The 57,671-nt window shown below is 42.4% G+C and carries 41 protein-coding genes (2 of these 41 cut by a window edge); 35 read left to right on the forward strand and 6 right to left on the reverse strand.

The features are described from left to right. The 7 genes in view from nuoH to WG905_RS01530 are tightly spaced (at most 28 nt apart) and all read left to right on the forward strand, a layout consistent with a single transcriptional unit that may run on beyond the window. Positions 1-375: the end of an NADH-quinone oxidoreductase subunit NuoH gene (nuoH, locus tag WG905_RS01500; RefSeq protein ID WP_339589919.1), read on the forward strand. Its footprint begins 585 nt before the window's first position; the window shows 375 of its 960 coding nt (coding positions 586-960); its start codon lies off the left edge, out of view; it ends in the stop codon at positions 373-375. A gap of 28 nt (positions 376-403) precedes the next feature. Further along, complete coding sequence (gene nuoI, locus WG905_RS01505) at positions 404-919, forward strand: NADH-quinone oxidoreductase subunit NuoI (protein WP_339589920.1); 516 nt, start codon at positions 404-406, stop codon at positions 917-919. A 23-nt stretch (positions 920-942) separates the two neighbouring features. After that, positions 943-1,476: an NADH-quinone oxidoreductase subunit J gene (gene nuoJ, locus WG905_RS01510; protein WP_339589921.1), complete on the forward strand. Its 534-nt coding sequence runs from the start codon at positions 943-945 to the stop codon at positions 1,474-1,476. After that, complete coding sequence (nuoK, locus tag WG905_RS01515) at positions 1,473-1,784, forward strand: NADH-quinone oxidoreductase subunit NuoK (protein ID WP_339589922.1); 312 nt, start codon at positions 1,473-1,475, stop codon at positions 1,782-1,784. Before nuoJ ends, nuoK begins: the two co-directional genes overlap by 4 nt. Before the next feature lie 3 nt (positions 1,785-1,787). After that, complete coding sequence (gene nuoL, locus WG905_RS01520; RefSeq protein ID WP_339589923.1) at positions 1,788-3,677, forward strand: NADH-quinone oxidoreductase subunit L; 1,890 nt, start codon at positions 1,788-1,790, stop codon at positions 3,675-3,677. Next, positions 3,674-5,185: an NADH-quinone oxidoreductase subunit M gene (nuoM, locus tag WG905_RS01525; protein WP_339589924.1), complete on the forward strand. Its 1,512-nt coding sequence runs from the start codon at positions 3,674-3,676 to the stop codon at positions 5,183-5,185. The genes nuoL and nuoM overlap by 4 nt, the downstream gene beginning before the upstream one ends. A 7-nt stretch (positions 5,186-5,192) precedes the next feature. Beyond that, positions 5,193-6,635: an NADH-quinone oxidoreductase subunit N gene (locus WG905_RS01530; RefSeq protein ID WP_339589925.1), complete on the forward strand. Its 1,443-nt coding sequence runs from the start codon at positions 5,193-5,195 to the stop codon at positions 6,633-6,635. Here the strand turns inward: WG905_RS01530 and WG905_RS01535 are convergent. The 5 genes from WG905_RS01535 to WG905_RS01555 form a co-directional block, all read right to left on the reverse strand. Beyond that, positions 6,618-7,871, reverse strand: coding sequence for a cystathionine gamma-synthase family protein (locus tag WG905_RS01535; protein ID WP_339589926.1), 1,254 nt, complete (start codon positions 7,869-7,871; stop codon positions 6,618-6,620). The genes WG905_RS01530 and WG905_RS01535 overlap by 18 nt on opposite strands. A gap of 113 nt (positions 7,872-7,984) precedes the next feature. Then, on the reverse strand, positions 7,985-9,538 hold the full coding sequence (locus tag WG905_RS01540; RefSeq protein ID WP_339589927.1) for an MFS transporter: 1,554 nt from the start codon (positions 9,536-9,538) through the stop codon (positions 7,985-7,987). A 17-nt stretch (positions 9,539-9,555) separates the two neighbouring features. Further along, positions 9,556-10,014, reverse strand: a complete 459-nt coding sequence (locus tag WG905_RS01545) for a DUF1569 domain-containing protein (protein WP_339589928.1) — start codon at positions 10,012-10,014, stop codon at positions 9,556-9,558. A 12-nt stretch (positions 10,015-10,026) separates the two neighbouring features. After that, complete coding sequence (locus WG905_RS01550) at positions 10,027-10,329, reverse strand: ArsR/SmtB family transcription factor (protein WP_339589929.1); 303 nt, start codon at positions 10,327-10,329, stop codon at positions 10,027-10,029. A gap of 100 nt (positions 10,330-10,429) precedes the next feature. After that, positions 10,430-11,275, reverse strand: a complete 846-nt coding sequence (locus WG905_RS01555; protein ID WP_339589930.1) for a 3-keto-disaccharide hydrolase — start codon at positions 11,273-11,275, stop codon at positions 10,430-10,432. A 136-nt stretch (positions 11,276-11,411) separates the two neighbouring features. On the opposite strand from WG905_RS01555, the gene glgX reads away from it, so the two are divergent. From glgX to WG905_RS01635, 16 genes are all read left to right on the forward strand, one after another. Then, positions 11,412-13,532 (forward strand): glycogen debranching protein GlgX, encoded by a 2,121-nt coding sequence (gene glgX / locus WG905_RS01560; RefSeq protein ID WP_339589931.1) that lies wholly within the window; start codon positions 11,412-11,414, stop codon positions 13,530-13,532. A gap of 3 nt (positions 13,533-13,535) precedes the next feature. Beyond that, a complete protein-coding gene (treZ, locus tag WG905_RS01565; RefSeq protein WP_339589932.1) occupies positions 13,536-15,365 on the forward strand; it encodes a malto-oligosyltrehalose trehalohydrolase in 1,830 nt (609 codons plus the stop codon). Between the two features lie 4 nt (positions 15,366-15,369). Beyond that, positions 15,370-19,365 (forward strand): malto-oligosyltrehalose synthase, encoded by a 3,996-nt coding sequence (treY, locus tag WG905_RS01570; RefSeq protein WP_339589933.1) that lies wholly within the window; start codon positions 15,370-15,372, stop codon positions 19,363-19,365. Positions 19,366-19,442: 77 nt separating this feature from the next. Then, positions 19,443-20,423 carry a glycoside hydrolase family 43 protein gene (locus WG905_RS01575; protein ID WP_339589934.1) on the forward strand — a complete coding sequence of 327 codons (981 nt, stop codon included), beginning with the start codon at positions 19,443-19,445 and terminating at the stop codon, positions 20,421-20,423. 90 nt (positions 20,424-20,513) lie between these two features. Continuing rightward, positions 20,514-20,678, forward strand: a complete 165-nt coding sequence (locus WG905_RS01580; RefSeq protein WP_339589935.1) for a hypothetical protein — start codon at positions 20,514-20,516, stop codon at positions 20,676-20,678. A gap of 108 nt (positions 20,679-20,786) precedes the next feature. Continuing rightward, positions 20,787-22,271, forward strand: coding sequence for a gluconokinase (locus WG905_RS01585; RefSeq protein ID WP_339589936.1), 1,485 nt, complete (start codon positions 20,787-20,789; stop codon positions 22,269-22,271). A 3-nt stretch (positions 22,272-22,274) separates the two neighbouring features. Continuing rightward, positions 22,275-23,564 (forward strand): gluconate:H+ symporter, encoded by a 1,290-nt coding sequence (locus WG905_RS01590; RefSeq protein ID WP_339589937.1) that lies wholly within the window; start codon positions 22,275-22,277, stop codon positions 23,562-23,564. 93 nt (positions 23,565-23,657) lie between these two features. Continuing rightward, positions 23,658-24,776, forward strand: coding sequence for a Gfo/Idh/MocA family protein (locus WG905_RS01595; RefSeq protein ID WP_339589938.1), 1,119 nt, complete (start codon positions 23,658-23,660; stop codon positions 24,774-24,776). Between the two features lie 222 nt (positions 24,777-24,998). Then, a complete protein-coding gene (locus tag WG905_RS01600; RefSeq protein WP_339589939.1) occupies positions 24,999-25,475 on the forward strand; it encodes a VOC family protein in 477 nt (158 codons plus the stop codon). Between the two features lie 73 nt (positions 25,476-25,548). Continuing rightward, positions 25,549-26,013: a VOC family protein gene (locus tag WG905_RS01605; protein ID WP_339589940.1), complete on the forward strand. Its 465-nt coding sequence runs from the start codon at positions 25,549-25,551 to the stop codon at positions 26,011-26,013. Positions 26,014-26,193: 180 nt separating this feature from the next. After that, positions 26,194-28,650: a TonB-dependent receptor domain-containing protein gene (locus WG905_RS01610; RefSeq protein WP_339589941.1), complete on the forward strand. Its 2,457-nt coding sequence runs from the start codon at positions 26,194-26,196 to the stop codon at positions 28,648-28,650. Positions 28,651-28,732: 82 nt separating this feature from the next. Further along, positions 28,733-29,116: a VOC family protein gene (locus WG905_RS01615; RefSeq protein WP_339589942.1), complete on the forward strand. Its 384-nt coding sequence runs from the start codon at positions 28,733-28,735 to the stop codon at positions 29,114-29,116. A gap of 29 nt (positions 29,117-29,145) precedes the next feature. Further along, positions 29,146-29,916, forward strand: coding sequence for an alpha/beta hydrolase (locus WG905_RS01620; protein WP_339589943.1), 771 nt, complete (start codon positions 29,146-29,148; stop codon positions 29,914-29,916). Between the two features lie 129 nt (positions 29,917-30,045). Further along, positions 30,046-31,359, forward strand: a complete 1,314-nt coding sequence (locus WG905_RS01625) for a DUF3472 domain-containing protein (RefSeq protein WP_339589944.1) — start codon at positions 30,046-30,048, stop codon at positions 31,357-31,359. Between the two features lie 9 nt (positions 31,360-31,368). Next, on the forward strand, positions 31,369-32,517 hold the full coding sequence (locus WG905_RS01630) for a formylglycine-generating enzyme family protein (RefSeq protein WP_339589945.1): 1,149 nt from the start codon (positions 31,369-31,371) through the stop codon (positions 32,515-32,517). Positions 32,518-32,625: 108 nt separating this feature from the next. Beyond that, the gene (locus tag WG905_RS01635) at positions 32,626-34,167 is read left to right on the forward strand and encodes a sulfatase family protein (RefSeq protein ID WP_339589946.1); all 1,542 of its coding nucleotides are present in this window, start codon (positions 32,626-32,628) and stop codon (positions 34,165-34,167) included. 92 nt (positions 34,168-34,259) lie between these two features. Here the strand turns inward: WG905_RS01635 and WG905_RS01640 are convergent, their stop codons facing one another. Beyond that, on the reverse strand, positions 34,260-34,613 hold the full coding sequence (locus tag WG905_RS01640) for a hypothetical protein (RefSeq protein WP_339589947.1): 354 nt from the start codon (positions 34,611-34,613) through the stop codon (positions 34,260-34,262). 603 nt (positions 34,614-35,216) lie between these two features. Between WG905_RS01640 and WG905_RS01645 the strand changes: the two genes are divergently transcribed. The 12 genes from WG905_RS01645 to WG905_RS01700 all read left to right on the forward strand — a co-directional run. Continuing rightward, positions 35,217-38,471, forward strand: a complete 3,255-nt coding sequence (locus WG905_RS01645) for a SusC/RagA family TonB-linked outer membrane protein (protein WP_339589948.1) — start codon at positions 35,217-35,219, stop codon at positions 38,469-38,471. Positions 38,472-38,484: 13 nt separating this feature from the next. Next, entirely contained in the window at positions 38,485-40,491 is a 2,007-nt protein-coding gene (locus WG905_RS01650; RefSeq protein WP_339589949.1) for a RagB/SusD family nutrient uptake outer membrane protein, read from the forward strand. Between the two features lie 142 nt (positions 40,492-40,633). Continuing rightward, complete coding sequence (locus WG905_RS01655) at positions 40,634-41,443, forward strand: glycoside hydrolase family 16 protein (protein WP_339589950.1); 810 nt, start codon at positions 40,634-40,636, stop codon at positions 41,441-41,443. A gap of 235 nt (positions 41,444-41,678) precedes the next feature. Continuing rightward, positions 41,679-42,230, forward strand: a complete 552-nt coding sequence (locus WG905_RS01660) for a sigma-70 family RNA polymerase sigma factor (RefSeq protein WP_339589951.1) — start codon at positions 41,679-41,681, stop codon at positions 42,228-42,230. A gap of 57 nt (positions 42,231-42,287) precedes the next feature. After that, positions 42,288-43,424, forward strand: coding sequence for a FecR family protein (locus tag WG905_RS01665; protein WP_339589952.1), 1,137 nt, complete (start codon positions 42,288-42,290; stop codon positions 43,422-43,424). Between the two features lie 163 nt (positions 43,425-43,587). Further along, on the forward strand, positions 43,588-47,004 hold the full coding sequence (locus WG905_RS01670; protein ID WP_339589953.1) for a TonB-dependent receptor: 3,417 nt from the start codon (positions 43,588-43,590) through the stop codon (positions 47,002-47,004). A gap of 10 nt (positions 47,005-47,014) precedes the next feature. Next, positions 47,015-48,868, forward strand: a complete 1,854-nt coding sequence (locus WG905_RS01675; RefSeq protein ID WP_339589954.1) for a RagB/SusD family nutrient uptake outer membrane protein — start codon at positions 47,015-47,017, stop codon at positions 48,866-48,868. 37 nt (positions 48,869-48,905) lie between these two features. After that, the gene (locus WG905_RS01680; protein ID WP_339589955.1) at positions 48,906-49,787 is read left to right on the forward strand and encodes a discoidin domain-containing protein; all 882 of its coding nucleotides are present in this window, start codon (positions 48,906-48,908) and stop codon (positions 49,785-49,787) included. A 217-nt stretch (positions 49,788-50,004) separates the two neighbouring features. Beyond that, the gene (locus tag WG905_RS01685; protein ID WP_339589956.1) at positions 50,005-53,178 is read left to right on the forward strand and encodes a glycoside hydrolase family 2 TIM barrel-domain containing protein; all 3,174 of its coding nucleotides are present in this window, start codon (positions 50,005-50,007) and stop codon (positions 53,176-53,178) included. 79 nt (positions 53,179-53,257) lie between these two features. Next, positions 53,258-55,702, forward strand: coding sequence for a glycosyl hydrolase family 95 catalytic domain-containing protein (locus WG905_RS01690; protein ID WP_339589957.1), 2,445 nt, complete (start codon positions 53,258-53,260; stop codon positions 55,700-55,702). Between the two features lie 13 nt (positions 55,703-55,715). Further along, positions 55,716-57,254, forward strand: a complete 1,539-nt coding sequence (locus WG905_RS01695) for a sulfatase family protein (RefSeq protein WP_339589958.1) — start codon at positions 55,716-55,718, stop codon at positions 57,252-57,254. Continuing rightward, positions 57,251-57,671, forward strand: partial view of a beta-N-acetylglucosaminidase domain-containing protein gene (locus tag WG905_RS01700; RefSeq protein WP_339589959.1) — the start only. 2,126 nt of this gene lie beyond the right edge of the window; 421 of the gene's 2,547 nt are visible here — the first part of the coding sequence; it begins with the start codon at positions 57,251-57,253; its stop codon lies off the right edge, out of view. The genes WG905_RS01695 and WG905_RS01700 overlap by 4 nt, the downstream gene beginning before the upstream one ends.

Here is a 57,671-nt window from a genome sequence, read left to right on the forward strand (position 1 = left end):
GGAATAGCGGAAACGCATCGTTTGCCTTTTGATATTCCGGAGGCCGAAAGTGAACTTGTTGCTGGTTTTCATTCCGAATATTCGGGGATGAAGTTTGGAATGTTTTTTATCGGTGAATACCTGGGGATTACACTCATCTCTGCGATGGTGGTGACCTTATTTTTCGGCGGATGGTTAGGACCGGGGTTCCTGCCACCCCTGGTGTGGTTTATCCTGAAGACATTCGTTTTTATCCTGTTCTTCGTATTGCTGCGTGCTTCTCTTCCCCGCCCGAGGTATGACCAGCTGATGGAATATGGCTGGAAAATATTATTACCTGTAGCCTTATTGAACTTATTAGTTACAGGCGGAATTGTATTGATGATGACTAAATAAAATTTGACGACTATTAAATAGGGAAACCATGATCAGTTTGTTAAGAACCATAGGACTCACCTTTTTGCACATGTTCAGAAAGCGGGAAACCATCCAGTATCCGGAGGAGAAAATAGTTTTACACCCGCGGTGGCGGGGACGGATCGTTTTGACCCGCGATCCGGATATGGCGGAGCGCTGCGTGGGCTGTTATTTATGTGCTGCCGCCTGTCCGGTGGATTGTATTTCCTTACAGGCCACAGAAGATGAAAATGGGAGGAGGTACCCTGAGTTTTTCCGGATCAATTTCTCCAGGTGCATCTTTTGTGGTTATTGCGAAGAGGCTTGTCCGACCTACGCTATCCAGCTCATTCCAGACTTTGAGATGGCTGAATTTAATCGCCAGGACCTGGTATATGAAAAGGAGGACCTGCTGATCGACAGTCAGGGTAAATATCCCGGTTACAATTATTATAAAGTTGCCGGACTTGATGTTGGTGTAAAGGGTAAGGGGGAAGGTGATAATGAGGATCCACCGGTTGATATACACAGTTTACTGCCATAAATAGGGAAAGCAACATTTTAAATATGGAAGCAATATTTTATATCACCGCTTTGGTCACCATCCTGTCTACCGTTATGGTCATTACCAGGAGTCATCCTGTACATGCACTGCTGTACCTTGTGATTTCATTTTTAGGCCTTTCCGTGATCTTTTTCCTGCTTGGTGCAGCCTTTGCGGCCTTATTGGAAGTGATTATCTATGCAGGTGCCATTATGGTGCTTTTTATCTTTGTGATCATGCTGCTGAACCTCGGCAAGGATACCGATAAACGAGCGCAGGATTGGCTGAAGCCCAGGGTGTGGGTTGGACCGGCAATTTTAACGGTTATACTTTTTGCAGAAGTTTTTTACCTGATTACGGTGGTGTCTCAACCTGCTTTTAACCTGCAAACGGTAGATCCGAAAGCGGTGGCTATTTCTTTGTTCAAGCCCTATCTCATTGGTGTTGAGCTTGCTGCTATGCTTTTAATGGCTGGTGTAGTCGGCGCTGCGCACATTGGTCAACATAAGAAGCTAGTGCTTCACCGCTTTTTAAAGGAAGAGGAGGAGGTGGTATGAATTCCTCCATATCAATAGAAATGGTCATGTTGATGGCGGGGGTATTGTTTGTACTGGGCATTGCCGGTGTCATTATCCGCAGGAATATCATCTTTATGCTGTTGTCGGTAGAGATTATGCTCAATGCTGCGGCTTTAGCTTTTGTTGCTGCAGGATCGCATTGGGGAGAACCCGACGGACAAGTGATGTTCATATTTATTCTGGCCATGGCTGCAGCTGAAGTTTCGGTCGGACTGGCACTGATCCTGCAAATTTACCACCAGCATAAATCACTGGATATCGACAAGTTGAAAGAGATGAAAGGATAATATATGGAAAACCTGTTATGGCTTCTTCCGGCATTGCCCTTAGCCGGTTTTTTGATACTATGCCTTATAGGCAAAGGTTTGTCCCGTTTTTGGATGTCGGTGATCGGAACGGGCAGCGTAAGCTTGTCGGCTCTTGTGCTATCGCTCATCGGAATCAACTTTTTAACCAATCCACCACCGGGGGGATATTATTCGCAGACCTTATGGACCTGGATGCAGGTAGCTGATTTCAATCCTGAAATTACCTTGTACCTGGATGCACTTTCCCTCGTGTTTGTGTTTGTGATCACTTTTATCGGTGCCCTGATCCATCTTTACTCGGTGGGTTTTATGGCGGATGATAAAGACTATTCCCGCTTTTTTGCCTGTATGAACCTGTTTGTATTCTCCATGTTGCTGCTGGTTTTAGCGGATAATTTATTGTTGCTTTATTTGGGTTGGGAGGGCGTAGGTTTATGTAGTTACCTCCTTATCGGATTTTGGTACGAGAGTCCGGCCAATGGTGACGCTGCCCGCAAAGCTTTTATCATTACCAGAATAGGGGATACGGCAATGGCCATCGGTTTATTCGTTCTTTTTTATCAATTTGGAACGCTTGTTATAGCTGAAATTTTAGCTGCGGCGCCTGTATTGTGGCAACAGGGTGCTACCATTGCCACTGTTACCGCTTTATTATTGCTAGCGGGCGGCATAGGGAAATCAGCGCAACTTCCCCTGCAAACATGGCTTCCGGATGCTATGGCGGGTCCATCTCCTGTGAGCGCCTTAATTCATGCCGCTACCATGGTTACTGCAGGGGTTTACCTGATTGCGAGGATGCATGTGATTTTCCAGCTTTCGCCTGTAGCCCAATTGGTCGTTGCCATTATCGGTGCAGCAACTTTACTCATTGCAGGGTTTAGTGCCTTAACGCAATTTGATATCAAAAGGGTACTGGCCTATTCTACCATGAGCCAGATCGGGTATATGTTCCTGGCACTGGGCCTTGGTGCATGGTCTGCAGCAATTTTTCACTTCATGATCCACGCTTTCTTTAAGGCCTTGTTATTTCTGGCAGCAGGAGCGGTGATCGAAGCCTTGCACCATGAACACAATATGTTTAAAATGGGCGGTTTGAAGAACAAACTTCCCGTTGTTTTCTGGACCTTCCTTATTGGCGCTGCTTCACTGGCAGCGCTCCCGCTGATCAGCGCCGGCTTCTATAGTAAAGACCAGATCCTCTGGTATGCATGGGCAAGTGAAAACGGCAGTCCTGTATTTTGGCTTCTTGCTTATATAGGCGCATTCATTACGGCTCTTTACACCACCAGAATGGTAATCCTAACCTTTTGGGGCGAATCTAAAACTGCTGTCGGGCATCATCCCGGCAGACTCATGACGGTGCCATTGATCATTTTGGCTTTCTTCTCTGTTTTTGCAGGTTTTATGGAGTTGCCTCATAACTTCGGGCACGTCACTCTTTTTTCTGATACCCTGCAAAATGTATTGCCGGCGACGGTGTTGAAGGGCGGTATTCCCGCAGAATGGCTATTCCAGGCCCTTGCCTTCGTGGCCACTTTTGCTGGCGTTTACCTGGCCTACGTTTTATACAGTAAACAGCAGCATCGTCTGGAACAATTAAAACAAAACGCTTTACTCGCGAATTTACACAGGCTTTGGTATGCGGGCTGGGGTTTTGATAAGTTATACCAGATCCTGATCGTAAGGCCATTTGTATACATTTCGCAGGTGAACAAAAATGATATCGTTGACAATCTATACCATGGCATTACCCAAGTTACGGTACGTCTTTACAGGTCTTTATCCTATACACAATCCGGCTCATTGAGGTGGTACGTGATGGGATTGGTTATTGGAGCAATCATTATACTCGGCATAGAAATCATATTATGATATTAGTTTATCTCATCGGTTTATTAATGGTTGGTGGCCTGCTGGCGCTGGTCCTCGGTTATTTCGACGAAAACCTGCCTCGCTGGACAGCCCTGATCACGCTGATCGTCGGGTTTATGACCCTGATCAATTTCTGGATCGGCCATTATAAGAATATTGATTTCAATATTCCCGACAGCTGGATTACCGGCTATCAGCTGGATTGGATACCTTCCTTTGGTGTAAGTTTTCATGTTGCTATTGATGGGCTAAGCCTGCTGCTGCTGGTACTCACTTTTTTTCTGGGTATTTTAGCCGTATTGAGTTCCTGGAAGGAGATTAAGGAAAGGGTGAGTTTTTACTATTTCAACTTGCTTTGGCTCTTGGCTGGTGTTGCAGGTGTATTTATGGCGATGGACTTGTTCCTGTTTTACTTTTTTTGGGAAGTGATGTTGATCCCCATGTATTTCTTAATTGGCATCTGGGGCAGTGAAAACAGAGAGTACGCGGCATATAAGTTTTTTATCTTCACCCAAACCAGTGGATTAATGATGCTTTTATCGATCCTGGGTCTCTATTTTATCCATGGCGATCAGACGGGCATTTATACTTTTAATTATTTTGAATTGCTGGGAACGGAATTGAATCCTGTTATTGCTTTTTGGCTGATGATGGGATTTATATTTGCCTTCGCCGTGAAGTTACCGGTTGTCCCTTTACATTCCTGGTTGCCTGATGCGCATAGTGAAGCGCCTACTGCAGGAAGTTTAATTCTGGCGGGCCTGCTGTTGAAAACTGGTGCTTATGGCTTTTTACGGTTTGTACTTCCCTTATTTCCAGATGTTGCAAGAGAGATAGGTCCGCTGGCGATGCTGCTAGGGGTAATTGGAATCATTTACGGAGCTGTTCTTGCCTTTGCGCAGACAGACCTCAAAAGGTTGGTGGCCTATACCAGTGTGAGCCATATGGGTTTTGTATTGCTCGGGATTTTTGCTTTTAATGAATTAGCCTTACAAGGGGTAGTGATGCAGCTGGTTACCCATGCCATCAGTACAGGTGCCTTATTTATCATCGCCGGGATGATCAAGGAAAGGCTGCATACCCGTGACATCAACCAGATGGGAGGGCTTTGGACACAAATGCCTCAAATGGGTGCTGTAGCCATCATCTTTGCAATGGCTTCCTTAGGGCTGCCCGGATTAGGAAATTTCATCGCCGAGTTTTTGATTTTATTAGGGGCTTTCCAGGTAAGTGTTGTTTTTACCATTATTGCCACCCTCGGTCTTGTCTTTTCTGCCATTTATGCCCTGCGCATTTTACAGAAAGTGTTTTTAGGAAAAATGGTGCGGTCTGGTGTTCAGCTCTTTGATTTTTCATCAAGGGAAATATTGGTCATGGCAGCACTCACCGTCACTATTGTATGGCTGGGCTTGTACCCTCAACCAGTGATCAACACGGCAAGGCCTGTAATCAACAACATAGAAAAGTTATTTCCTACTGTAAATGAAAATGTAAAGAACGTTAAATAAGGATCTTATGTCAGGTATTGATTTATTCCATTTTTCGCCATTGATATTGTTAGCTGCTTCCTCCGTGCTGGTCATGTTATTGATTACCCTGAAACTTAGTCACAGGGCTATCCAATTAAGCAGCCTGCTGCTATTTGCTATTTCCTTTTTTTCGCTGTTCTTCCTTCAGCAGGACCTTCCTTATTTCATTGAACCTTTATTTGTGATCGACAGTTTTTCCTTGTTCATCATGGGGCTGATCATCTTTTCAAGTTTTGTGGTTAATATCTTGTCTTACATCTATTTTGAAGAAAAGGAAGAAAGCCCCAAGGAGTATTATGTGTTGCTGTTTTTATGTACACTTGGTGCCTGTGTGTTGTCGGTAAGCAAGCATTTTGTTTCTTTGTTTCTCGGACTGGAAATCCTGACTGTTGGCTTATATGGTTTGATCTCCTATCTGCGTTACAGAAATCACAATATTGAAGCGGGAATAAAGTACCTTATTCTTGCTGCTTTCTCTTCTGCTTTTTTACTTTTCGGAATGGCCTTGATTTACCTTGATACCGGAAGCATGGAGTTTTCTACAATCGCCAGAAATATCGTCGAGCTTTACTCTCTGACACCTATTTTTCTTGCTGGTTTAGGGATGATGCTGGTTGGCTTAGGGTTTAAATTAGCAGTGGTCCCATTTCATATGTGGGCAGCTGATGTTTACCAGGGGGCGCCTACACCGGTCACCGCCTTTATTGCCACTGCCTCTAAAGCCGGTGTTCTGGTTGTTTTGTTCCGCTTTTTTGTGATGATTGATAGTTTCCGGTTCTCCAGTGTGATGTTGATATTTACGTTTACGGCAATAGCGTCTATGGTGGTTGGCAATTTACTCGCCTTGCAGCAGCAGAATGTTAAACGTATTCTCGCTTATTCCTCTATTGCACACCTGGGTTATTTGCTGGTGGCTTTTATTCCGGGTACTTTGTTGAGCCTGCATGCAGTCAGTTTTTATCTGGCAGCTTATTTCATCAATATTTTAACTGCTTTTGGTATCCTGACTATTTTATCCACGAAGGATAAAGACACAGAGGAGATTGAAGATTTTAAAGCGTTGTTCTGGAAACACCCGGTATTGGCCTGCATTTTTAGTGCTACTTTGCTATCCCTTGCTGGCATACCCCTTACCGCTGGTTTTATAGGGAAATTTTACATTCTTGCGGCAGGACTTGGGGGAGGTTTTTTACTGACGGTTGTCGTGTTGGTACTCAGTAGTGTAATTGGTTTATACTATTATCTGCGGATCATCACCACCATGTTTCGCGGTCAAGGGGAAAGCTTTATTAAAGAAAAAAAAACGCTGCCCGTTTTTTATGTGGTCAGCGTTTTAGTTTTATCCGGATTAACCCTGTTAATGGTTTGGTTAGGACTTTATCCTTCCGGATTGATGTATGTGATAGAAAGTTTACAACTCACGAATTGATGCTGCTAAAGCCTGGCGGAAATCTTCCATTAAATCTTCTGTATCTTCAATTCCGATGGATAATCTTACCATGGAATCAGGTATGCCCATTTCAGCCCTGCGTTCTGCACCAAGTTCAAAGAAGATGGTATGTGCCACAGGGATGGCAAGTGTTCTGGTGTCACCTAAATTACTTGATTTAACAACTAGTTTTAAGCGGTTCAGGAACGCAAAACAATCAATGCCATCCTTTAATGAAAAGCTCATTAATCCGCCATAATGTTTAAAAAGGTCTGTAGCCATCTGGTGTTGCGGATGGTCTGCTAAACCGGGATAATAAACTTTGCTCACCAGTTCATGTTTTTCGAGGAAGTGGGCCAGGGTATTTGCGTTATGGCAAGCTCTGCTTAGCCTTAAAGCAAGGGTTTCTGCACCCACGGAAATCGTATGAGCAGCTTCCGGTGATAATGTTCCGCCACCGTCGCGTAAGCCTCTTTTTCTAATTTGAGTGATACCCAGCATCTCTGGCTTGATCTGTTCACGTAATACCGGTGCAATGTTAGGATAGGCAGTCCAGTCAAATTTTCCCGTATCTGTTACACTTCCACCGAGTGCATCACCATGTCCGCCAATATATTTTGTTAATGAATTGATGACAAGGCTGGCTTGCACCGTAACGGGGCAAAATAAGTAAGGGGAGGTCATCGTATTATCGACAACATATACCAGTCCTTTAGCGGTGCAAAAATCACCTATAGCTGCTAAATCTGCAATTTGCGTTGCAGGATTAGCAATTGTTTCCACAAACACCATTCTGGTGTTTTCCTGGTAGGCAGCTGCGATATTATCAACATTTGTGGCATCTACGAAAGAAAAGGACAAACCCAGGTCTTCAAAGGTTTGCATAATGCTTCTCGAATTACCAAAAAGGAATGAACTGGCAATGATGTGGTCACCAGATTTAATCAATGCCTGGATCGTTGCCGTAATGGCCGCCATTCCTGTTGAAAAAGTAACAGTGGCCTTACCTTGCTCCATTTGCGTAACCTTATGTTCCAGGGCAGTAGTGGTAGGGTTTCCCTGCCTGGAATAGGCATAGCCTTTCTCCTTATTTTGAAATACGTTTACCAATCCTTGTACATCATCAAAGCCCCAGGTAACAGAAGTGTGAACGGGTTGGTGTAAAGCACCAAATTCTGGTTTGAGCAGACGGTCTGAATGAAGTATGGTAGTGGTAAATCCTTTGTTCTCTTTCATTGTTCAATATATAATTCGTTAAAAGTGCTTATTATTATTGAAAATTGGAACAAAATTATGGGAGTGTTGTAAAAATTATTGCTTTGATATAACATCTGTACCCCTAAAGCGCATCAGCCGGGGGAGGCTGTGATCTTGTTATTCTTAATGAATAGCAGCGCCATCAGTGCGGCGAAAATGGCCAGGATGGCAGAAATCTTCATGATCCGGGAATATGCATCAATAAAACCCTCACGATAGAAGTTTTCAACCGGAATTTCCAACGCGGGGTTAATGCTGGCTGGCGGCCTGGCATTGCCAAGGTTGACCACTTGTGCCATTACTTCCTGCTTATCTTCAACAGTTATTGGAATCGTTTTAAGGTCAGCTTGTAAGGCTCCCGAAAAAAATAGAAAAGCCAGCGCACCAAATATCGCATTGGCAAAAACGCCTGCAATCCGTGACACGGCATTGTTGACACCTGAAGCTGTACCCGAAAACTGGTCACTCACGGAAGCCATCACTGTAGCGGTTAATGGGGCAACCGTTAAAGACATCCCCAATCCTAACACGACCATACCGGGAAAAAATGATCTCCAGTAATCTTCAGGGCCATTGGTTTGCCCGGTAAAGGACAAGATCAGGAAGCCGAGGCCGGCAAGGGCAGGGCCAACGATCAACAACATTCTTGGCCCATGGCGGTCTGCCAGGCTGCCTGCATAACGTGCTAAAGAAATCATCAACAAGGAGAAAGGTAAAAAAGTAAGTCCCGATTGTAACTGGCTGTAGCCTTGAATCTGTACCAGGTTAAGCGAAAGGAATAGCATGGCCGCTGCAAGTCCGGCATATAAAAAGAAAGTAAGGAGGTTTGTTCCGGTAAAAGCTGAAATTCTGAACAAGGTCAAGGGCATCATGGGATGTTTGCTTTTGTTTTCTATGATCACGAAAATGATCAGTAGCAACAGCCCGACAATAAGGGAAACATAAACCTGCCAATGATAGAAACCTGACACCGGAATACGCAGAAAACCATAGGTAAGTAGCGCTAAACCAAAAGTGATGGCAAATGCACCTGGAAAATCTAAGCGATGAATATTTTCCTCATCCTTACTTTCCTTCACTTGCCTCCATAAAATTAAAAGTGCAAGTAATCCGATGGGAATGTTGATAAAGAAAGTATACCGCCATAGACCTGCATCAGCTAAAGCACCACCTAATATGGGTCCGCCGAGGGTGACACAAGTCGTTACTGCCGACCAGGTGCCAATCGCTCTACCTCTTTCATCCTCATTGATGGAAGAAGAGATTAATGATAAACTCCCTGGAATCATCAAGGCACTGCCAATACCCTGAATAATTCTGAATAGGATCAGTAAGGCGACATTTATAGCGAAACCACAGGCAGCCGAACCTGTAATGAAAATAAAAATGCCAATCATAAATACCTTTTTCCGACCCAGCCTGTCGCCCATTGATCCACCAATCAGGATCAACGAGGCCAGCATCAGCAGGTAGGCGTTCAAGATCCAAAATAAGTCGGTGCCGGTTGCATGGAGGCTTTTTTGCAGTGCTGGCAGCACCACATTCAGTGCAGTACCATCAATAAAAGCCATGGCAGAAGCCATGATGCAGGAAGTCATTATCCATTTGCCGGCAGAACTGTTAAGTGGAACTGTTGCCATTGCCATTGGGAATGATTTAGCCTTTAAACTCCAAATTGGGACAAATGATGGTTAAGGTGCTTGTAAAACATGTTATTCCACTCTGTTGCAGTTAATTTGCCAAAGGAGTGTGATTCTTTTTGTTCGAAATGGCTTTCCCCAAATTCCTGTGTTTTTTTGATATAGTCAATTAAGCGGGACTTTTCTATATCAAAATTTTTGGTATCCTTAATTAGAAACTGTGGGGCAGTTTGTCCATTTTTTGAATAAGGGAGCTCATTGACTACTTTGTTTTTGACCAGTGATTTTAAAATAAACCGAATGAAAGCATTTGGTCGTTGATGCTTATCATCATACACCATTTCGTAAGTCACATTGCAATGTGCCAACATTTGGGCCACATTCATTTTTCCCCATAAAGACAGGGTATCAGGTTTAAGCTGATTAATTCTATCGATGATTTCTTCTGTAACCGTGCGGGTAAAAATATTTGGTAGCGCCATAGACAAATGTAATTAATCTTTTCGCTGAAAATAAAATCCATGCGACTGCTCATCCGAGAAAACCCTGTATTCCGAAATCCATGCTAAAACTTCATCCAGTTTGTCGGGCCGGGCTTTACAATAGCGGTCCCTTCCTTGTTGTTCCACCTCTACCAACCCACATTCAATTAATATTTTAATATGCTTTGATATAGCCGGCCTGCTGATGTTAAAGTTTCCGGCAACCGCATTAAGGTTTAAACATTCCTTAGCAAGCATCATTAATATAGCCCTGCGTGTTGGATCGGCAATGGCTTTAAATATGTCTTTTTTCATCTCCACCAATAAGTAACTATATGGTTTCAAACATACTCGTAAACTTTGAGTTAAGCAAGTGTTGTTTGGTAGTAATTTAATTTATTCAATAATAAGCTATTTAATTACTTTTTGAATTTTCTAAATTAAGTAGTTCAATATTCCTGAAGTCAACTGGTTGTCCTTCACTTTGCAATGCGATGAACCCTTCTGTTAAGGGTTTTTTATCAATTTTAATGGTTTTGTCATAATTATTAACCACGCCGCCGCCTATCTGGGGTTTTGAATATTTTAGAACGGTGTCACCATTAATGATGTGGGTAACAAGGGAGTCTCCAAGCACAATTAACTCCGCATTCACCCATTCTTCAATCTTATAGGTTTTAGATTTTGAATCTATACAATGTCTTTTGTCAATCTGTCCGTTATAAACAATATCTGTACCCGGGGAGCACATGTTTCCCGTAGGTCGTGGTTTACCATCATCCAAACCTGCCAGTAACTGAAACTCTACCGAAATTGGCCAGTCCTGATCCCGGAGCATGGTCCTTGGATCCTGAGAATGATACATTACTCCACTATTCCTGATGGTATAAGAAGGAGCATCTTTTTTCCATTCACCTGTAATGCGGTATTGAAACCTCAGCTTGTAATGCGAAAAGGGTTGGTTGAAATATAAATGGCCATATTGCTCGTTGAAAGCACCATACTGATCATAACGCACTTTAATTATACCATCTTCCACCCTGAAAGTGTTTCCGAAATTTACGCCTGGATCATGGTGGTTAATTTTAGCCGTCCAATTCTTAATGTCTTTACCATTAAATAGTTGTATCCACTCTTCTTTGTGTGGTTTTGGAGCACAGCCCATATATATGATTCCAGCAGCCAGTAATAAGCTGCATGTTGCAACATATTTAAAGGCTTTATTTTTCAATATGATGTAAGCTGATGATGGTTTAATCATGATGAATGGTGTTGGTTTTAGGTGAGATATGAATCTCAAAGTTAGAATATTTTACGATGAAGGAGAGATGACCTCCTGATTTTTTTTCAAACATTTCGCGGCACTATAAGGTTATTTTAAAAAATGCTGGAGATAGATGCTGGAAATAGAAGTATACCCCGGAAGCTCATACCCGCTAGGAGCTACCTGGGACGGAAATGGTGTTAATTTTGCTTTGTTTGCGGGGAATGCCACTGCTGTAGAGCTCTGTTTATTTGATCAGGATTGTGTACATGAACAGGTTAGAATAAAGTTTTCTGAGCGGACCAGCCATGTCTGGCATGCTTATCTTCCTGGTATTGAACCAGGCCAATGTTATGGATATCGTGTTTATGGCCCTTTTGAGCCTCATAACGGTTTAAGGTATAACCCTAATAAATTACTGATTGACCCTTATGCAAAAGCCATCTCCGGTGCTGTAGAATGGCATGATTCCCTGTTCGGTTATAACATGGATGAAGATGACCTCAGTTTCAGTGAAACAGACAATGCGCCGTTTATACCTAAAAGTGTGGTCATTAATCAGGATTATGATTGGGAAGGGGTAAAACCTCCTGGTACCAGTTATTTGCAAAGTATCATTTACGAGACCCATGTCCGTGGAATTTCCATTGCACACCCCGATATCCCTGAAAATATTCGTGGAACTTATGCAGCCATCTGCCATCCGGTAATGATTGAATACCTGCAAAGTTTAGGTATCACCGCTATTGAGCTGATGCCCGTGCACCAGTTCATCAATGACCGGCATCTGGCAGAGCGTAATTTAAGTAATTACTGGGGCTATAATACCATTGGTTTTTTTGCGCCTGACACCAAATATTCTTCTTCCGGGGTGATGGGAGGACAGGTAAAAGAATTTAAAGACATGGTGAAAGAACTTCATCGGGCGGGTATTGAAGTGATTTTGGATGTGGTTTATAACCATACGGCTGAAGGGAATCAATTAGGCCCCACACTTTCTTTCAGAGGTATAGACAACCTGGAATATTATCGCCTTACGGAAGACAAACGCTATTACATGGATTATACAGGTACTGGAAATACTTTAAATGCTTATTATCCAAGTGTATTGCGTTTGATGATGGACAGTCTACGTTACTGGGTTCAGGAAATGCATGTCGATGGTTTTCGTTTTGACCTGGCTTCTGCCCTTGCCAGGGAACTAAATGAAGTGAACAGGCTGGGTGCTTTTTTTAGCATCATCCACCAGGATCCGGTGTTGTCGCAGGTAAAGCTGATTGCTGAACCCTGGGATGTTGGGGAAGGCGGCTACCAGGTAGGTAATTTTCCTCCCGGCTGGGCAGAGTGGAACGGTAAATACCGGGATTGCATCCGCGATTACTGGCGGGGGGAGGACAGTATGCTGGAAGAATTTGCTTTACGCTTTACCGGCAGTCCGGATTTATATCAGGATGATAACCGTCGCCCCACGGCAAGTATCAATTTCATTACCGCTCATGATGGTTTTACCCTGCGCGATCTCGTATCCTATAATGAAAAGCATAATGAGCAAAATGGTGAAAATAACCAGGATGGCGAGGACCACAACCGGTCCAGCAATTACGGCGTTGAAGGCGATACGGATGATCCGGAAATCCTGGCGTTGCGAGAGAGACAGGTACGCAATTTTTTAACCACTTTATTTTTATCACAAGGGGTACCGATGCTCTTGGCAGGCGATGAAATGGGCCGTACCCAGCGTGGCAATAACAATGCCTATTGCCAGGACAATGAAATTTCCTGGCTCAACTGGGAAGAAACTGATCAAGAGCTTCTGACATTTTGCAGGAGGCTGATTAAACTCCGCAAAACCCATCCTGTTTTTTGCAGGCGCACCTGGTTTCATGGTGAGCTGGTGAGGGATACAGGACTGCAGGATATCGGGTGGTTTCAACCTGATGGAACACAAATGAGCGCGCACAACTGGAAGGAAGATTTTGCGAAATCCCTTGGTGTTTATTTAAACGGCCATGGCATTATGGGCCGGGATCCTATTGGCCGGCGCATCATAGACAATAGCTTTTATATCATTTTCAATGCCTACCATGGTGAAATCAAATTTAAACTCCCCGGACTGAAGTATGGAAAACTGTGGACAAAAGTTTTGGATACCTCAGATCCACAACTCAAAAATAAACCATTAAACTTTAATCATGGGCAGCAAATCAGGGTGGAAGGAAGAACAATTATGTTGTTAACTACTAAAAGCCAGTAAGCCATGGTTCATAGCAGGAATATTGGCTTAAATTTCAAGGGGCAACAGGCATTGATCAGGTTATGGGCGCCCATCGCAAAGATTGTCGCCATTAAAACCAACACCTATGAACCAATAGCCATGCTGCAGGAAGATTACGGCTACTGGTTATTGCAAACCGACAAAGTGAAGCCTGGCGACAAATATTGGTTTGTGATTGACGGTCGAAAGGAACTGGCTGATCCGGCTTCGTTATCACAACCGGATGATGTCCATGGGGCTGCTATGGCCATAGATTTACATTATAATTGGAATGACGGGCATTGGAAAAATATCGATTTAAATGATTATATCATTTATGAATTGCATACCGGAACTTTTTCCCCTGAAGGTAATTTTCAGGGAATTACAGCCCGGCTCGATCATTTAATCGCACTGGGTATTACCGCTATCGAACTGATGCCGGTTGCTGCTTTCCCCGGATCAAGAAACTGGGGTTATGACGGTGTATTTCCTTTTGCCGTGCAGCAATCTTATGGTGGAGCAACAGCATTACAGGACCTGGTCAGCGCTTGTCACCAGAAAGGACTGGCGGTGATTCTTGATGTGGTCTATAACCATGTAGGTCCGGAGGGGAATTACCTGGCTCAGTTTGGCCCTTATTTTACAGATAAATACAGCACCCCATGGGGCGATGCTGTTAATTTCGATGATCAGGATTGTGATGGTGTAAGAGAGTTTATAGTGGAAAATGCACTCATGTGGTTTCGGGATTTTCATATCGATGCCCTGCGACTTGATGCTGTACATGCGATTAAGGATTTTAGTGCACTGCATATATTAGAGAAGATCCGTCTCCAGACAGATGAGCTGATGAAACTGACTGGCAGGGCGCATTACCTGATTGTGGAGTCAGATTTAAATGATCCTAAGTATATCACCTCATCTCCCTGTGGTTTAGGTATGGACGCCCAATGGGCAGATGAATTTCACCATGCGCTGCGGGTAACTGCAGGAGAAAAACGAATGGGTTACTACAGGGATTTTAATGGCATCGAACACCTGGCGAAATCTTACACATCGGCCTATGTTTATACAGGAGACTACTCAGTGGAACGCAGAAAGACCTTCGGCAGGGCAGCAAAGGATCATCCCGGGCAGCAGTTCATTGTGTTTTCTCAAAATCATGACCAGGTTGGAAACCGCATGTCCGGGGAGCGAAGCAGCACACTGTATGGTTTTCAAATGCAAAAGGTAATGGCTGCTGCCGTATTATGTGCACCTTATTTGCCGCTTCTGTTTATGGGCGAAGAATACGGTGAAACCAATCCTTTTCTATATTTTGTAAGTCACACCGACCCAGCGCTGATTGAGATGGTAAGAAAGGGCCGTAAAGAAGAATTTGCAGCCATGCATTCCCAGGGTGAAGCGCCAGACCCCCAGTCGGAGGAGACTTTTCTAGCCTCCAAACTGAACTGGGAACTTTTGTCGGCCGAAAACCACCAGGCTTTGTTCCAGTTTTACAGGCACATGATCTCGCTGCGCAAAAGCTTTCCGGCTTTGTGCGGGAACGACCGTTCTGCCTGTAAAGTACATCTTTTTAAAGATCAGCGATGCCTTTTCATCGAACGCGGCCTTACAGGGAACGATCAACTGGTGGTATGCCTGATGAACTTTTCAACCCAGGAACAATCCATTGCCCTACCTCCTGGCATCCGTGCATTTCGTAAAATAGCAGATACAGCCTTTTCAGAAGAGGAGCAAACCCATGCTGCTCCGACAATTTTAGAAGAATCACAAGAGATACTTCTGCAACCAATTTCATTTATCGCTTACGCAGCTACTTATGGTTAATCCAATGACAACCTACCGGATACAGTTCAATAAAGCCTTTACCTTTAAAGATTTAGAGGCTATTTTACCATTCCTGCATGACTTGGGGGTAAAGACGATCTATGCATCGCCCATTTTTGAGGCTGTACCGGGCAGCACCCATGGTTATGATGGGGTAAACCCCAATGAGATTAATCCTGAAATCGGCACCTTGGCTGAGTTGAGAGCACTAGCTGCAGCCCTGCGGGCATTGGGCATGTTATGGATACAGGATATTGTGCCCAACCACATGGGCTTCCATCACCTGAATACCTGGCTGATGGATGTTTTAAAAAAAGGTGAGGCCTCCGATTACCGTAAGTATTTTGATATCCTGTCTCCCGATCTGGCGGCTGAACCGTTGATGGTTCCATTTTTAGGGGACGACCTGGAAAGAGAAATCGAGAATGGAACCCTTGAACTAGTGGAAAATCAGGAAGCGTGGTTTTTGAAATACCATGAGAGTTACTGGCCTTTAAAAGTCGGTACAGATCTGAAGAAGCCGCTTAAAAGTATCGTTAATGAGCAGTATTATCGGCTGTGCTGTTACAAGGAAAGCCATGAAAAGATGAATTACAGGCGCTTTTTTACGGTCAACAGCTTGATCTGTATGAATATACAGGATAAAGAAACCTTCGATGCCTATCACCGGCTGACCAAAGAACTGCTTGATGAGGGTGTTTTCCAGGGTTTGCGGATAGATCATGTCGATGGTTTATATGATCCGCCAGCTTATCTCCAGGAGCTGCGCCAGCTTTGCGGCGTAGAGACCTACATCGTAGTAGAGAAAATTCTGGAACCTGGTGAAGAGCTGCCAAACACATGGCCAGTGCAGGGCACCACAGGTTATGACTTCCTGGGACTGGCGAATCAGGTTTTCATTAATGAAAAGGCTGAAATGAAATTTGACCAATTTTATAAGAATTTCGGACATCCCAGTTCTGTACAAACACAGATCCGTAAAAAAAAGAAAGATTACCTGCATACCTTTATGAAAGGCGAACTGGAAAACCTGTACCAGTTGTTCCTGTCGCTCGACCTGATCGGCCATGAGGAAAAAGCACGGAATAACCCCCGGAATTTTAAACAACTGATTGCTCAAATCATGGTCTACTGCCCTGTGTACAGGTATTATGGAAACCAATACCCATTACCCCAACAGGAGCGGGATGCACTTCGGTTAATTTTTAAGGCCTTAAAAAATGATGAAACGGAGCAAGCATCATTGATTGTGCTCGAGGACATCCTTCTTCACAAATCAGACAGTCCTCCTGAATACCAGCAGCGGATCCTCATGTTCTATCAGCGCCTGATGCAGTTTACCGGTCCTTTAATGGCGAAAGGGGTAGAGGACACCCTGATGTATACTTACAATCGATTTATAGGTAGCAATGAAGTGGGCGATTCTCCCGATGTTTTTGGCATTAGTGCTGCCGATTTTCATCAGGCCATTCTAAAAAGACAGGAACAATGGCCCTTGACCATGAACGCTACGAGCACACATGACACCAAAAGAGGGGAGGATGCCCGGGCAAGGCTCCAGATACTGACAGATTTAAGGCAGGAGTGGCTTGAGGAGGTAAAGCGCTGGCAGGAAGTAAACCAAGGCCTTAAACAGCAGGATATGCCGGATGCAAATGATGAATACTTTATCTATCAGAGTTTAGTGGCTACTTATCCTGAGCCGGAGGAGGAGGAAGAACATTACCTGGAGCGACTACACCTGTACCTCGAAAAAGCTTTGCGGGAATCAAAAAGGAATTCCAGCTGGGAAGAACCTGATGCCGATTATGAGCGAAACACCAAAGATTTCATCAGTAGTATATTGGATAAAGAAAGGCCATTTTGGACAAGTTTCAAGCATTTTCACCAAAAGGTATGTCTCTGGGGCAGGTTAAATTCTTTATCCGCCCTGCTGCTGAAATTTGGATGTCCAGGGGTGCCCGATACTTACCAGGGAGATGGCTTGTGGGATTTGAGCCTGGTGGATCCGGATAACAGGAGGCCGGTGGATTATGAACTTCGTGAAAAGTTTTTAAATCAAATAAAGCAAGGTCATTTTACGCTGGAAAGTCTGTGGATGCAAGGCGTAAATGGAAAAATAAAAATGTTCCTATTGCATCATTTGTTCAATATCAGAAACCAGTACCCATTGCTTTTCTCGGAAGGGCAATACCTGCCCATCACTATAAAGGGAAAACATGCTGCTCATCTTCTTTCTTTTGCCAGGCATTACAAAAGCGATTGGCTCGTTTTTGTAATGCCACTGAACCTTGCTGCTGTAGTTGAAGATCCCCAAAGTATAAATGCTGAATTTTGGGAAGATACCAGCCTTGTGATGCCGGATGGCATTCCCGAGCATTTTTCTGAACAGCTGGGCAATAGAAAAGGTATTTCAGGGCAGGAACTGGAAGTAAAGGAAATCTTAGGAAACTTTCCAATGGCGATCCTTCATTTTAAACAGGAACTCCATCCGAGAGGGGCTGGCGTGTTGATGCCAGTGTTTTCACTGCCCGCTGCTAGTGGTATCGGTGATTTTGGCTCTGAGGCAAGGCATTTTATTGATTTCCTGGTCACCTCCGGGCAAAAATACTGGCAGCTGCTACCCCTCAACCCGGTTAATCAGGAGCAGGCTTATTCCCCATACAGCGCGGTTTCGGTGATGGCTGGAAACACTTTATTCATCAGTCCTGAACTTCTTGTCATGGCTGGATTACTTTCAGCAGAAAGTTTGGAAAAGTATACCGTTAAAGCCAGCAATACAGTAAAATACAAAAAGGTGGAGAAGCTTAAAAACGCCATGCTCCACCTCGCCTATGAGAACTTTAAGAAAAGAACCGCGGAGCTGGGCATGATTGCTGAATTTGCAGCTTTCTGTGAACAGGAAGCGTACTGGCTTGATGATTATGCACTCTTTCAGGCACTGAAAGAAAGTAGTGGTAACAAGCCCTGGCAGGACTGGCCAGCGGAACTTAAAAACAGGGATTTGGAAGCATTAAAAACAATAGTTAACAATCAGGGGGCTTTGCTGGAGGAAATTAAATGGCAGCAGTTTATATTTTATCAGCAATGGGCTTCCTTAAAGAAATATGCCAATAGCAGGAACATTCTGCTGATTGGTGACCTTCCTTTTTATGCGGCATTGGATTCTGCTGATGTTTGGGCATCGCCGGCATTGTTTAACATGGATGAACATGGCCAGGCGCAGGGAATAGCGGGGGTGCCTCCTGATTATTTCAATGAAGACGGACAACTCTGGGGGATGCCTGTTTACAATTGGGAAGCAATGGCGCAGAAAGGTTATGCCTGGTGGGTAGCGCGCTTGCGTAAAAACATGCAATTGTTTGACCTGATCAGGCTCGACCACTTTCGGGCTTTTTCTGCTTATTGGGAGGTGCCTGCAGGAAGCGAAACGGCTAAAATCGGCAATTGGAAGCCTGGTCCGGGAATTGAATTTTTTGATGTCTTAAAAAAGCATTTCAAACATTTGCCTTTTCTGGCAGAAGATCTTGGGGAAATCGATGCTGCGGTATACCAACTCCGCGATGCGTTGAAACTGCCGGGCATGAAAGTTTTACAGTTCGCTTTTGGAGCTGATGCTGCAGATTCTATTCATGCACCCCATAATTACCCGAACCAAAATGCGGTAGTATACACAGGTACCCATGATAACAATACCATCCTTGGCTGGTATAAAAATGATATCAGCAAAGCTGAAAAAAAGAGAATCAGTAATTATGCAGGATGTAAGGTGAGCAAACAAAACATCCATCAGGTCATGATCAGGCTGGCTTATTCCACTGTTGCCCGTATAGCCGTGATACCGATGCAGGATATTTTAGGTAAAAGCGCCAAGTCAAGAATGAATACCCCGGCATCGGTAAACAAAAACTGGTTATGGCGATTAAAGCCCGGCTCGCTGGCCATTACCGCAAATTTGAAAAACAAGTTGAATGAAATGGTGAGGTTGTATGCGAGGTAAAGGATCAATGATGAATTTGTGAATAAAACGTCTATTTTAGCAATTAAAGCTTAAAATCAATCAAAAACCAAGACCAAATGAAACGTTTTTTTTTTCTTTCCGCTATTTGTTTATCCTGCTTAACTGCTGGTGCACAAACGGTTAAATCTGCTAAAACTTCGGGAAACCCTGTTTTCCCCGGTTGGTATGCCGACCCTGAAGCTCACGTGTTTGACAAGACTTACTGGATTTATCCTACTTTCTCCGCCAAATACACGGATCAGGTGCATATGGATGCCTTCTCTTCCAAAGACCTCGTTACCTGGAAAAAACATCATAGAATTGCCGACAGCAGTAATTTCAAATGGGTTAAAAAGGCCATGTGGGCGCCTTCCATTACTAAAAAGGATAACAAATATTATTTGTTCTTCGGGGCTAACGACATTCAAAGCGACCAGGAATATGGAGGGATTGGTGTAGGGGTTTCAAAAAATCCGCAGGGCCCCTTTAAAGATCACCTGGGTAAACCTTTAATCGATAAATTTCATCACGGTGCGCAGCCGATCGACCAGTTTGTTTTCAAAGATAAAGATGGACAATATTACCTGATCTATGGTGGCTGGAAGCATTGTAACATTGCCAAATTGAATGATGACTTCACTGGATTTGTGCCTGATGCCAATGGAGAAATTTTCAAATCGATCACGCCCGAAGGTTATGTGGAAGGTCCTTATATGTTTATCAGAAAGGGGAAGTACTATTTCATGTGGTCTGAAGGTGGCTGGACAGGCCCAAATTACTCCGTCGCCTATGCCATTGCAGATTCTCCCATGGGGCCTTTTAAGCGGATTGGGGAAATATTAAAGCAGGATCCAGAAGTTGCTACCGGTGCGGGACACCATTCTGTGATTAAACACCCTGAAAAGGACGAGTATCATATTGTATACCACAGGAGGCCTTTGGGTGAAACCAATGGAAATCATAGGGTTACCTGTATTGATAAAATGGAATTTGATGAAAATGGTCATATAAAACCTGTCAAAATCACTTTTGAAGGGGTGAAAGCAAGTCCGTTATAGTTGGTATTTTTTACGATGTTAGAAATTATTTTTTTATACTTTTTAAAAACATTAACTTTAGGTGGTTGTTAAAAGAACAAAAACCTGCTTATGACTAAAGAAGAAAAGAAAATCAAAACAGTTAAAAAATCAATGCAATTACAACCCGAAACATCCGATAGGGATGCACTTCGTGATCTAACAATAGATGCTCAAAAAAAGCCTCCAGTGACCACAAAGGGGGTGCGTCGAAACTATCGGTTAAGGTTATTGTAATTGATAGGCTGACTGAACTATCAATCCGGGCCAAGGGTCCGGATTGATGAATAAATTCTTCCCAAATTCTTTCCTTAAAATGCTATCTTGTTTCCATAAATCTCAATTATGGAATATGTTGTCGGAATAGACATAGGTACAGGTAGCGTAAAAGCAGTAGCAATAACCCTTGCGGGCAAATCATTCGAGGTCTCACAGCAACATTATTCGTTTAATTCACCGCAACCCGGATTTCATGAACAAAATCCTGACGATATATGGGCTGCGTTTATCCTTACCTTACAGCATCTGCTTCAGAAAATCGGCTATCCACCCCTTGCTATCAGCCTAAGCAGTGCCATGCACAGCCTTATTGCCACGGATGAACATTGCCGGCCTTTAGCCCCCATGATGACCTGGGCTGACAACCGCGCTTCCGATATTGCGAAAGAGTTAAGCAATAGCCCAGTGGGCTTAAACATTTATAAGGCTACGGGGACACCTGTGCACGCCATGTCTCCTTTATGTAAGCTCATCTGGATCAGGGAAAATGCCCCCGGACTTTTTAATCAGGCGAAACATTATATTTCTATTAAGGAATACATCTGGTATAAACTTTTTAAAGAATACCAGATTGATTATTCAATTGCATCCTGCACCGGTTTATTCAATATCCATTTACTCACCTGGCATCCCGAAGCCATTGAACTGACCGGAATTTCAGAACATCAACTGTCGCAAGCGGTGCCAACAGCCTATTGCAGGAAATTCAAGGGCCATCCTGAACTTAATTTACTGGAAAAGGGTACACCTTTTTTTATTGGCGCCAGTGATGGCTGTTTAGCCAATCTGGGCAGCATGGCCTATCAGCCCGGAGTGGCCGCGCTAAGCATTGGTACCAGCGGAGCCATCCGCATGGCCAGCAACAAGCCTTTGCCAAATGAAAAAGCAATGACCTTTAGCTATATCCTTGATGAGAAAACTTTCATTTGCGGCGGGCCGATTAATAACGGCGGACTCGCCTTGCAATGGTGGCTAAAGAATATGAACGCCACCACACCGACTGATGAGGTTTATAAGCAGTTTTTTCAGCGGGTAAAAGAGGCGCCTGCAGGGAGTAATGGCTTGCTGTTTCTCCCTTACCTCACTGGGGAACGTGCCCCCATATGGGATAGTGAAAGCTCCGGTACCTTTTTTGGCATTAAACTCCTGCATGACCGCAGTCATTTTTCACGCGCTGTAATCGAGGGCATTTGTTATGCCCTGAAAAGTGTACTGGAAGCCGTTGAAGAGAACGCTGCCCCGGTTACCCATATTTATATCAGCGGAGGGTTTACCAAATCGAAAGTTTGGGTGCAAATCCTGGCGGATGTTACCGGTAAAAACCTGGTATTGGTACAGACCGCCGATGCCTCTGCGGTGGGCGCCGCTTTGATGGCCATGAAAAGTTTAGGGCGCCTTCCGGAATACCCGGAAGCCAATCTCAAAGACTTGAAAATCATCACGCCGAATGTCCAAAATACGGCTCTTTATTCAGAGAATTTCAACATCTTTAAAAAGCTTTATGCAGACTTAAAAGAAACAATGCATCAGTTACACCAGCTCAACCTTTAATTTATGTCCTTACTTATCGTTCTATTTGGCATCATCCTGCTCTTTATCCTGATCCTGAAGAAACTGAGCCCGATGATTGCCTTACTGATTGTTGCAATTGTTACTGGTTTGCTGTTGGGGATGCCTGTTGCGAAAGTCACTGCCTCGGTAACGAGCGGTATTGGAAGTACGTTGGGCGGTATGGTCATGGTATTGGCTTTGGGCGCTATGATGGGCAAACTGATTGAAGATAGTGGTGCTGCACGGAAAATAGTCTCCATCCTGATGGTAACCTTTGGTTATAAAAATATTCAATGGGCGGTTTTGCTGACCGGTTTGCTGGTAGGGATCCCACTTTTTTACAATGCGGGATTTGTGGTGCTCATTCCCCTGGTTTTTGCCATCTCCTCAGCTACAGGCTTACCAAAGTTATATATTGGAATCCCGATGGCCGCTGCACTGTCGGTTACTCATGGTTTTTTACCGCCACATCCCGGTCCGGTAGCTTTATCGGCTATTTTTCAAGCCGATATCGGTAAAACTTTGCTCTATGGATTGCTCTTGGCTGTACCCATTACGATTGTTGCCGGCATTTTTTTTCCGCGGTTAATTATTAAGAAAGGGAATGCCGGAAAAGCCGATACCCTGCTGTTTGCGGAGGAAACTGGTTTACCCTCAGGTTTTAAAAGCTTTTTTGTGGCCCTATTGCCTGTTGTGATTATTGCTGCGGGCACAATTGGGGTGAGTTTTTTATCAGGTTCACCACTTAACACATTTTTCATCTTTATTTCCGACCCTACGGTGGCCCTGCTGCTTGCAGTGATCCTGACAATCATGGTACAGGATGTGCCTATCCAAAAAGCCATGGATTCCTGTACCGAGGGGGTAAAGAGCATCGCCATGATCATTTTGATCATCGCTGCTGGTGGTGCTTTTAAACAAATACTCGTCGATAGCGGTGTGGGAAACACCGTTGCCGCACTGGCTGCACCGGTGCAATTGTCGCCCTTATTTCTTGCCTGGCTGCTCACCGCATTGTTAAGGGTAACCTTGGGCTCTGCCACGGTGGCTGCCCTGACGGCCTCAGGAATGGTACTTCCATTGATTGGTCCAGGAGTTTCACCAGAACTCATGGTACTCTCTGTTGGTGCCGGTAGCCTCATGTTTTCTCACGTCAATGATACCGGTTTCTGGATGTTTAAAGAGTATTTCAACCTTACCCTCAAACAAACTTTTTTAACCTGGACGGCTATGGAAAGCATTGTTTCCATTTTAGGGCTGTTAGGGGTGCTTTTACTTAGTCAGTTGATGTAAGTATTTAGTAAAGAGCCTGCTATGGTCAAAAATTAAAACAGAAAGCAAAGGGTGTTTGTTAGCCAATAACCTATTTAACTTAATTCAATACCTATGGATTCTCGTCGCGGTTTTCTTCAGAAATTTATTGTGTCTGCAATCAGTTTGCCTTTCCTGTCGGTTTCTGGCTGGGCCAGGCCACCTTTTTCACCTCAGCAAACACCACAAGGGCCCGTATTACGGGTAGCTATTATGGGTTTAGGCGGTTATGGCACAAGGGTTGCCGATGCAATGCAAGCTTGCCGGAATGCCAAACTGGTAGGGGTGATCAGTGGTACACCATCAAAAATCAAAGCCTGGCAGGCAAAATATGGTATTCCGGAAAAGAACTGTTATAACTATGAAAACTATCACCAGATTAAAGACAACCCGGATATTGATGTGGTCTATGTCATTACCCCTAATGGCTTGCACCGTGATCATGTAATTGGTGCAGCAAAGGCGGGCAAACATGTGATTTGTGAGAAACCCATGGCGATAAATGCAAAACAGGGGCAAGAGATGGTTGATGCCTGCAAACAGGCGAAGGTAAAATTACTGGTGGGTTACCGCATGCATTTTGAACCCAGAACACTGGAGGTGATCGGTATGCGAAACAACGGCGATTTTGGAAAGATCAAATTTTTCCAGGGCTTATGTGGTTTTAAACCAGGTGACCCTAAGCAGTGGCGGTTAAACAGAGAGCTTGCCGGTGGTGGTGCTTTAATGGACATTGGTATTTATGCCCTTAACGGTGCGAGGTACATGGTTGGAGAGGAACCTGTATGGGTTACCGCACAGGAAACCAAGACGGACCCCGTTAAATTCAAAGAAGGTGTTGATGAAACCATCCAGTTTCAACTCGGTTTCCCCAGCGGCGCAGTAGCTTCCTGTTTATCCACATACGGTATGAATAACCTGGACCGTTTTTTTCTGAACGGCGATAAAGGTTTTGCAGAAATGCTGCCATCAACTGGTTATGGACCGATAGAGGGCCGTACACATAAAGGCCCGTTAACGCAGCCTGTTGTTACCCACCAAACCGTACAAATGGATGAAATGGCAGGTATTATTTTAGAAGGGAAACAACCCGTTGTTCCTGTGGATGGCGAAGAAGGACTTCGGGATTTAAAAATTATTGATGCCATTTATCAAAGCGTAAAAACCGGTCAGAAAACTAAGTTGCGGGTTTAATTAAATTCACATCAGAAAAGAGTCACCTTCTCTTGTGTCTGTATGCGATCAACGGTGAGGCTAGGGTATGTCTACATTTTTCCGGCAAAAGGTAGATACAACGTAGATCCATGGTAGATACACCGTAGATTCACTGTTAATTAACATTACATTAGTATCAACCTAAATTAACAACAGTTTAATTGAATAAATTACGATCTAATTGAAAGGAGGAAGAAAATCATGCAAAAGATAACCACATTTCTATGGTTTAAAGATCAGGCTGAGGAAGCCGCTAATTTCTACTGTTCTGTATTCAAAAATTCAAAAATCAATAACGTTACCCGCTATGGGGAAGCCGGACCCGGGCCTGTGGGAGCGGTAATGCTCGTGACCTTTGATCTCGATGGGCAAACTTTCATTGCCTTAAATGGTAATCCGGAGTTTAACTTTTCTATGGCCACTTCACTTTATGTGAATTGTGAAACCCAGGAGGAAGTTGACCAATTGTGGGATAAATTGACGGAGGGTGGCAAGCCGATACAATGCGGCTGGCTAACGGATAAGTTTGGTGTGGTATGGCAGATTATCCCTGAAGTTTTGACAAAGCTGGTGCAGGATAAAAATCCTGAAAAGCAAAAAAGGGTAATGGAAGCGATGATGCAAATGGTGAAAATTGACATCAAAAAATTAGAGGATGCCTACCAGGAAGTTTCCTGAATGGATTAAATGTTCAGCACTCCCCTTCAACGTGGGGGTGCTGAACTTCAACTATAAAGCAATCAAATAAATTATGAAAACCGTTACTTTAATCTTATTTATCTCACTGGGCTTAATTTCCTCAAAAAATCTAATGGCACAAACAACTCCCAATACCACCACGGCCAGGCTTAACCACATTGCTATCTATGTTTCGGATTTAAAAAAGAGCACTGATTTTTATCAGCGGCTGTTGAATCTGCCGGAAATCGAAGAGCCCTTCAAAGATGGAAGGCATGTTTGGTTTTCATTAGGTGCTGCCGGTCAGTTACACCTGATCCAGGGCGCAAAACAAAAAATTGAACATAACAAAAATACACACCTGTGTTTCAGTGTTCTTTCGATAACAGACTTCATTAGCAAATTAGAGCAGCAAAAAGTGGAATACTCCAATTGGGAGGGCACCGCCAAAGCACCGACTGTTAGGGTCGATGGCGTAAAACAGGTATATTTTAAAGATCCGGATGGTCATTGGCTGGAAGTCAATGATGCGCGTTAAGCCTCTCCTCATCACCCTTTAGGCCTTGGTTATTTTTTTCAAATTTAGTGTAACCTTTTCGGTAGTTATTGCATCTTAATAACAGAAATAAACACTAGTAAAAATCACCGAAACATTTACGTATTCCAAAAAATACGCCTAGAAGCGTACGTGGAATACCTATGCTTAAAGAATTTGAAAATGAAAAGGATATTCTTATTCGCGATATGCAGTTTTCTATTGACAACAACGTTTGTCAATGCCCAAACGAGCACTGCTACTGGCCAAATTTCCGGTAAAGTACTGGATGAAGCCAAAAAAGCATTCCCTTATGCCACCATCGGCTTGTTAAATGCTAAAGACTCTACCACTGTCAAAGGGACTTTAAGTAAGGATAATGGTGAATACGAATTTAAAGACCTGCCTAAAGGCAATTACCTGGTTTCCATTAATGTCGTTGGTTACAAGAAGGTGGTGAAAGGGCCTTTTGAAGTCAATGATCTTAAAAAAGTTCATAGTGTTGGCCAGACACAACTTAGTCAGGACGCCAGGGAATTAAAAGGTGTGGAGATTGTGAAGCAAAAACCACTTGTGGAGCGGCAGATTGATAAAACTGTACTCAATGTGGAGAACAGTGCCCTTGCAACAGGCAATTCGGCACTTGAAATTCTTGAAAAAGCTCCCGGTGTTACAGTTGATCAAGATGGCAACATCAGTTTAAGAGGTAAACAAGGGGTTACAATTATGATTGATGGTAAGCCGACGCACTTGTCTGCCGAGCAACTGGCTAATTTACTGCGTTCTACAGAAGGATCGGCCATTCAGTCCATTGAATTGATTACCAATCCATCCTCAAAATATGATGCTGCCGGTAACTCAGGGATCATCAACATCAAGTTAAAGAAAAACCGTAATTACGGTACCAACGGATCCGTATTTGTAGGAACCGGCTATGGCCGTTACTATAAGGCCAACAGTGGATTTTCTTTAAATAACCGTACAGAAAAGTTCAATGTATTTGGCAACTTTGATTATGGACGCAACAAAAGGATCAATGAGCTGGATATCGTGAGGGTCAACAATACGACCTCCAATCAAACCTTTTTTAACCAGACCAGTGACAACATCAGGGAACGCAACAACAGCAATTATAAAGGCGGGATAGATTATTTTATCAATGATAAAAATACCCTTGGCCTTGCTTTCAATGGCTATAACAGTAATGGCGATAGTGGGGCCGATGTTTTAACACTGATCGGAAGCAGCCCTTCAGTTACAGATTCATCTGTGGTGGCTAAAAACCTAAGCGATTCAAAATATACCGGCATCACCTTTAACCTTAATTATAAGGGTACTATTGATACCCTGGGACAGGAAATCTCTGCCGACGTGGATTTTTCGAGGTATAATGGTAATCAGCTAAATGATTTCGATAATTTGTATTTAAATAATGGCGGTCAGCCTTTAAAGCCTGCCTACCTCTTTAGAAATGGTACCCCATCGGTCGTAAAAATATGGTCGGGAAAGGTAGATTATACTTATCCCCTTAATAAAGAAATGAAGTTAGAAATGGGCCTGAAGTCTAGCCTGGTTACAACGGATAACAATTATCAGTTTTCTACTTTCAACCATGGCAACAGCCAATGGGAAAATGACGTCACTAGGAGCAACCAGTTTATCTATGATGAAAATATCAATGCTGCTTATGTGAATTTAAACAGGAAATTTAAAAGTACTACCGTACAATTGGGTTTAAGGGCTGAGCAGACCAACTCTAAAGGGAATTCTATTACGGAGCAAAAAATAGTCAACCGTCATTATTTTAACCTGTTTCCCACTGTTTTCGTGAACCAGGAGCTTTCTAAAAATCATGATATGGGGGTTTCCTATACCAGGAGAATAGACCGTCCAAATTATGGCTCGCTGAATCCATTTGTATACTATGTGGACTTATATTCTTACCAATACGGAAATCCATTTTTGAGACCGCAGTACACCAATTCTTTTGAGCTTTCTTATTCTTACAAAAAAACCATTAATGCGACCTTAGGCTTCAGTCATACCAGTGATGTGATTACAGAAGTATTGTTGTCTGATACAGTTCAAAAGACAATCTTTATATCTGAGCAGAACCTTGCCCAGCAGGATTCATATAACTTAAATGTCAGCTCACCATTAAAAATTGCTAAATGGTGGAACAGCAGTAATAACCTGACCGTTTTTTACAATAAATTTAAAACACCAAACCTTTTAGATGCACCTTATGAAAGTGGCAGACTGGCATTTAATATCAATACCAATCAAACCATTACCATCAACCCAAGTACGAATTTTGAATTGTCGGGAAACTATCAATCCAAACAGGTTTATGGCACGTTGCTGATTGATCCTCAGTATAGCATTGATATGGCCATCAGCAAGAACTTTATGGATAAAAAGATAAACCTTAAACTCGCTGCAAATGATGTGTTTGACCTGAGAAAGGGTAGGGTAACCAGTGCGCTTCCTTCGCAAAATTACGTGGTTAGTCAGAAGTGGGAAAGCCAGGTGTTCCGTGCCACCATCACCTATCGTTTTGGAAGCAGCGAGATTAAAGGGGCAAGGCAGCGTTCCAGCAGTGCTGAAGAAGAAGCTAAAAGGGTAAAATCAGGAGGTTAACTTTATGTTAAGTAATAATAAAACTTTGTTTATCAGTGCTTTGTTATGTATTTTTCCATAACCTTAAAACCAAATATAAATTATGGAATACGTAAATCTGCCTGAAGGCTATCAAACTGTAATGCCCTACTTAATATTGAAAAATGCACCAGGCTTCATTAAGTTTACCAGGGAAGTGTTCAACGCCGAAGAGATACAGATCATTATGCGTGAGGACGAAGTGATTATGCATGGGGAAATTTCAATCGGTGGCAGTGTGATTATGTTTGCGGAGCAATCCGAAGATTTCGGCGTGCAAAATGCAGGTTTATTCGTTTACCTTGACAATTGTGATAAAACTTATGAGGTGGCCTTAGCCAATGGGGCATTCAGTATTATGGAGCCTGCAGATCAAAATTATGGCCGGAGTGCCGGCATTAAGGATCCGTTTGGAAATATCTGGTGGTTAACCACTGCAATCATTTAAGACCAGCGCATTAAATAATCAAGAGGGCAATGAGGAGTGTTATTTTTGTACATGGTATGTTTCAAAATGCCAAAAGTTGGGAGAACTGGGTGGACTTTTTTTCCCAGCGGGGCTATCAATGTATCGCTCCCTCATGGCCCTTACATGAAGGTGATCCTGTTGAGCTGAAGGAAAACCCACCCGAAGGTTTAGGAGATTTAACGCTGGAAGATGTGCTCCTTGAATTTGAGGCCATTGCCCAAACATTGGATAAGCCGGTCATGATTGGCCATTCTGTTGGCGGCCTGATAGTGCAGCTGCTCTTAAGCCGCGGTCTGGCCGGTATCGGTGTAGCCATTGATGCCGTAGCGCCAAATGCCATGCTTGATTTTGACTGGGATTATTTGAAGAATGCTACCTTGATCATGAATCCATTAAAAGGCAATGAACCGGTTTACATGACTGCCGAAATCTTTCATGATGCTTTTGCCAATACGCTGACCGTAGGTGACGCTGAAGAAGCTTATTTAAATTATGCCACCCATGATAGCCGCAATGTACTCCGCAATTGTATGGGTGAAGCCGGCAAAATCAACACCGATTTACCCCATGCTCCTTTATTATTGATTGCAGGTGAAAAGGATCATATCATCCCTGCAGCCTTAACGGAGAAGAATTTTAAAGCTTATACAGATAGGGAGAGTGTGATTGCGATGAAAGAGTTCTCCAACAGGAGCCATTTCATTTGCGGTGAGCCAGAATGGGAGGAAGTAGCTGATTATGTGTATAATTGGATCGAGGAACAGGAGGAAGAAGACTAACCTAATCAAACGTTTGCGCTAAATCAGCCTCCACGGAATGACAGCCTTTACATCTGGCTTTATATATTTAGGTATTCATCATCAGATCATTAACCATTTTGATGAATTTACACTAAACGCTAAACCTTCATGAAAAAAATCCTGTTCTCCCTTACTTTATTGTCCTGTGTTCTTTTGATTTCTTTTAAACCCGGTTTGCCGGCGGAAAATAAATCTGTTGTCTCTATTGCTTTAGGGGGTAATGCTTGGGTAAATAAAAAAGACCCCAGGGCGGTTGAAGAAATTAAAACTGCCGGTTTAAGAAACTGGAAAAGTCCAGGATCGGTGATCAGCATCTACTTCAAGGTGGAGAACGTGGGGAAAGTCGACCTGGCTTTACGAATGAAAGTAACTGCAGGGAAAAGCAGGTTCAAAGTTTCTTATGGCAAGCAATCTTTCACTAAACATGCCTCCAATTCAATTTATGACACCCTTGCCATCGGTACTTTTCAGATCATTAAAAAAGGTTATGTAAAAATTGATATACAGGGTTTAGACAAAACCGGCGCTGACTTTGGTGAAATATCTCATTTAATTGTTAAAGGAGATGAGGTGACCCATGGAATTCATTTTGTGCAAGACAATGAACAAAGCCGGTTCTACTGGGGGCGTAGAGGTCCCTCGGTACATTTAAACTATATCGTTCCTGAAGAAATAAAAGAAGACATAGAGTGGTTTTATTCGGAAATCAACGTGCCCAAAGGGATGGATCCTATAGGCTCTTATTTTCAGGCCAACGGCTTCGGACAAGGTTATTTTGGTATCCAGGTAAATTCTCCCACTGAACGCAGGGTGCTTTTCTCCCTGTGGAGCCCATTTGTAACTGATGACCCCGGCGCCATCCCCGACAGCTTAAAAATAAAATTGTTGAAGAAGGGTAAGGATGTATATACCGGAGAATTTGGAAATGAAGGTTCCGGCGGACAAAGTTACCTTGTTTATCCCTGGAAAGTTGGTGAAACCTATGCTTTCCTGACCCGTGCACAACCCGACCCTGCTCAAAACACCACTACTTATACCTCTTATTTTAAACCATCGGGCAAAGAATGGATGTTAATTGCGAGCTTCATTCGTCCTACCACCCAAACCAGGCTTAAAGGATTATATGCTTTTGTGGAAAATTTTGATCCGGAAATGGGTAATTTGGAAAGAAAAGCTAATTTTGGTAACCAATGGCTCAGAGATGTGAAAGGAAACTGGACGGAAGTTTTAACTGCCAGGTTTACAGGCGACGACATTGCCAAAAGAGAGTTTAGAAAGGACATTGGTGGTGGCGTTGAAGGAGGACTGTTTTATTTACGAAATGGTGGCTTTTTTAGTGATGACACGCCTTTGAAGAAGATGTTAAACCGACCTTCGACAAACCGAAAAGCTCCTGCTATTGACTTTAGCAAGCTACAATAAATGAATAAAATGAACAATAAAACCTTAAGCCTCTTACCTTTAGTTTTACTATTGTCCTGCACACAATTACTGTTGTCCTGCACGCAGCAAGTTAAAGAAGAAGAAAAATTGGCACAAGAAACGCACCTTGCAGATTCTTCCTGCCATAGTCATTTACCAAGCCGTTTTGGCGTTGCAGCAAGCAAGGCGCTAGAAGAGCATCCTTTGTCTGACAAAGCGGGTTCTCATGATGGTATGAAATTTATTCCCGGCGGTACCTTTAGTATGGGTGCCACCGATAAAGAAGGCAGAACGGATGAATATCCTGCACACAAAGTAGAACTTGATGGTTTTTGGATCGATGAAACAGAGGTGACCAATGCACAGTTTGCCGCTTTTGTAAAGGCCACAGGCTACGTAACAACAGCCGAACGTAAACCTGATTGGGAGGAGATCAAAAAACAATTGCCCCCTGGAACGCCTAAACCTGCGGATGACGTGCTGGTGCCTGCTGCGCTCACCTTTAATCCGCCAGCAAATCCTGTTCCTTTGAATAATGCTTCACAGTGGTGGGCATGGACGCCGGGAGCTAACTGGAAACACCCCGAAGGGCCACAAAGCAATATCAAGGGGAAAGATAACTATCCTGTTACCCAGGTTTCCTGGGAAGATGCCAATGCCTATGCCCGCTGGGCCGGTAAGCGTTTGCCTACTGAAGCAGAATGGGAATATGCCTCCCGTGGGAAACTTAAAAATAATATCTATCCTTGGGGCAATGAACCTGTGGAAAGCGGAAAACCGAAAGCCAATACCTGGCAGGGAAGTTTTCCGGATAAAAATACCGACTGGGATAGGTTCGACGGACTGGCTCCGGTACGTTCCTTTGCTCCAAATTCTTATGGCTTATATGATATGGCGGGGAATGTATGGGAATGGGTTTCTGATTGGTATACACAAGATTATTACCAGCAGGTAAGTCACAAGACAATAAAAAACCCCGCAGGCCCTGCAACTAGTCATGATCCTGATGAACCATCGGTACCTAAAAAGGTTACCCGAGGCGGTTCGTTTATGTGTAACGATTCTTATTGCAAAGGTTACCGGGTGACTGCCAGAATGAAAACCTCTGCCGATACAGGTTTACAGAATACAGGTTTTCGATGTGTATCCACAAAATAGATTTAAGTTCAATCAATTACAACCGAAATAGGCTAGCATTTAGTATACCACATACATAGGCAATATGCGTATTCATCTACAATTACTCCTAAACAGAACAAAACAACCATGAAGAAAATCGCCCTGTTATTTTTTATAATTTGTTGTCAGTGGGCACAAACACAGGCCCAGCAGCAATCAAAGGCTCAGGCACCACAAAAACAACCAAATATCGTGATCATCGTATCAGATGACCATGCTTTTCAAGCCATTGGTGCTTATGGAAACAAACAGGTACAAACGCCGAATATCGATCGCATTGCGAAAGAGGGGGTGTTGTTTAACAAGGGTTATGTAACCAATTCGATTTGCGGGCCGAGCAGGGCAGTGATATTGACTGGGAAATACAGTCATAAAAATGGCTTTAAGGATAACGAGAATTCAAGATTTAATGGCGACCAGGATTCTTTCATGAAACAGCTGCAGGCTGGTGGTTACCAGACGGCATGGATAGGCAAGTGGCACCTGGAATCTGATCCTCAGGGTTTTGATTACTGGCAGATTCTACCCGGACAAGGACAATATTATAACCCTGATTTCCATATGATGGATGGAAATAAGAAAAAAGTGGAGGGCTATGTGACTGATATCGTTGAAGATGAAGCTGAACAATGGCTGAACAACCGGGATGCCGGCAAACCATTTGCCCTTGTGATCGGCCATAAGGCTACCCACCGTACCTGGATTCCTGATACTGCTGATTTTGGAAAATATGATCATATCAATTTCCCTTTACCGCATAATTTTTATGATAATTATGAAGGCCGGGAAGCTGCAAAAGTTCAGGACATGACAATTTCAAAAACCATGGTAATGGGCTATGATTTAAAAATGTTAAGCGATGATACTAAAGAAGGATCTGTGGTAAGAATGAATGCTGCGCAGCGCGCAAAGTTTGATGCTTATTATAAACCGATCCAGGAAGATTTAAAAGCGAAGAACTTAACTGGAAATGCACTGACAGAATGGAAATATCAGCGTTACATGCGGGATTATTTGAGTACCGCTGCGTCCCTGGATAGAAATATTGGTCGTACGCTGGACTATCTTGAAAAACATGATCTGGCTGAGAATACCATTGTAATTTACCTTTCTGACCAGGGATTTTATATGGGTGAGCATGGCTGGTTTGATAAACGCTTTATTTATGAAGAGTCTTTTCGCACACCAATGCTGATGCGTTATCCCGGTGTGGTTAAGCCCGGTACCATATCAGATGAATTCGTGATGAACCTGGATATTGCCCCCACCATGCTTGATGCGGCAGGTATAGCCATCCCGGAGGATGTTCAGGGTAAGTCGATGTTGCCTGTGTTGAAGGATAAAAAGGCAAAAGGCAGGGATGTGCTTTATTATCATTATTATGAAAATGGAGAGCATGCCGTTTCTCCACATTTTGGGGTAAGGACGAAAAGATACAAGTTGGTTAGGTTTTACAAGAGGGTTACAGGCTGGGAGTTGTATGACCTGCAAAATGATCCAAATGAAATGAAAAATCTTTATGGCAAAAAGGGTTATGAAAAGATAACCAAACAAATGAAGCAGACTTTAAACAGGGAAATCAATCGTTATGAAGATGAAGATGCCAAAGCTATCGTTGCTGAGAAATAAGGGGTAACAATCAGCTGCTCATCAGTTAATACAACAAAATGCCATGGTTTAACTGCAGCCAAATCATACTCAAGAGTGGCTACAGCATTTTTTCAGACCGGTTTAGCCGTATTCGTTAAAATGGTTTGATGAGTAGACTGATTTTCTTCGGTGATCTTCACCTGTAGTCTGATGTTTTTGTTAGCCTCTTCAAAACCCAGCCGTATTTTTATTTTCCCGGCATTATTTTCTACATTTAATTCGGGCTCAGCATGAATATAAGCGGCAGCCGGCCGATCAGAAACAATTAAAGCAACCTGACGGATCAAACCACCATCGTTCGCCCAATCAAATAAGCTGTCTATTTTGAAAGCCCAGTCTTTGTTTAAAGCAATGGTATCGCGCTGCGGAAATGTAGACGCGCTAAACAGCATGCACAACAGTGATAATTTTAATTCAGTGTTCATTGAAAATATAATTTGTCTGTATTGGTTACGAGGCTATATTGTATTATGTATGAAATAATATTCGCGCAAACGTTTGTTTAGATATTCATTAAATGGCGTTTCAGTCGCCTATATCTGATATCGAAGGCGTAATTTTTAATGACGATATCATAAAAGAATTGGGCTTATCGGTTATTCGAGGCTGTGAGATCAGTATCAAAGAATCTATATTCATATTATGTTTAATTATGACGCCTATTAATAGGCATCAAGGTCGGTTTAGTAAAAGTTTGAACGCTAAACATAAACAATAGCTTTGCAAGTTTTCCGTGCAAACGTTTGACTGATTTAGTGTAAAGGTTGGACGGATTTTGAAAGACGTCTTTCTAATTTCCTAATCCGATAACCTTTGCATATTTAGAGAAAATGCAAACGTTTGCGGTGAAATAGCCTTTGGCAAATAGCCGTTATTACGTTTATCTGCGCTACTTTCAATTTTAACCAAATGAAAGGAGGCTTCAACTCAATAAAACTCTACTATCAAAAACACTAACCAGTGCATATAAGCTATATGTGGTCAATCTATTCAGACCACATGATATTAAAACCTAAACACCAAAATGTATGAAAATTCAGAATTTTAACTCGTATGGGCTATCCCATAGGAGAACAAAAATTATATTGACCATAAAGTTTACCGCATTTCTACTCATGACTGGCGTATTGCAGGCCGATGCTGCAAAATTCGATCTAAAAGCCAGCGAATACACCAGGGCAGCCATTGATGTATCTGGTAAAGTTGTTGACGAAAGTGGCCAGGGCATACCCGGAGCTACTGTTAAAGTAAAAGGAAGTAATACTGGAAGTATTACAGATGCAAACGGAAAGTTTGCGATTAAAAATCTCGATGAATCTGCCATTCTGGTTGTTTCCTATGTGGGTTATGACTCCTATGAAGTTAAAGTAACCAGGGCAGAAATGCTGATCAGGCTTGAGCCGCAAGCTAATAACCTTAATGATGTTGTTGTTGTGGGTTATGGAACGCAGAAAAAAGCGAACCTTACCGGTGCTGTATCTTCTATAGACGCAAAAGCATTGGCTTCACGTCCGGTACAAAACGTAGGACAAGCCCTTCAGGGACTGATGCCCGGATTAAACTTTCAAACCGGTGGTTTAGGGGGTGAGTTAAATCAGAATTTATCTTTCAACATCAGGGGTGCCGGAACGATTGGTGCCGGTTCATCATCTGCACCATTGGTTTTAGTAGATGGTATGGAAGGTGATATGAATACCATCAACCCACAGGATATAGAAAGTGTAACCGTTTTAAAAGACGCTGCAGCATCTTCTATTTATGGATCCCGTGCCCCTTTCGGCGTAATTTTAATTACCACTAAAAAAGGTAAAGCAGGTACACCAAGTGTAAGTTACAGCAACAATTTCCGCTGGAATAGACCAATGGGATTACCTACCATGATGGATTCCCATACTTTTGCTCGTTATTGGAATGAGGCTTCTGCCAATGGCGGAGAATCTCCGTTATTTTCTGACAAAGTGATTGATAATATCATCAAATATCAAAAAGGAGAAATAGATTTTACCACCGTAGCAGATGCCAACGGAAGTAAATGGGAGTATTATACCGGCTCAAACGCCAACACCGATTGGTTTAAAGAACAATACAAAGACTTATCATTTTCTCAGGATCATTCCGTTAATATTAATGGTGGTACGGAGAAGACACAATATTTTGTTTCTGCCGGTTATTTAGACCAGGGGGGGATTACGACCTATTCAGGTGATGCCTTTAAACGTTATTCTCTCACCGGTAAGATCAACACCACGATTAGTAAAATCGCTAAGTTTAACTATACCAGCAGGTTTATCAGGGAAGATTATACCAAAGCTTCTCACCAGAATGACCTGTTTTACCATAACATTGCCAGACGCTGGCCAACAGTACCGGTTTATGATCCAAATGGATACTTTTCTGACCCAAGTGAAATTGCACAGATGATAGATGGCGGCCGGGTGATCAACCAGAAAGACATTCTTTATCAGCAAGGGCAATTGGTGTTAACACCGGCAAAAGGCTGGAACATTGTGGCAGACGGAAACGTGAGAATTACCAATGTGAATAATCACAACGATATTCTACCTGCTTATGCTTATGATGTTGCGGAGAACCCATACGCTATACCAGTAGGGTATAACTCGGCAGGCTACAGTTATGTTTCAGAATATAATAACAAGGCAAATTATTTTACGACCAATATTTACTCAGATTATGAATTTAAGATTAATGAGAATCATAATTTTAAAATATTAGGTGGTTTCAATCATGAACTAAATAAAGTGCGCACCCTGGGCGGCTCCCGCAGTGGTTTAATTTCCCCTGAATTACCAACCATCAGTACAGCGATGAATGAAAGCCGCGCTACTGAAGGTCAGTACATGAACTGGGCAACCACGGGCTTTTTTAGTCGCCTGAATTATAACTACAAAGGACGTTACCTATTGGAGGTGAATGCCCGTTATGATGGTTCATCAAGATTTTTAAGCGATCAGCGCTGGAATCTTTTCCCATCGGTTTCTGCTGGCTGGAATGTTGCCGAGGAAGATTTCTGGGGATTGGATGATGTTCAGGTTTTTAAAATCAGGGGATCTTATGGTGAACTCGGAAACCAGAACACGGATTTATGGTATCCTTTTTATACTACCCAACCTATTGGTGTGACTACAGGCAACTGGTTGCTTAACGGCACCAAGCCAAACACGGCCAATGCACCCGGCATTGTGAGTTCCATGTTAACATGGGAAAGAGTAGCTAGCTGGAACATTGGTTTCGATCTGGCAATGCTTAAAAACCGCCTGAACGTTAACTTCGATTATTACAAACGTATAACAACTGATATGGTTGGACCTGCACCAGAATTGCCTGCCATATTAGGTACAGCGGTTCCACAGGTAAACAATGCAGACATGGAGTCTTACGGCTTTGAAATTGAAGCCAAATGGCAGGACCGTATCGGCGATCTGGGCTACTCGGTGCGTGCGGTATTGTCTGATGATCAGCAAAGGGTAACCAATTATCCAAACCCAACTGGAAATATCAGTCAGTGGTACAATAATAGAATGAATAACGAAATCTGGGGATACACTACTGTAGGTATTGCCAAATCGAAGGAAGAGATGGATGCGCATCTGGCCAATAATAACCAGAGTGCGATGGGGAGTAACTGGGGTGCAGGTGATATCATGTATGCAGATCTCAATGGTGATGGTAAAATCGATGCTGGATCAAGTGTGTTAAGCAATGCAGGCGACAGGTCCATCATTGGAAATTCATCGCTTCGTTACCGCTTCAGTCTGGATCTTGGCCTTGATTATAAAGGTTTCGACTTCAGGGCATTTTTTCAAGGTGTAGGTAAAAGAGATTACATGCCAAACGGACCGTATTTCTGGGGTGCAAATGGTAACATGTGGCAATCTGCAGGATTTGATGAACACATGGATTTCTTCCGCGATGAAACTTCCGGCATGGTAGGCAGCGGTTTGGCAGGTGTAAATACAGATGCTTATTTCCCTAAGCCATACTTTAATACCACCAAAAACCAGCAAACACAAACACGTTATATCCAAAATGGTGCTTACATCAGGCTAAAGAATCTTCAATTGGGTTATACCCTGCCAAGAAGTACTGGGTCTAAAATTGGCCTTTCTAATGTAAGGTTCTACGTATCTGGCGACAACTTATTTACCATCACCAAAATGAGTAAGATTTTTGATCCGGAGACAGTAGGTCTGAGTGGTTGGAATGATGGCAAAACTTATCCGTTAGCCCAGGTTTATTCTTGTGGTGTTAATATTACTTTCTAATTTCTGAGAAAAGATGAAGAACAATAAAATTCCAATGAAAATCAGTAATAAAGCTTTTATACTATTTGCACTGTTGGGGTCTGCGGTGATGACCAGTTGTAACAAACAATTGGATATGGAACCCTTATCTGCAGTAACGCCAGAAAAGTTTTTATGGACAGAAGCAGACCTGGCAGCTTATACCATCAATCAATATAATTTCAATACCCATGCCGGTTGGAATGCAGGTACATTTGCCAGCGACAACCATACCGACAACCAGGCAACCACCAATTACTCCAATATTTGGGCCCCTGGCGAATGGCGTGTACTTCAAACCGGAAGCAGCTGGGAATTTACCCAGATCCGTAACGCCAACTACTTTTTGCAAACTGCGGTTCCAAGGTGGAAAGAAAATAAAATTACCGGGGTTCCAGCTAATGTAGATCACTATATTGGTGAAGGATACTTTTTAAGGGCTTTCCAGTACTTCAATAAAGTACAAGCCCTTGGTGATTTTCCCATTGTCAAAAACACGTTTAAAGATGATTTAGATGTATTGGTAGATGCATCTAAACGACGTCCAAGAAATGAGGTTGCTCGTTTCATCCTGTCAGATTTGGATTCGGCCATTACCTTATTAAAAACAAATGCACCAAATGGTACCAACCGCATTTCAAAAAACGCGGCACTGTTGCTTAAATCACGTGTGGCTTTGCATGAAGCTACCTGGTTAACGTACCATAAAAACACGGCCCAGGTTCCAGGCGGTCCAAACTGGCCGGGAACAGGAAAAGTAACCGATTTCACCATCAATATCGATTCGGAAATAGACTTTTTCCTTACCGCGGCAATGGATGCTTCTGCACAGGTTGCTGATGCCATCCCTTTGGTTAATAATACCAAGGATGATGGTTACAATTCTTCAGCTAATCCTTATGCAGCCATGTTTGCCGATGCAGATATGAGTAAATACTCGGAAGTGTTGTTATGGCGCAAGTACGATCCTACACAAGGTATCAACCACAACGTAAACCATTATATCAATAACAATGGTGCGAATACAGGTTATACCAGGGGTTTTGTTGATAATTTTGTCATGGCAAATGGTTTACCTATTTATGCCAATGGATCTGGTTATGTTGGAGATGATTCTGTGAAAATGGTAAAGATTGCCCGCGATAACCGTTTGCAGTTGTTTATGAAATCACCTGGTGATTTAAGGTTCACTGACAAAACCAACACCAATGGAACGCCGATCTTAGCAGGTTATCCTGATATTATTGGGATTCCGGAAACACGTGATGTAACAGGTTATTCCATTAAAAAGGGCTTCTCCTATAATTCAATAAATGCTGAAGGAAGTATGGGAAGTACAGGAAGTATTGTTTTCCGTGCAGTAGAAGCTTATCTTAACTATATTGAAGCCTCTTATTTAAAAGAGCGCAGCATCAATGGTAAAGCAGGTCAATACTGGCGCGCCATCCGCACCCGTGCGGGAATTAATCCAGACTATAACGTTACCATCGCTGCTACTCAAATGAATCAAGAAGCAAAGAATGACTTTGCAGCTTATTCCAAGGGTACTTTATTGTCTGACGTTACGCTGTACAACATCCGCAGGGAGCGCAGGGCAGAACTGATGTCTGAAGGTATGCGTATGTTCGATTTAAAACGCTGGAGAGCATTAGACCAGTTACAAGCAAATCCTTATATTATTGAGGGCTTTAAAGTTTGGGGTCCGATGCAAGCCTGGTTTAAAGATAGCAAGGGTGTTCCAACGCTTATTGAATCAGGCACTGCAGGAAAAACACCTAACGTCTCTAAAAAATCAGAGAGCTTGTATCTGAGGCCTTACCGTGTAAATAACAACACCAGTAACTTTGTTTTCAATGGTTACAAGTGGACTGCCGCACATTACCTTGAACCAATTGCGATACAGCATTTCACCATTACATCAAGCAACTCTGCAGATATCAGCACATCAGTGATGTATCAAAACCCAGGATGGCCTATGGTAGCCAACCAGGGGGCTAACTAATAAAAAACAATAATCTCTAAAATTGAAGAGGCTGTATTAAAGTTAAATAACTTTTAATACAGCCTTTTTCATAATCTCTAATTGATATGCAGCTATCAAAGCTTTGTTGACATAGCTTCACCCTAATAAACAATTATACTTAATGAAGAAACTTTTACTCCTATTCACAGCAATTCTGGTTATCATATCCTGCAAGACCAAAAGTAAAATTCAGCAGCAAGCTAATCAACCCGCTGACCACTGGAAACTGATCTGGGCAGATGAATTCAATTACAAAGGGGCACCTGATGCGAAGAAATGGAGCTTTGCTGGCCGTAAACGTGCCGACTGGGCCTGTTATTGTGCCGATAGCGAGGAGACCGCCTTTGTGAAAAATGGGAATCTCTATGTGAAAGCTATACTTAATGAAGATGCCTCCGACAGCAGTAAATACCAGACTGGCTGTATACAAAGTAAAGGTAAGTTCTCCTTCAAATATGGTAAGGTAGAAGTAAGGGCTAAACTTTCCAAAGGAAAAGGCTCCTGGCCTGCAATATGGATGATGCCTGAAAATAGTGTATATGGCGGATGGCCCAATAGCGGGGAAATTGATATCATGGAACACCTCAACGCTGATACCATCGTTTACCAGACGCTCCATAGCAATTATGTTGATGTGCAGAATAAGAAAGAACATCCTAAATATTTCATCACAGCACCCTATCAGGTTAATCATTACCATGTTTATGGCTTAGAATGGTTTCCCGATCGGCTTGATTTTTTCGTAAACGGTAAAAAGACCTTTTCTTATCCAAGGCTTAAGGAAGGGGACGCTAAGCAATGGCCTTTCGACCAGGAATTTTATCTGATATTAAACCAGGCATTAGGTGGGAACTGGGTAGGGTCGATTAATGACCAGGATTTACCTGTACAAATGATGGTGGATTGGGTAAGAGTATATCAGCAAAGTTAATAATTAGTTATTTCGATTTTTCAATATGTCCCTGAATAAGCATTTCAAACGTTTGTGTGAATTATGTTATACATATGAGACCTAGTTTTACAAAATAGGTATAGCTTTATATTATATAAAATTAACGTTTCTTAATCAGTTTTTAACCTATTCTACTACCATTGTTAAAATAGGTGCTAACCAAATAAGTAGTACTATCTGTATTATCGTATAGATAGATAAAAATAAAACTAAAATGCAATCAGAAAGTATAAGTCTTTGGTGTGATCAGGATTTGCTCGACGCTATTAAAGCGGATGATCGCTCTGCATTTGAAATTATCTATAATAAGTATTGGAGTCGTTTATATCTATCGGCCTATAATATATTAAGAGACAAGCAAATTGCAGAAGATATTATTCAAGATATTTTTGTACAGCTTTGGTTTAAGCGATCAAAGAGCAATATTGAAAACCTGAATAGCTATTTATACACATCAGTACGCTTCCAGGTTTTTAAAACGATTCGCGATGGAAAGGTTAAAGTGAATTTAATGGATCACGCAGATCAGTTAATCATCAGCGAGGACATAGAAAGTGCCATTCACCTTAAAGAAGTGAATAGGCGTTTAGAAGAAAGTATAGAATTGCTTCCTCAAAAATGTAAAGAAATCTATATCCTGAACAGGAAACAATACCTTTCTGCAAAGGACATTGCATTAAGATTAAATTTGAGCCCCAAAACTATTGAAAACCAATTAACCATCGCCTTTCGACGGATCCGTTCGAGTATGGCCGACTTGCTTTAATTTAAAATAATTTTGGGGGTAAGGTCATCTTCATGGTACATACATAAAAGATCAGCAGTGAAGAATGATTATTTAACCAGTCTAATAGAAAAACACCTTCAAGGTAAGACAAGTCTTGAAGAGGAAAACTTATTGAATGATTGGTATGACTCTCATGGAAATATTTCCCCTGATTGGGATGAACAAGAATTGGGCAGCAAGGCTCATACGGGACAAAAGCTATGGGATAAAATTTCCAGTGAAATAGATAACCCGGCAGATCAGCCCCGTTTATTAAAATTTCCAAAACTATTCATAGCTGCATCTGTCACGATTTTTTTCTGCTTTACGCTCTACTTACTGTTAAACAACAATCAAAAAGCAATAGCAACACCGTCCTCACTTAAACCAGGTAAAGGGCAGGCCATGTTAACTTTAGCGGACGGCAGTACATTGAATTTGAAAAACGCTGAAAATGTAGTGATTGCCAATCAACCGGGAAGCATAATTAATAAAATGGCTGATGGAAAGCTGGTCTATACCCATCAATCGGGAGCCCAATTGAGCAACACTGTTTCGTATAATACCATTCAAACTCCCAGGGCCAGTCAATATCAGGTTACCCTTGTTGATGGAACTTCCGTATGGTTAAATGCTGAAACTTCGCTAACCTATCCCACGCAATTTTCGGAAAAAGAAAGAGTCGTTCGCTTAATTGGTCAGGCTTATTTTGAAGTAGCCCCCGATGAGCAAAAACCGTTTAAGGTCATCACTGACAAGCAGGAGGTAGTGGTGTTAGGTACACATTTCGACATCAATGCTTACCCGGATGAAACAAGTGTGAAAACCAGCTTAATAGAAGGAAGTATTAAGGTTATTGCTGGAAATAAATATGGACACTCCGCTATCTTAAAGCCTGGGCAACAATCGGTAATGGATAAACAGCAGCTGAAAGTTCATGACTTCGACAATTCAGAAGGCATTGGCTGGAAACAAGGATATTTCTATTTCAATAATGAAGATATGAAAGATGCCATGCGGCAGTTAGCCAGATGGTATGATGTAGAGGTGAGTTATATCGGTAATGCTGATCAAATCAAGTTTGGAGGGTCATTTTCAAAATCAGATAAGTTGGAAGACATCCTTAAAATTTTGGAAGCTACAAAGAAGTTTAAATGTAAAAAAGAAGGAAGGAGGATCACGATTATTTTATAAAGCTACTTTAATCCTAAAAGATCCAAAAAACCGGAAGTGTTGGAGCACTCCCGGCAATGTTTAATTTGGATTCTACTGAGAAACAATCAACTAAACTATAACCCAATATCTGGCTTGGACATGCTATGCCCTTACCTTATATAAAACCAAACCATTCAAATGTATGAATATTTACTATTCTAATTCCTACGGACTTCTCCGTATATGGAAGAAAATTTTGCAGGCCACAAAGTTTTCTCTCTCCTTAATCCTGCTTTTATTTATGCTGACGAGTGCAGGCACAGCTGCAGAAATTAGTATTACCTTATCAGAGAGAAATGGATCTCTTGAAAATATTTTGAGATCCATTAAAGAACAGAGTGGATACAAACTTTTTTATATTCAAAGCGATATTAAAAAAGCTAGGCCGGTTAACATCAATGTGAAAAATGTAACCTTGGAGAAAGCTTTAATCCAGTGCTTTCAAAATCAGCCTTTAACATATGACATCGAAGCAAATACGATTGTCGTGAAGGAGAAAAATGCACAGCCCATCATCGTCAACAAAAGTGCTGAAACTTTTAAAGTATCAGGTACGGTCAGAGATAATCTGAATATGGCTATGCCAGGAGTAACTGTCAGAGTTTTAAATACGTCAAAAGTAGTCAGTACCAATGCCGACGGTAAATATACCGTAGAAGTTGAATTGAAAAATATCCTTGAATTTTATTATTTAGGCTATGAAAGAAAGCGCGTTGATGTTACCGGACTTGGGGATATCAATGTGGTATTGGTGCCAGATGAAGGCAATAAACTTGATGAAGTTGCCGTAGTTGGTTATGGTAAACAAAAGAAAGTGAGTGTAGTAGGTGCGTTAACTACCATTAAGCCCGAAGAACTCAGAATTCCAACCAGCAACCTTTCCAATGCCCTTGCAGGAAAGTTAGCCGGTGTGGTCGCTTTTCAGCGCTCAGGGGAGCCAGGTGCAGATGGAGCCTCTTTCTATATCAGGGGTATTTCTACATTTAGTGGTGCGACCAACCCTTTAATTATATTAGATGGGGTAGCAGTTTCCTCAGGCGATTTAAACGCCCTGGCACCAGAGGTTATCGAAAGTTTTTCAATTTTGAAAGATGCAACGGCAACGGCTATTTATGGCTCAAGAGGTGCCAATGGGGTGATGATTGTCACCACTAAAAGTGGCAAGGACCTGGAGAAACCACGAATTAACGTCCGGATCGAAAACGCCATCTCTGCGCCGACCTCTGTACCTAAATTTGTAAATGGCACCAGGTTTATGGAGCTCTATAACGAAGCGGTTAAAGGCCGTGGTACAGGAGAAATCCCTTACTTGCAAACTAAAATCGACGGAACAAGAGATGGTTTAAATCCACTTGTATACCCTGATGTGCAATGGTATGATGAGATGTTTAAGGATTTCTCGCAAAACAGGAGTGTTAACCTCAACGTATTGGGTGGTGGTAAACGTGTGGATTATTTCATGAGTGGTACCTATAACCAGGATAATGGGATGTTGCAGAAATTTGATGTCAATAGTTATGACAATAACATCTCTGTTAAACGTTATTCTTTTCAAAATAACTTAAATGCGAATTTAAGCAGTACCACGAAAATGTCGTTACGGCTTAACACGCAATTGCGCGATTATCACGGACCGGCATCTTCTGCAGGATCTATTTTTGGTAATGCGATGAATGCCAATGGTGTAGATTTTCCAATTATGTTCCCTAATGAAGGTGGAACAAATATTCTTTTCGGAGGTAAAACAGGTGGAAGGGTAAATAATGGTTTTGTTAATCCTTTTGCCCAGATGGTTAACGGTTACAGTAACAATTTTCAAAGCACGGTAATCGCTACTGTAGATGGAGAGCAAAAATTGGATTTTGTAACCACTGGTTTGTCTTTTAAAGCATTGGCTTCTTTTAAAAACTGGAGCAGTACCAACACTTCGAGAACAAGAGGGATTAATCAATATGAGATAGCTAGATTAAGTCAAAATGCTGATGGAAGTTTAGCTTATGACCTCGGCATGGTAGGCTCCTCACAAAATGAAACTTTATCTACAGTAAATTCTTCCACTGGCGACCGTACCTTGTATTTCCAGACTTCCCTTGATTATAGCCACACATTTGGTGGGAAACATGGGGTTTCCGGATTGTTATTGTACAACCAGCAGGAATACAATGTTAACTTACCCGCTACTTTTATTGCTTCCTTACCAAAAAGATCACAGGGTTTTGCTGGCCGGGCTACATATTCTTTTGATAACAGATATTTAGCCGAATTTAACTTTGGTTACAATGGCTCTGAAAACTTTGCAGAAAACAAGAGGTTCGGTTTCTTTCCTTCAGCGGCACTCGGTTACGTGCTGAGTAATGAAAAATTCTTTGAGTCGGCCGCCAAGACCATCAGTTACCTTAAATTCAGAGGCTCATGGGGGCTTGTCGGTAATGACCAAATCAATTTACCTGACGGCAGCCCTGCAAGATTTGTTTATTTGTCTGAGGTTGATCTGGGTGGACAGGGTTATACATCAGGAATTTCCCAGGATTATACTAGAAACGGTCCTATATATAACCGTTTTGCCAATCCAAATATCACCTGGGAAATTGCGGAGAAGATCAATATCGGGATGGACTTGACCATGCTGAAGACACTTAATTTTACGATTGATTTTTTCAAGGAAAACAGAAAGAATATTTTCTTAGCCAGACAGATCATTCCAGATTTTTTTGGAACTTCAGGTACCACCATTTATAGTAATCTGGGCAAAGTTTCTAATAAAGGTTTTGATGCCTCTATAGATTATACGCATGCATTTTCCAACGATTTCAGCATGACTTTAAAAAGCACGTTCACCTATGCCACCAATACTGTGATAGCTAATGATGAGCCTGAATTTACCCGGTATAAAAACTTATCATTAGTTGGTTATCCGGTTAATTCTCTGTTGGGCTATGAAGCGGAACGTTTATTTATTGATCAGGCTGAAATTAATAACAGTCCCTTGCAACAAATTGGCGGGGTGGTACAAGCCGGAGACATTAAATACAGTGATGTTACCAATGCTATTGACGGCTTAAACATGGTAAGCAGTGATGATCGGATTAGAATGGGCTATCCAACAGTTCCCGAAATTGTTTATGGATTTGGTCCTTCCTTCAAGTTGAAAAAGTTTGACTTTTCCTTTTTCTTCCAAGGGGTAGCACGCACATCATTCTTTATCAGTGGTTTTCATCCTTTTGGAACCAGCGATCAGCGGAATGTTTTAACTTTTGTTGATCAAGATCATTGGAGTCCTCAAGATCCGAATATTTTTGCCGCCTATCCGCGCTTAAGTAAAATCGACAATCCCAATAATACCGCAAACTCATCTTATTGGTTAAGGGATGGCTCATTTTTGAAGTTGAGAAACCTTGAAATGGGCTATACCTTTAAGTTCATGCGGGTTTATTTAAGTGGATTGAACCTGTTGACCTTCTCTAAATTTAAATTATGGGATCCTGAACAAGGTGGTGGTAACGGGCTGTCTTATCCTACGCAGAGAGTATACAATATGGGCTTACAAATGGGATTTTAAAGATAAGAAGATGAACAAATTAAGATATATTTTAATATTATTAGTGTTAATAGCCTCTACTGTAGGTGGCTGCAAAAACTTTCTCGATGTGGTGCCTGATGAAAGGCCAACAGAGAAAGATGCGTTTAAAGATGTCTTTGCGGCAGAAAACTATCTGTATTCCTGCTATGCACCTTTGCCAAATCCGAGGATGAGTCAGATAGCCATTGATTTAATGACTACAGATGAAGTGGTGACCGCGTTTGAACATGAAACATTTGCCCAATTTCCTAAAGGGACCTTTACGGCCTCAAATCCTGTTATCTCTTACTGGTCAGCTCTTTATAAAGGGATAAGGCAATGTTATATCCTGATCGACAATGTGGATCAGACACCAGGTTTATCGGAAGAAAATAAAGCGCTATATAAGGCCGAAGCAAGGTTTTTGATCGGTTATTACCACTTTTTACTAGTACGTATGTATGGTCCAGTAGTAATCATTGATGGTGTTGCAGATATAGAAGCTGATGCCAGTACTTATGCCAGCCGTTCAAGTTATGAAGAGTGTGTTAAATTTGTAGTTGACAAGCTGGATGAATCAGCAACTGTACTGCCGGCCAAACAAGCTAACTCGTCTGCCTATGGCAGGGCTACCAGTACAGCTGCAAAAGCTATAAAAGCGAGAATGTTGTTGTATGCAGCTTCACCTTTGTTTAATGGTGGGGGTGGCTCACAAGCCAGTTTTTACGGCGGTTTTAAAGATGCTTCTGGTCAGCCGCTGATTCCGGTTACCTACGACAAAGAAAAATGGAAAAGAGCAGCTGATGCTGCGAAAGAAGCAATAGATTTTGCTGAAGCACAGGGTCATGCCTTATATAAAAATTCAGCTATCGCAGGCTTGCCCGCAAATCCAGTGGAGAAAGACTTGCGCTATACTTTCGTTGACAAAAACTCTACCGAACTTATCTGGACAGATACCAGAAGGGAGGGGACCTACTTTTTTCAAAATAAATCAACCCCCTATTTTAGCCCCGGTGCATATAATGGTGTTGCACCCACGTTAGCTATGGTAGAGCTATTTTATACAGAGAATGGTTTGCCAATTGATAAGGATCCTGCTTATAATTACAGTAACAGGTACGGAATCGGGACATCTCCGGCCGGCGGAACAACCCTGAATCTGAATTTAAAGCGTGAACCTCGTTTTAATGCCTGGATCGCTTATCATAACAGTAATTATGAAATTAAAAGACCGGTAGCAACCACCTCTCCAACCGGCGACTATGTGAAAGTAGGCTTTAGGAAAGATGATAATGCAGGGATAAAGGGAAGGAGTAATAACTATTCACCGACAGGGTATTTAAACAAAAAAGGGGTGAGTCCTTTGTTTGGATCCGGACAAACTTCTGAGCAAGAGCCTACCGTGGCAGAAAGCTATCCATGGCCAGTAGCCAGGTTGGGAGAACTGTATTTAAATTATGCAGAAGCATTAATTGAGTATGGCCAGGATTTAATAACAGCAAAAACTTACCTGGATAAGGTACGCAGCCGTGCAGGGATTCCTACAGTAGATGATGCATGGGCAGCAATTGGCGGTGCCAACGACCAGGCCAAATTACGGGCAATAGTGAGACAGGAGCGGAGCATAGAATTATATCTAGAGAATCATCGTTTCTGGGATTTAAGGAGATGGATGATTGCAGAGTCTTATTTAGGCGTAAAAGCTAAAGGAATGAATATTCAAGGAACCACTGATCAGGATTTCTTTAAAATTACTGAAATCGTGTTTCCAAGAGCATTCCGTTCTCCGGCATTTTATTTAATGCCTATTCCTATTGCTGAAATCAATAAGGATGTGAATTTGGTTCAAAATCCAGGTTATTAATCATCATTCATCACCTTTAAAAAACAAATGATATTATATGAAAAAAATATTTTGTTTACTTTTTATAGGCATGGCTTTGTCGGCCTGCAAAAAAGAAGAGAATCAAATCAGTATGCCTTCTGATATTTCTAACGTAAGTGTAGAACCAAGGGTAGGCGGTGCTGTCGTAAAATGGACATTACCTCAGGACAGCAATTTTTTATATGCAGAAGTGAGGTACACCAAAAAAGGAGAAATCGTTAAAACCAATGTCAGCAAGTATACAGACTCCTTATTGGTAACTGGTTTATTAAATAAATTGGATTATACTTTTGAAATTCAAACTTTTAACAAGGATTTAACTCGTATTGAAGGAGGAACGGTTTTGACAACAAGTGCTGTTAAACCTATCAGGAGAAGTATACAGACTGTTTATTTACCTTTACAACTCACTAAACTAGCAGTTACCAATGCTATGATTCAAACTTATACGCAGGAATCGACGGAAGGCCATAAAGAAAATTTGGTAGATGAAAACAAGTCTACCTACTGGCATTCGGCATGGTCTGCCGGCGTACAACCCTTGCCACATTGGATTACGATAACCTATAAGGATATCACTTCCATGGGCGCCATCAAATACTACTTCAGACAAAATGCATCGGCAAACGGGCGACCAACACAGTTCGCACTTGATAAGAGTAATGATGGTATCACCTGGACCAGGGTTTGGACTTCAAGTCCAAATTTATCGACTTCTACTGCTGTAGCTAATGAAATTACCCTGCCTTTTGATAAAAACTATCAGGCAAAATATTTTAAACTGCTGGTACTTGCAACTCAGGGCAACACCACTTACGTCACATTGGGGGATATGAGTTTTCACACCATGGGTGAAGAACTGACAGATTTAGAAGAAATAGAAGAGAATAACTATTAACTGTTTTAAGGTTTGACAAAGCGTTACAGGGTGTTGGCGGGGCATTTAGTTCAACCAATCACCCTTTAACGTTCTGAAATAGGCCTAACGATGCGCGCTGACCCTGTTTACCCTAAATCACCCCTATATCAACCGTTTGCGCAGTTATAGAACAATTATTTAGCGTCAACAGTAGTATTTTAGAAAATCGAATTCAATATTACAACTAAACATACAAATGATCTATCCACTAAAATCTAAAATTTTAGGTGTCCTGTTCCTCTTTTCAGGATCAGCGCTGGTGCAGGCCCAGGGTATTCCCGTAGAACTGCAAACACCTGAAATCGTTTCTGTTAACAGGATGCCAATGCGGGCCGAAGCTTTTGCTTATGAAAACAAAGCCCAAGCTGTAAAAAGAACAAAAGAAAACTCTGCTTATTTTATGTCCTTAAACGGTACCTGGAAATTTAACTGGGTGCAGGATCCCGCAAAAAGGCCTGTTGATTTCTATAAAACAGATTACAATGATGCCAGCTGGGATAATTTCAAAGTGCCTGCCAACTGGGAAACCAATGGTTATGGTTTGCCGATCTATGTAAACCATCCCTACGAATTTACCGGTCGCACTAAAATGGGTGCCCGTTTAAATCCTCCTTTCGATATCCCGGTAGACAATAACCCGGTAGGTTCTTACCGCCGCAAAATTAATATTCCTGCCAACTGGGACGGCCGTCAGGTGTTTATTCATTTAGGGGCTGTGAAATCAGCTTTCTATATCTGGGTTAACGGTAAAAAAGTGGGCTATAGTGAAGACAGCAAACTGGCTGCAGAATTCGACATAACCAACTATGTGAAGAAAGGTGAGAACCTTATTGCTTTAGAAGTGTACCGGTGGAGCGATGGCAGTTATCTCGAATGCCAGGACATGTGGCGCATTTCAGGGATTGAACGTGATGTCTATTTATATGCAACACCGAAATTAGATATCCGTGATTTTACCGTAACCTCCAACCTCGATAAAGATTATAAAAATGGTTTGCTGGATTTAAAAGTAGATGTGAACAGCTACCGTCTGGATAAAAAAACGCTCCATAGCAAACCGGATACTTTTTCAGTGGCGGTGGAACTAGCTGACGCTGCAGGCAATATCCTTTGGAAAGAGGAAGCGGCAAACAAAACAGTATTGGGAAATTACCACAGCATAGTGACTTTTAAAAAAGAATTGCCCGCTGTTAAGCACTGGTCGGCAGAACTGCCCTACCTGTATACCTTATACATCACCTTAAAAAACAAAAAAGGAGAGGTGCTGCAGGTGGTTCCTCAGCGTGTAGGTTTCCGTACCATTGAGATTAAAGGAAGCGATTTCCTGGTTAATGGTAAACGTGTTTTCATTAAAGGGGTAAACAGACATGAGCACAATGCAACGCAGGGCCATACCTTAACGCGTGAAGATATGCGCAAGGATATGGAGATGATGAAAAAGCTGAATGTTAATGCGGTTCGTCACTCTCATTACACGCCAGATCCTTACTGGATGGAACTTTGCGATGAATATGGCTTATATGTAGTAGATGAAGCTAATATTGAATCCCATGGCCGTGGTTATAACCTGGACGTAACATTTGCCAATGATAAACAATGGCGCAATCCACATTTTGAGCGCATCACCAGGATGTACGAACGGGATAAGAATTACCCTTCTATAGTAACCTGGTCTTTAGGTAATGAAGCCGGCAACGGGGTGAATATGTATGAAGGCTATGAGTGGTTAAAAAATACCGACCCTGGCCGCCCGGTACAATACGAGCGTGCTGGATGGGATTTTAATACAGACCTGATTGTGCCACAATACCCTGATCCAAGCTGGTTGGTGAAATATTCAACAGGTAAGGAAAACCGTCCGCTGATCATGAGTGAGTTTGCACATATCATGGGAAACAGTTTAGGTAATTATAAAGAATACTGGGAAGCCATTGAAAACAACCCCAAACTGCAAGGTGGATTTATCTGGGAGTGGATAGACCAAGGATTAGATACCATTAAAAATGGTAAGCGCATTTTGGCCTATGGGGGAGATTTCCCACTTTCAGGCCCGGTCGATGAAAATTTCAGTGACAATAACTTCTCTGTAAAGGGAGTGGTTACCGCTTATCGTGAATTGACGCCTATGGCGGTGGAAGTTAAAAAAGTACAGCAGTTTATTAAAACCGCTTACCTTGGTGATCATCAGGTTAGCATTAACAACAGCTATTTTTTTAGGGATATTAACAATACCCAACTGAACTGGGAAATCGTAGAAAACGGAAAAGTAATTGAAAAAGGTACAGTGAAAAGTCTGACCGTTGCCCCAAGGGAAAGCATTAATTTGAGTTTGCCTGTTAAAACTAAAATGAAAGCCAATAAGGAATATTTTCTGAATGTGCGTTACACGCTTAAAGAAGCAGAGCCATTTTTAGAAAAGGGTTATGAAGTGGCTTATGAGCAATTTGACTTGACAAAGAGCCTGGTGCCGGTTACTTCTGCAATAACAAACGGAGCCTTAAAGCTTGCACAGACAGCAGATGCTTATACGGTTTCTGGTAAAAACTTTTTTGTGGTGTTTGACATCAAAGCAGGACTTTTAAAAAACTATACCTACGATAAAGCAGTATTGCTGCAAAACGGTCCGGAGCCAAGTTTCTGGAGGGCACCTACTGACAATGATATCGGCGCTGGTTTTAACAGCAGTCTACGTAAATGGCGTAATGCTTATGCTGAAGGTAAGTTGATCAATGCATCAATTAACAACAATAGTGATGGCAGTTACACCGTAAACTTTAAAAAGGAGCTGATCAACGGAGAAGCAGTTGAAGAGCAGCTGATCACGGTTTATGCAGACGGAACACTTAAAGTTGATAATCGTTTTACTGCTGTGAAAGGTAAATATCCTTTATTGCTAAGGGTAGGAAACAATTTAGAATTGAACGAACAATTTCAAAATATTCAGTTTTATGGCCGTGGCCCGTGGGAAAATTACTCAGACAGAAAAACGGCCTCCCTGGTCGGCATATATAACCAGGAGGTTAAAGACCAATATTTTAATTATGCCCGTCCGCAGGAAAGTGGCAATAAAACAGAGGTACGCTGGGTAAACTTTACCAATAAAAAAGGTAAAGGACTGCAGTTTGTGTATGAGAAAGACCTGCTGAATTTTGCAGCTTTACCTTACAGCCTGGATGACCTTGATCCGGAGATGAATAAAAAGCAATATCACTCCGGCGAATTAACTAAACGCAATAAAATTTATGTCCATATGGATTTGCAACAATCTGGTTTACAGGGGATAGACAGCTGGGGTTCGCATCCATTAAAAGAATACCGGGTGCCTTACACCAATCACCAGTATAGCTACTGGATTAAGCCAATCAAATAATTATCTTTGAATTAAGGGTGTCTGTTCATTTCAGGCACCCTTATTCATAACCTTTAATCTTTGTTTATAACCTTGATCTATGGAATTCAAACGGTTTACTTCATTTATTGTTCTTAACCTCATGGCAACCTGTACATTGTATGCACAGATGGAGGCACAAACCTTGATATTTAAAAAACCTGCCAACAGCTATCTGGAAGCCTTGCCTTTAGGTAATGGAAAGCTGGGGGCCATGGATTTTGGTGGCACCAATACCAACCGGATTGTTTTAAATGAAAAAACATTATGGTCTGGCGGCATACAGGATGCCGATAGTGACAGTGCACATCTTTTTCTCCCTGAAATTCAGAAATTCCTATTAAAAGGAGATAACAAATCAGCACAGGAGCTGCTGCAAAAAAAGTTTGTGAGTAAAGGCAGCGGCACGGGATTTGGCAATGGTGCCAATGACTATTATGGGGCATACCAAACTTTAGGTGACTTATTGATTCAATGGAAAGACACTACTGCTGCAGTAAGCAATTACCATCGTCAATTGGAGCTGGATAAAGCATTGGCAACAACCAGCTGGGAGCGCGAGGGGATTAAATACAGCCAGGAAACATTTGTCTCCATGTCAGGGAACTTTATGGTCATCAGGGTCAGCGCTTCTCAGGAAAATAAAATTAACCTTCGTTTAAGGCTGAATAGAAAGGAACATGCCCTATATAGTAATCGTAAAGGTTTACTGATCATGCAAGGGCAATTGCCAAATAAAGATAAAAAAGGAATGCGTTATGCTGCTGTTCTGAAACCGCAAATCAAAGGCGGCAGCATAAATTTTGCCGCTGATCAGGTGGAGGTAAAGGATGCCACAGAATTGGTGCTTTACTTTAGTGCAGCCACAGATTATAACATCGCCGATCCAGCAAAACCGCTGGGCAACCCACTTTCAAATGCCATCGGAAATATCCTTGTGCAGAATAAGGCTCATTACAACCTTACAAAAACAGCCCATCAGCAGGCATTCCAAAGTTTTTATCAGCGCAATAGTTTTTCCTTACACAGTGTACAGCCGGAAATCGCCAAAATGAGCACACTGGAACGTTTAGTAGCCTATGAGAAGGGTGGCAAGGACGCACAACTGCCGGTGTTGTATTATAATTTCGGGAAATATTTATTAATTTCTTCTTCACAGCCAGGAACTTTACCTGCCAATTTACAAGGCATCTGGGCACCTGAATACCAGACTCCATGGAACGGTGATTACCATTTAAACATCAATCTCCAGATGAATTACTGGCTGGCAGAACCGATGGGATTAGGTGATCTTGCCAAGCCTTTGTTTGAATATACGGCAAGTTTGGTGGAGCCAGGAATGAAAACCGCTAAAGCTTATTACAATGCCCCCGGGTGGGTAGCCCACGTAGTGGCCAATCCTTGGAAATTTACTTCACCGGGCGAGGGCGCAGAATGGGGCTCTACCTTAACTGGTGGTGCCTGGTTAAGTGAGCACATCTGGGAACATTACCGTTTCACTAAAGACAAAAAATTCCTCAAAAAGTATTATCCTGTGTTAAAAGGATCAGCACAGTTCTTATCCTCCATTTTAATTAAGGAACCTAAAAATGGCTGGCTGGTTACAGCGCCATCCAATTCTCCTGAGCATACTTATGTAATGCCTAATGGTTTTAAGGGTACAACGGCGATGGGCCCGACAATGGATATGCAGATCTGCCGGGAATCTTTTGATTACGTGATTGCTGCTGCTGAAATACTGCAGGTTGATCAGGCATGGGCAGATTCTTTAAAGACGATCAGAAAACAACTTGCCCCTTTGCAGATTGGGGCTGCCGGTGATATCAATGAATGGCTGGAAGACTGGAAAGATGCCGAGCCTACCCACCGCCATGTATCCCATTTATATGGCCTGCACCCTTACGATGAAATTACGCCATGGGACACACCAGAAATGGCTGCTGCGGCAAGGGAAACTTTGAAACAACGGGGTGACGGCGGAACGGGATGGTCAAAAGCCTGGAAAATTAATTTCTGGGGAAGGCTAGGTGATGGCGATCATGCCCTGCTTTTGTTAAAACAGTTGCTGAAACCCGTAGGTACTTTTAACGGTACCAATTATGGAAACGGTGGCGGTACTTATCCGAATTTGTTTTGTGGGCACCCGCCATTCCAGATAGATGGAAATTTCGGTGGTGCTGCGGGAATTTCAGAAATGCTGGTACAAAGCCATGGCAAAGATGAAGTGATCAGGTTGCTGCCGGCATTGCCAAGTGCTGCTGAATGGCAAAAGGGTAGCCTGACAGGTTTTAGGACCCGCGGTGCTTTTAGTGTGGATATGTCCTGGGTTAAGGGGAAAGTAGAAAAAGCCCGGTTGACTGCCCTGAAAGGGGGCAACTGTAAAGTATTGTTGCCGGCAGGAAAATCTGTAACTGATGCTGCTGGGAACGTACTTATCGCTAAACAAGCTAAAAGTGGCATCGTGAGCTTCAATACCTTAAAAGATATGGATTATACAATATTGTAGGACAAGCTATCATATGACTAAAACTAGAAGAAAAAACATCTTAAGTTTATTTTTTGCCGCAATCGCCTTGTCGGTTTCTGCACAGCAAAAACCAACAGCAGATCGTCCGAATGTAATTTTCATTTATGCGGATGACCTGGGCTATGGCGATTTGGGTAGTTATGGCGCTACAAAAATAAAAACCCCACATTTAGATCGTCTTGCGGCTTCGGGCATCCGTTTTACCGATGGCCGTTCTACTTCTGCAACTTGCACCCCCTCAAGGTATGCACTGATGACGGGCGAGTACCCATGGCGCCGCCAGGGAACCAGCATTCTACCCGGCGATGCAGTCTTGATTATTCCGACAGATAAAACCACTTTACCGAAAGTATTCAAAAATGCAGGCTACAAAACAGCAATTGTGGGTAAATGGCATTTAGGATTAGGAACTTCCGTTGCAAAGAATTGGAACGCGGATATCAAGCCTGGCCCGAATGAGGTGGGCTTTGACTATTCCTATATCTTTCCGGCAACTGCCGATAGGGTACCTACAGTTTTTATGGAAAATCACAGTGTGGTGGGCCTTGATGAAAATGATCCTATTACTGTAGATTATGCCAAGAAAATAGGCAAGGAACCTACAGGCCTGGAAAATCCCGAGTTGCTGAAAATGAAAAGCTCCCCGAACCACGGACATAATAACACCATTGTCAACGGGATCGGAAGAATAGGTTTCATGACCGGTGGTCAATTGACCCGCTGGGTGGATGAAGAAGTGGCGACTACTTTTTTGTACAAAGCCCAGCAATTTATTGAAGAGAACCAGCAACAGCCTTTTTTTCTGTTCTTTTCTTTAACAGAACCTCACGTGCCCCGCATGCCGGCTACGCCTTTTAAAGGTAAAAGCGGCTTGGGCTTAAGAGGGGATGCTATTTTACAATTGGATTGGACTGTAGGTGAGATCATGAAACAACTGAAACACCTTGGAATGGAAGAAAATACCATGGTCATTTTTAGCAGCGACAATGGTCCTGTTTTGGATGACGGTTATGAGGATGAAGCAGTGACCAAACTAAACGGGCATCTTCCGGCGGGCATACTTCGTGGAGGTAAATACAGTATGTTTGAAGCCGGAACCCGCGTTCCATTTATAGTAAGCTGGCCTGGAAAAATTAAGCCACAGGTTTCTGATGCCCTGGTGAGCCAGCTTGATTTTGTGGCATCATTTGCTAAAATGCTACAACAGCCCATTCCCAAAGGCGAGGCCCCTGATAGTGAAGATTTGTCGGCTGCCTTCTTAGGACATGCGGGTGAAGGGCGTTCCGTGTTTATTGCTCAAGGTGCAGGCCTGGCGATCATCAAAGACGGCTGGAAATATATTCCTGTAAACAAAGGCCTGGCCATCAACAAACTGGTTAACATCGAAACTGGTAACTCCCCGGAACCACAACTGTATGATCTTAAAAATGATCTGGGGGAAAAGAATAACCTGGCAGCAAAATTTCCGAAAAAAGTAAAAGAACTGGCAAATTTGTTAGCGTCAGAACAAAAAAGAAATAAAAAAGAATGAGTTACAAGAACATGACTACCTATTACATAAAGCGTTATTTTACCCTTAGTTTAATATTGATAAGCACCATCGCATTTGCCCAGCAGGGCGGGCCGGTAATTTATCCCACACCTCAGCAGGCTATTTTTCAACCCGGTACCTTTGTACAAGTGGAAAGCCTTAACCTGAGAAACCTGAAGCTCGAAACTGGTTTGCATTCATTATTGGGCAGTGTTTTTAAACTGGCTTCCAATGCAAACAGTATTCCCTTACAGATTGGTCAATTAAAAGCAAGGAAATTCAAATCTGGCGCTTACCAGCTGAGCATCATGCCTGCAGCCATTAAAATAACTGCTGATGATGACCGTGGCGTTTTCTATGCCCTTCAATCGTTATTGCAACTGGCCAAAAGGGAAGGTGGAAACGCCATTTCCCTGC

The sequence above is a fragment of the Pedobacter immunditicola genome (genome assembly GCF_037482985.1).
Classification (GTDB): domain Bacteria; phylum Bacteroidota; class Bacteroidia; order Sphingobacteriales; family Sphingobacteriaceae; genus Pedobacter; species Pedobacter immunditicola.

Coding starts and splice junctions, on each gene's coding strand:
- WG905_RS01660 (WP_339589951.1), top strand. CDS start 41,679: ATGCAATCAGAAAGTATAAGTCTTTGGTGTGATCAGGATTTGCTCGAC.
- WG905_RS01675 (WP_339589954.1), top strand. CDS start 47,015: ATGAACAAATTAAGATATATTTTAATATTATTAGTGTTAATAGCCTCT.
- WG905_RS01630 (WP_339589945.1), top strand. CDS start 31,369: ATGAACAATAAAACCTTAAGCCTCTTACCTTTAGTTTTACTATTGTCC.
- WG905_RS01685 (WP_339589956.1), top strand. CDS start 50,005: ATGATCTATCCACTAAAATCTAAAATTTTAGGTGTCCTGTTCCTCTTT.
- WG905_RS01650 (WP_339589949.1), top strand. CDS start 38,485: ATGAAGAACAATAAAATTCCAATGAAAATCAGTAATAAAGCTTTTATA.
- WG905_RS01550 (WP_339589929.1), bottom strand. CDS start 10,329: ATGAAAAAAGACATATTTAAAGCCATTGCCGATCCAACACGCAGGGCT.
- WG905_RS01580 (WP_339589935.1), top strand. CDS start 20,514: ATGACTAAAGAAGAAAAGAAAATCAAAACAGTTAAAAAATCAATGCAA.
- WG905_RS01555 (WP_339589930.1), bottom strand. CDS start 11,275: ATGATTAAACCATCATCAGCTTACATCATATTGAAAAATAAAGCCTTT.
- treZ (WP_339589932.1), top strand. CDS start 13,536: ATGGTTCATAGCAGGAATATTGGCTTAAATTTCAAGGGGCAACAGGCA.
- WG905_RS01535 (WP_339589926.1), bottom strand. CDS start 7,871: ATGAAAGAGAACAAAGGATTTACCACTACCATACTTCATTCAGACCGT.
- WG905_RS01625 (WP_339589944.1), top strand. CDS start 30,046: ATGAAAAAAATCCTGTTCTCCCTTACTTTATTGTCCTGTGTTCTTTTG.
- WG905_RS01615 (WP_339589942.1), top strand. CDS start 28,733: ATGGAATACGTAAATCTGCCTGAAGGCTATCAAACTGTAATGCCCTAC.
- glgX (WP_339589931.1), top strand. CDS start 11,412: ATGCTGGAAATAGAAGTATACCCCGGAAGCTCATACCCGCTAGGAGCT.
- treY (WP_339589933.1), top strand. CDS start 15,370: ATGACAACCTACCGGATACAGTTCAATAAAGCCTTTACCTTTAAAGAT.
- nuoL (WP_339589923.1), top strand. CDS start 1,788: ATGGAAAACCTGTTATGGCTTCTTCCGGCATTGCCCTTAGCCGGTTTT.
- WG905_RS01545 (WP_339589928.1), bottom strand. CDS start 10,014: ATGGCGCTACCAAATATTTTTACCCGCACGGTTACAGAAGAAATCATC.
- WG905_RS01590 (WP_339589937.1), top strand. CDS start 22,275: ATGTCCTTACTTATCGTTCTATTTGGCATCATCCTGCTCTTTATCCTG.
- WG905_RS01695 (WP_339589958.1), top strand. CDS start 55,716: ATGACTAAAACTAGAAGAAAAAACATCTTAAGTTTATTTTTTGCCGCA.
- nuoI (WP_339589920.1), top strand. CDS start 404: ATGATCAGTTTGTTAAGAACCATAGGACTCACCTTTTTGCACATGTTC.
- WG905_RS01585 (WP_339589936.1), top strand. CDS start 20,787: ATGGAATATGTTGTCGGAATAGACATAGGTACAGGTAGCGTAAAAGCA.
- WG905_RS01575 (WP_339589934.1), top strand. CDS start 19,443: ATGAAACGTTTTTTTTTTCTTTCCGCTATTTGTTTATCCTGCTTAACT.
- WG905_RS01670 (WP_339589953.1), top strand. CDS start 43,588: ATGAATATTTACTATTCTAATTCCTACGGACTTCTCCGTATATGGAAG.
- WG905_RS01530 (WP_339589925.1), top strand. CDS start 5,193: ATGTCAGGTATTGATTTATTCCATTTTTCGCCATTGATATTGTTAGCT.
- WG905_RS01540 (WP_339589927.1), bottom strand. CDS start 9,538: ATGGCAATGGCAACAGTTCCACTTAACAGTTCTGCCGGCAAATGGATA.
- WG905_RS01600 (WP_339589939.1), top strand. CDS start 24,999: ATGCAAAAGATAACCACATTTCTATGGTTTAAAGATCAGGCTGAGGAA.
- nuoJ (WP_339589921.1), top strand. CDS start 943: ATGGAAGCAATATTTTATATCACCGCTTTGGTCACCATCCTGTCTACC.
- WG905_RS01645 (WP_339589948.1), top strand. CDS start 35,217: ATGAAAATTCAGAATTTTAACTCGTATGGGCTATCCCATAGGAGAACA.
- WG905_RS01635 (WP_339589946.1), top strand. CDS start 32,626: ATGAAGAAAATCGCCCTGTTATTTTTTATAATTTGTTGTCAGTGGGCA.
- WG905_RS01640 (WP_339589947.1), bottom strand. CDS start 34,613: ATGAACACTGAATTAAAATTATCACTGTTGTGCATGCTGTTTAGCGCG.
- nuoM (WP_339589924.1), top strand. CDS start 3,674: ATGATATTAGTTTATCTCATCGGTTTATTAATGGTTGGTGGCCTGCTG.
- WG905_RS01620 (WP_339589943.1), top strand. CDS start 29,146: ATGAGGAGTGTTATTTTTGTACATGGTATGTTTCAAAATGCCAAAAGT.
- WG905_RS01605 (WP_339589940.1), top strand. CDS start 25,549: ATGAAAACCGTTACTTTAATCTTATTTATCTCACTGGGCTTAATTTCC.
- WG905_RS01680 (WP_339589955.1), top strand. CDS start 48,906: ATGAAAAAAATATTTTGTTTACTTTTTATAGGCATGGCTTTGTCGGCC.
- WG905_RS01595 (WP_339589938.1), top strand. CDS start 23,658: ATGGATTCTCGTCGCGGTTTTCTTCAGAAATTTATTGTGTCTGCAATC.
- WG905_RS01655 (WP_339589950.1), top strand. CDS start 40,634: ATGAAGAAACTTTTACTCCTATTCACAGCAATTCTGGTTATCATATCC.
- nuoK (WP_339589922.1), top strand. CDS start 1,473: ATGAATTCCTCCATATCAATAGAAATGGTCATGTTGATGGCGGGGGTA.
- WG905_RS01690 (WP_339589957.1), top strand. CDS start 53,258: ATGGAATTCAAACGGTTTACTTCATTTATTGTTCTTAACCTCATGGCA.
- WG905_RS01610 (WP_339589941.1), top strand. CDS start 26,194: ATGAAAAGGATATTCTTATTCGCGATATGCAGTTTTCTATTGACAACA.